Consider the following 55097-nt stretch of genomic DNA (forward strand, 5'->3'; position numbering starts at 1 on the left):
GATTGAGTTATTGCCACTGCGCCTGCTGACTCTTCAAAACCCGGCCCATCATTTCGCGCAGCCATTTATTCTGTGGGTCTCGATGAAAGCGATCGTGCCAGTACAGATCAATCTCGAACGAAGGAATCTGCAGCGGCAAGGGCTGGATAGCCAACGGGTAAAAGCGCGCCAGCGTCTTGCCGAGCGCACATGGCAGCGTCCAGATTAGGTCACTGTCCAGCAGTAGGTGCGGACTGGACAGATGATGAGGCACGCGCATCTTGACGCAGTCCGCGCCCCCCGCATCGATCAAGGCACGCTCCAGCGCCTGATGGCCGGTACCGCCCGCCTCCACCAGTAGATGGTCGCAAGCGATGAACTCGTCCAGGGACATTACCTTGTTGGCCAAGGGATGGTCGCGGCGCATGGCACACACGTAGTGCTGGGAAAACACCGGCAATCGATGTATGTCGGTTTGCAAAGTCGGCATGAAGCCCATTGCCAGATCGATCCTGCCGGTGGCCAAGCCGTTGAGGGTTTCCTCCACGCCGCCTCCGACGGTGTTCATGCGCGCCAGGGGGGCATCGGCGGCCAGCTTTTTCAGAATCGGCGGTAGGCACACCACTTCCCCCACATCGAGCATTCTAACGGTAAACGACTTGCGGCAAAGTCCCGGATCGAACTCGAGCATCTGGCTTTCCGCAGCCCGGATCAGGGCTAGTGACTGCAACAGGCGCGGCGCGATTTGAGCGCAAAAAGGTGTAGGTTCCATCCGCCGGCCGACCAGCGTAAACAACCGGTCGCTGTAGGTCTGGCGCAGGCGCTTGAGACTACTGCTGACGGCCGACTGAGTGACGCCCAGGTTCTGCGCTGCGATTGACGTCGAATGATCCCGCCAAAGCGCTTCGAAGATGTACAGCAAATTCAGATCTTTCATCACGGTGCCTTGATCACGTCTTTCCAGAACGCCGGCGACCTGCCGGCCTCGAGAGAGGCAGCTGGCAGGTCACTGGCAGGGGAACCTGGAACGAAGGTCAGGCGGTGGCGCGGATCAGATGACTGTCGGGCACACTAGCGAACACCGGGGACAGGTCGATGTTGATCCGGTAATCGTTGATCAGTCGATCGGCACTGAAACGCAGGACAACACAACACGGCACGCCAACGGTGACGCCCGTGTGTTTGGTGTAGTAGCTGTCGAACTCGATAATAGTCACGTGATCGAGTTCCCACACGCCGGTCATGACATGCTCAAGGCCCTGGATCTGCGAGTAAAAGGCGCCCACACCGTCCTTGATCGCCACCTTGCCCACCAGTTTCGGTGCGTTGCCAAAGCGGAATTCGACGTCATCCGCCAGGTAGCTCAGGAAGCCTTCGATGTTTTTGCTGTCGACACAGTCAAACATCGCTTTCATTGCGTAATTCATCCAGCAATCCTCGTTTTTGTTGTTGTTTTCTTTCACCCGACTTTATTTTCCGCGCCCTGATACCGCAATACAGCAAAATCACCAAAGCCTGTTGCGCCAGTGCACCAATCAAGCCCGGGGTTCAGGTCGGGTAGATCTTCGGACAATTGAGCAAGTCCAGCGCCACATCGACAATCATATCTTCCTGGCCACCCACCATGCGCCGCTGGCCGAGCTCCACCAGAATGTCCACAGTCTTGAGACCATATCGCCTGGCGGCGACTTCAGCATGGCGCAGGAAGCTCGAATAGACGCCGGCATACCCCAGCGCCAGGGTTTCGCGATCGACGCGCACCGGCCGGTCCTGCAGCGGACGGACGATGTCATCGGCGGCGTCCATCAGGGTGTAGAGGTCGGTGCCATGATGCCAACCCATCCTATCGGCGGCGGCGATAAAGACCTCCAGCGGCGCGTTTCCAGCGCCGGCGCCCATGCCTGCGAGGCTAGCGTCGATGCGGTCGCAGCCCTCCTCCACGGCGACGATCGAGTTGGCTACGCCTAGCGACAAATTATGGTGAGCGTGCATGCCGGTGTGTGTCGTAGGGTCGAGCACTTCCTTGAGCGCGCGGAACCGCTCGCGAATGTCCTGCATGCTCATCGCGCCACCGGAGTCCACCACATAGATACAGGTGGCACCATAGGTCTCCATGATCTTGGCCTGGGTCGCGAGATTCTGCGGGCTGGTCAGGTGGCTCATCATCAGAAAACCTACGGTGTCCATTCCCAGTTCGCGCGCATATTCGATGTGTTGGCGCGAAACGTCCGCTTCGGTGCAATGGGTGGCGACCCTGACAATTCGTGCGCCGGCGTTGTACGCTGCCTTGAGGTCGTGAACGGTGCCGATGCCGGGCAACAGCAGCGTGGCGACCTTCGCGTGAGAAATCACATCGCTGACCGCTTCGATCCACTCAAGGTCGGTGTGCGCGCCAAAGCCGTAGTTGAAACTGGAGCCCTGCAGGCCATCGCCATGCGCCACTTCGATGCTGTCCACACGTGCCTTGTCCAGTGCACGGGCAATGGTCTGGACGTTGTCGATGGAGTACTGATGACGAATCGCATGGCTGCCGTCACGCAACGTAACGTCAGAAATGTAGAGTTTTTTTCCGGGATTGAACGTCATGGTGTGTTCCTTTAGTTAACCATCGAACGCGCGATGCGCTCTGCGGTGGCCAAAGCGGCGCAAGTCATGATGTCGAGGTTGCCCGCATAGGCCGGCAGGTAATGTGCGGCACCCTCGACTTCGAGAAAGATCGACGTTTTCAGCCCGCTGAAACGTCCATGCCCAGGGATGTTCACGGGTGCGTCGACTGGAATCTGCTCGAACTGCACACGCTGCTTGAGCCGATAACCCGGAACATAGTCGTTGACGGCACGGACCATCTCCTCCACGGATCTCCTGACCTCGTCCTCATTGGCCATCGCGGACAACACGTAGACGGTGTCGCGCATGATCAACGGCGGCTCGGCCGGATTGAGCACAATGATGGCCTTGCCCTTGGCTGCGCCACCGACTTTTTCGATGGCCCTGGAGGTGGTTTCGGTGAACTCATCGATATTGGCACGGGTACCGGGCCCAGCCGATTTGCTGCTGATCGAGGCCACGATTTCCGCGTAATGAACCTCGGCTACCCTAGACACGGCTGCCACCATGGGAATGGTCGCCTGGCCGCCGCAGGTCACCATATTGACGTTGGTGGCGCTGAGGTTCTGTTCCAGATTCACCACCGGAACGCAGAGCGGACCGATCGCCGCCGGTGTCAGATCGATGATCCGGATGTCGGGTTTATGTCGACGCAGCAAGGTTTCATTGTCCAGATGGGCACTGGCAGAGGTGGCATCGAAGACAAATTCGATGTCGGCGAACTCAGGCATGCCGATCAAGCCTTCGACGCCTTCGTGGGACACCGCCACCCCCATTTTTCTGGCTCGCGCCAGGCCGTCCGAAGCTGCATCGATGCCCACTAGCACCGAAATCTGCAAGTGCTGACTCTGGCGCAGTATCTTGATCATCAAGTCCGTGCCGATATTGCCCGAACCCAAAATCGCGACTTTCTTCTTGTTTGTATTCATAACGGTTTCCTCGCACCTAACGCCCGAGCGCCTTGGCGGTTTTGCCAGCAATACCGAAATCTGTCTTCGGCATTTCGTTGATGATGACGCGCACCGATTCGATGGGCGCCTGCAGCGAGCTCACGGCCGCGTCGGTCAGTGCGGCTATCAATCGAGCCTTCTGTTCCTCGCTGCGGCCTTCGACCAGAAATACCTGCATGATTGGCATGGGACTGTTCTCACAGAAGGCTGGACTGAAAGCGCATCGAAACGCTGCCCAGATGTTGATACCGCACATTGATCTGATCGCCCGCCTGAACGGCGATCGCTTCGGTCATGCCTCCAGTCATGATGAAAGTGCCCGCGGGCAGCTCACGGCCCCGCGCGCCCAGCATGTTGGCCAACATGGCCACGCTTTGCGCCGGATGCCCCAGCACCGCCGCGCCTGCGGCGGTTGCCACCACCTCGCCGTTTTTTTCCAGCACCACGCCGAGGCATTTGAGGTCGATCCCTTTGGGGTCGAGGGCGTTGCCGCCCACAACAAAGCGCGCCGCCGAGGTGTTATCGGCGATCACACTCTTGAGGTCGAAGCGAAAGTTTTCGTACCGCGAGTCGATCACTTCCACGGCGGGAATAATGAAGTCGGTGGCGGCCAGCACATCGCCCACATGACAGCCTGGGCCCTTCAATGGGTGCTTGAGGACAAAGGCAATTTCCGCCTCGATCTTGGGGTGGATCAAATGATCGACATCGATAGCCGAGCCATCCATGCACGAACCGTAGTCCGTCAGAAAGCCGTAGACCGGTTCACTGACGCCCATCTGTTTCATTTTTGCGAACGAGGTCAACCCCATCTTTAGCCCGACGATGCGCACACCTCGCTGCTCTTTGTGGCGGCGAATCGTGTCTTGAATGGCATACTCGTCCTCCCAGTCCATATCAGGGAATTTGTCAGTTATTTTGGTCACGGCCACACCTGTCAACTCAGCTCTTTCCAGATGCAGGGCCAGCTCGATGACCGTCTCGTGTGTCAGTTTCATGGGATCCCCTCAAACGAAACGAACGGACGCAGAGCCGATACCGCCCAGGCTTATGCGCAATTGATCACCGGCCTTGACCGGCACCATGGCGGCCAGTGAGCCGGACAGGATCACCTCGCCTTTCTTCAGGCCGATACCCAAGCGCCCCAGCGTATTGGCCAGCCACGCGACGGCATTGGCTGGGTGACCCAGTGCCGCAGCGCCAGCGCCCGTCGCAATCAGTTCGCCATTTTTTTCCAGTGTCATGCCGACACAGGCCAGGTCGACATCCCGTGGATCGACGCACTCGCTGCCCAGCACGAATGCACCGGCCGAAGCGTTATCGGCGACGGTGTCCTGAATGCGGATTTTCCAGTCTCGAATGCGCGAATCGACAATCTCGAAACAAGGCATGACAAAGTCCGTGGCCCGAATGACATCCGCCACCGTGACACCGGGGCCGGTCAAATCGTGTTTGAGCACGAATGCGATTTCCCCTTCAGCCTTGGGGGCGATCAGTCCGGCGCATTCGATCGCCGCACCGTCGCTGTACAACATCCCGCTGAGCAGGTGGCCGAAGTCCGGTTGATCCACACCCAGCATGTCCATCACGACCTTACTGGTGGCCCCAATCTTCTTGCCGATGATGGTCTGACCGGCATCCAGTCGCGCCTGGATCATGCCCAGCTGGATCTGGTAGGCGTCTTCAATCGTCAGCTGCGGATACCGTTCACTCAGGGGATCGATCGCCTCACGGCTGGTCAGTGCATTGTGCAACTCGCTGCCCAAGGCATGCAGTGTCTGGGTATTCATGAAAGACCTCACAGGCGCACGCAAACGTTGCGTAATTCGGTGTAGAACTCCAGGGAATGCACTCCGCCCTCTCGGCCGATACCCGACTGCTTCGCACCGCCAAAAGCGGTGCGCAGATCGCGCAGGAACCACGAATTGATCCAGCAGACACCGACGTTGAGAACCGAGCCCATGCGGTGGGCCACTTGCAGGTTGGAGGTCCAGACGCTGGCCGCCAGGCCGTACGGCGTGTCATTGACGAGACGCACCACCTCGTCTTCTTCGTCGAAGGGGGCGATGTGACAACACGGGCCGAAAATCTCCTCACGGATCACCGCTGAGTTTTCCGGCAAGTCGGTCCAGATGGTGGGCTGTACCCAGGCACCTTCTGCCAACTCGGAATTGAACTCAGGAACGCCTCCGCCGGTGACCACGGTAGCGCCATCGGCGACGGCCTGACGGTAGTAACCCAGCACTTTTTCACGGTGGCCCAGAGAAATGAGCGGGCCCATGTTCACCCCCCGTTCGTAGGGGATGCCCACGCGCAGGGATTCAGCTTTTGTCTTGAGCGCTGCGACAAAACGTTCGAACACTGGACGCTGGACATACACGCGCTCGGTGCCCAAACAGACCTGGCCGCTGTTCTCAAAGGCCGAACGAGCGACGCCCGCGGCGGCTTTTTCCAGATCGGCATCGGCAAATACCACGGCCGCATTCTTGCCGCCCAGCTCCAGGGACACCGGACGCAGGCCCTTGGCCGCTGCCCTCATGATCACTTCGCCGGTGCCGGTTTCACCGGTGAAGGTGATGCCGTTGACGTCCGGGTGAGCGGTCAGAAACGCACCGGCCGAGTTTTCACCAAAGCCGTGCACGACGTTGTAGACACCCGCCGGGACCCCCGCCTCGAGCATGACTTCACCCAACAAAGTGGCGGTCGCCGGCGTCTCTTCGGACGGTTTGACCACGACGGTATTGCCGCAGGCCAGCGCGGGGCCGACTTTCCAGGTCATCAACAACAGCGGCAGATTCCACGGACAGATCACCCCGATGACGCCGCGCGGTGCACGTACGGCGTAATTGACCGCCTTGCCACCATCGGGGGTGTCCATGGTGAAACATTCGTTCGGGACATTTTTCAGCAGGTCTGCAAACACCCTGAAATTCGCCGCGCCACGGGGAATGTCCAGGTGACTGGCCAGATCGTAAGGCTTACCGGTATCGGCGATTTCCGCGGCGACGAATTCCTGGAAACGACTTTCAATACCTTCGGCGACCTTGTGCAAAATAGCGATGCGTTGCGCAGCGGTCATACTGCCCCAGGGGCCCTGCAAGGCGCCCCGGGCTGCCTGGACCGCCGCGTCCACTTGTGCCTGGCCGGCTTCGTGGACCTTGCCGATCAGGCTATTGTCCACGGGGTTGCGGTTATCGAACGTGCGAACGCCCTCGCACCATTGGTTATCAATGAAATTGCGGAACTCATTAAGAGGCAGTGTGGCCATGTTCAGTTTCCTTGCTGTGTGAGCTCGACCGCCTCGATGTCACCGGCAGTGAGGTAATCCCACATACGTTCGAAGATCCGACCGGAGTAAGTCGCTCGTTGTCGTGTTTGCTCATCGTCAAGTGGCGGCACCCGGTCAGCCAGCCCCGCGGCATGCAGCTGCAACTCGATATGAGCGGCATCCTCCAAGTACCAGTTGAGCGTCAGCGCCTCGACCAGCGAGGCACCGGCCACAACGGCGCCGTTGCCGCGCATCACCAATGCCGGACCGTCCGCCAGTTGCTCGGCCAGCGCCGCCGCCTGAACGTCATCGCGCAACAGTTGCGGGTCATCCCATAGAGGTATGGACGAGTGAAAATAGGCGCCAGCGCCATGCCGTGACTTTGGCGTAATACCGGCGCAGGACAACGTCATGACCTGATCGGGCATGCTGCGAATCACTGCACCGACATCGGCACGACGCTGATAGATCTGCTGATGGATTCGCACCTCACCCAGCACGCCTTCCGGCAACGGGCCCTCGACGGGGACCACCACACCGGGTTCTCCCGGGCCGATCAGCCCCATCGGTTTGGCTGCGCACACCAGGAAGTGATGCGCGTCCAGGCGCAGGCTGCAATGACCATAGGCATGCACCAGGCCCGCCCGAGCCAATGCCCGTGCCGCTAGCCGCACTTCTCGTTGCTGGGCGGCCGTGGCGGTCACGCCACTCACGAACGGAATTCCGCAATATCGGGTTTCGACCCCCAGCAGCAATACGACGTAGGGACCGCCGGGAACTGCCGTGGCCGGTAACCGGCTTCCTCCTCGGCGCTGATGTGCCTGACCCCCGAGGAGTACTCATATGTCATGCCATCGGGCCCTTCGAAATACAGGAAGTAGGCGCCCGAAGTCGGATGGCGACCGGGGCCGAAGAGAATCCGAATGCCACGCTCGCGAAGGAAGTACCAGGCGCGCATGATGTCATCGACGGTTTCGACCTGATGGTTGATGTGCTGCACGCCCGCATGCGAGGACGGAAACAGCGCAATCTTGTGATGCACCTCATCGATGCGCAGCAGCGCCGCCTCGCCGATGCGGTCACTGACCCTGGCGTTGCACAGGCGTGTCCAGAACGCTTCGTCGCGTTTTGCGTTGGTGGTACGCAGGCCGATGTGGTTGAAACCGGTATTGCCGGCATCCCGCGAGGGGAAATGCCGCACGCCACTGGCATGAGGGCCGAGCACCAATTCGATGCGGTTGCCACTCGGGTCGCGGAACTGGATCAGGTCATTGACCGCACGCAACTCGATGTCTTCGCGAGTGCCATGACGAACAGCAAAGCCATTATCTTCGAGCACCTGCGCGGCATGGTCCATCTCCTCGGGCGTGCTCACTTCGAAAGCCGCGGTGGCCTCCTGCGGGTCACCTTCGTAGTAACACAAAGTGTGGTCGCGATCATCGGATCGGAAATAGATGGCGCCATTGGCAACCCGGGCCACTTCCAGACCCAGAATCTGGGTGGCATAGAGGCGGGTTTGTTCCAGATCCGGCGTCCCCAGACGGACATAGCGGATGTCGTGAAGATTGATCATGAAGCGGCCTCGAACGTTATTTTTATGTGGACTTAATCCTCGCGTCGCGGCAAAAATAAAAATAGCAAATTATCTTTATTCATTTTATTTGTTTTGGTTATACCCATGAAAACCGATCTGAATCTTCTCAGAGTGCTTCTGGCCGTCCATGAAGCCGGCAACGTGACCGCCGCGGCACAACGTCTAGGCATGAGTCAACCAGCCGCCAGCGCGGCACTGGCCCGTTTGCGGCGGTCACTGGGAGACGCGCTGTTCGTACGTTCGGGTCAGACAATGGCCGCAACGCCACGAGCCCAAAGCATCATTGATCGCACGCGGGAGGTGATCGACATCATCGACCGCGACATCCTCAGCAATCCGGTGTTCGACCCATCCACCAGCACCGCCCCCTTCATGTTCTGTTTGAGCGAGATTGGCGAAATCGCCTTTCTACCGATGCTGCTCGGGCACCTTCGCAGCGTCGCGCCGCTTGCGCAGATTTGCAGCCTGAGTCTGGCCGCCAAGGACGTGGACGAGCATCTGCGCGAAGGCAAGGTCGACCTGGTCATGGGTTACTTTCCTGACCTCGGCGCGGCGAACATCTATCAGCAAAGATTGTTCTCCCATGACCTGGTCTGCCTGATCCGAGGGGGGCACAAGATCCGGCACGAACAATTGACCCTGGATGAATTCTGCACCCTGGAACATGTACAAGTGCGCGATGGCGGGCGTAATCAGGAGATGTATGAGAGCTACCTGGCTAAGGCCGGTGTTAAGCGAAATATCGTTTTGCAGATGGGTCACTACATGAGTACGGCTTCAATTATCGAGCGGTCGAACCTAGTGGTCGTGCTGCCCCGGACCGTCGCCAGCCTTTACGCGAAATACGCCAATGTTCGCAGCGTCGAATTGCCCGACGGCTTTCCGGTTTACGACATCAAGCAGTACTGGCATGCGCGGTTTCAGAACGACCCGCGTCACCAATGGATTCGCCAGACCGTGCGTACCTTGTTCGAGAACGACCAACCGGGTGTCAGCGCCGCGCTGCCCCACGATCTGCCAGGAAAGGAAGTGGTTTTCGACGACTGACTCCGCCCTCGCTCGGGACTGTCGGTACCGTCAGGATCCTGCGAGCCCTCCCCGCGCCCACGCCGCCTCCAGATCGGCTCGGTGCTGCGGGGCGGCGATGCTGAGCATTTTGTCGACCCTTTGCTTCATGGTCAGTCCACGCAGGTCGGCGACGCCAAACTCGGTGACGATGAGCCCGGCATCACTGCGGGGAATGGTCGTTGGACCATTGAGGCGGGCAACGATTCGACTGTTGCTCCGTGCGCTGGACGGCAGTGCGATGATCGGCAGACCGCCCCGTGAACGATGGGCGCCGCGGATGAAGTCCAGTGATCCCCCTACCGCGCCCAGGTAACTGCCTGCCGCGACCTCAGAGTTCACTTGCCCGGTGAGATCGACCTCCACCGCGGAGTTGATCGCCACCAGACGATCCAGACTGGCCAGCACCTGAGCGTCGTGGGTATAGGCGCTGGAACGCATATGCACTGACCGGTTGCGATGGGCGAACTGCGCCAATGCCTGGCTGCCAATCAGCACGCCGCCCACGCTGAGCCAGGCGTCCCTGCTCTTGCGTGAATTATTGACCACGCCGCTTTGCATGAGCCGCATGACGCCGTCGCCGATGCTGCCCGAATGCACACCCAGATTGTGGTGGTCATTTAAGGCGCTGAGCACTGCATCCGGTATGGCACCGATGCCCGTCTGCAGGGTCGATCCGTCTTCGACCAAGTCGGCGATGTCCCTGGCGATTTTCATGTCTACCTCGCGAATGCTCGCACTTTCGCTCGCCAGGGGCGCACGGTCGGTGTAGACCACAGCGTCCAGTTCATCCAGACCCAGGGTACGCTCACCATAGGTCCAGGGAGCCTGTTGATTGACCTCCCCGATCACCACGGCCGCCTGTTCCAGCGCACAGAGCAAGTATTCGCTGGCCAGACTGAGGCTGTGCCGGCCGTTGGCATCCGCCGGCGAAAGCTGCAGCATCAGAACATCGACGCGCAATTGCCCAGAACTCAACTGCGACGCCATTTCAGAGTAGTGGCAAGCAAGAATGTCCAGCACACCGGCGTCAGCCAGCGCACGATTTGCGCCGGCACCGCAATAGGCGAGAAAGTCCACGGCATCGGCATGCTCGGGCCGGCAGGTGTCACTGTTGGCAATGCCCAGCAGCACCCGGATGCGTTTGAAATCATGACGCTGTGCCATGAGCGCACGGGTCAGGGTCAGCGGCTCGGCGTTCGCCTGTCCCCATAACACGGTGTCCCCGGGTCGGATCAGGCTGGAGAGGTCCGGTGCATTGGCTTGTAATTCGAGAGGCATGGCAAAACCCTGGCAATAGCGAGCCGGGCCCTGTGGTACAGGACCCAAGGCAGACAGGGCTCAAATGGAAAATGGCGGCCCGTTGCGGGCCGCCGCGACAATCAGAAAATCGACGACGGGTGCTTGGCCAGCGGGGTGACTTTGATCTTCATGAAAGGGAACAGAGGCAGACTCGACAGCAGGCTGTGCAGTTCATCGTTACCTTCGACGTCAAAGATGCTGATGTTGGAGTACTCGCCCACGACGCGCCACAGGTGGGGCCACTTGCCCGACTCCTGGATGTCGATGGCCCTTTCCTTCTCCGACGCCTTGATCCGCTCCACTTCGTCCAGCGGAATGTCACGGGGAATACTGACGGTCATTTCTACGCAATACAGCATGTTGAACTCCAGATATTGTTGTTGAACGAGCGCCCCCTGCCAGCGGCGGCGCGAAACCTCAAACCAGCTCTTCAGTGACGAAGGGCTTAAGCTGGCCGATGAAATACTTACCATGTTCGAACCAGGCCTTGCGGATATCGGATTCCATGTAGACCTGATACTGCTCCTCACTGGCAAACCAGCATTCACCGATCGCATCGATACGGCCTACGTCCAGATACGGCACGTGGGTATCCGTAGGATTACCGGCAACCAGTCGCACTTCGTATTTGTGCAGCCCCGGCATTCCGGCGGACATCTGGAAATGCACCACGCACTCTTTTCGAAACTGCTCGTGGCTCATGCTTTCCGGTTTAACCAACAGATAAAGGATACGAATCATGGGGACCTCGATGAATGGCTAAAGAACGGCGCTCAGGCGGTCTTCGGCGTTGTGGAATTTGTAGGGGCGGCAGCGTCAGCGGCCGGGTCTTGTGCATCCAGCACTTCAATGCTGATGCCCTTGGTTTCCGGTAGCAGCAACAAGGCCACCACGGAGATTGCATAAGCACACAGGCAAAAAAGGCCGATCGCTTGCGCCAGGCCGACATGCACCGAGAGCACACCGACGCCTGTGATCGCCGTGGCACCGACCGACTTGCCGACATTGTAGGAAAAGCCCATGCAGGTGGTGCGCACATGGGTGGGAAACAATTCACTGAGAAACGGCCCCAGCGCCGCGTACATGCCAATGGCGGCGAAGCCCACCAGGAAACCCATGACGTGGGTGACCAGTGGATTGAGCGGGATCATCATGTAGGTGACGGTCACGATCCACGACATCAGCGACAGCACGATCAGCGTCGGACGCCGTCCCAGTTTGTCCGCCAGATAAGCAGTACTGGCGAAACCGGCAAAGCAGCCCAGCGCCATGACCAGGATGGTAGCGATCAACGAACCGGACTCCACACCACGGTCCTTGAGCAACGACGGTATCCACACCAGAATCACGTAGCTGCCCGCTTGCAGACCGACCACCAGAATGCTCGATAGCATTGTCAGCCGCCGGTACTGCGGTTTGAACACGGTCGAGAAAGAGGCTTTGGGCGCCTTGCTTGCAACGGCCTGAACAAACGCATCGGAGTCTTTGACGTGACGGCGGATAAACAACACCATCAGTGCCGGGATGACCCCGAACCAGAACGCGACACGCCAAGCCAGTTCCGCCGGGAACTGGCTGAGGATGACGGTGATGATAATTACCGCGCCTGCCCAACCCAGTGCGAAGCCCGACTGCACAAAGCCCATCGCGCGACCGCGATTACTCGGGTTGATCACTTCAGCCATCAGCGCAGCACCTACCGCCCATTCACCGCCGAAGCCGAAACCTTGCAAGGTCCGGGCGATCAGCAACTGTTCGAAGTTTTGCGCGAAGCCGGCTACCACACCAAAAAAAGTGAACCAGAGAATCGAGAAGATCAGGATGCGCACACGACCGTGGCGGTCGCTGAGAATACCGGCGGCCCAACCGCCAATGGCCGCCGACAGCAATGCGGCAGTGCCGACCATGCCGGCTTCGGCCTTGGTCAGCCCCCACAGGGCAATGATCGTTGGCAGCAGAAAGCTGAACATCTGCATGTCGTAGGAATCCAGCGCCCAGCCGGAGTAGCAGGCCCAGAATGTCTTGCGTTCACGAGGCGAGCCTTTCCTGTACCAATCGAACATGATGACCTTCCTTATTGTTATTGGTGAACTGCTCATGGCCTCAGAGCAACGCCATGGGTGTTTCTGTTACCGATGCGCAATCCGCATTCGCAGCATGAGGGAGTTCGTTGCTTCTGCCCATTTGCCGTTGTGGAAGTCCCTCTTTCGCAATAGCTAAGACCATCTCATTCACGCAACCAACGGCGACAGCAACATGTCTTGAGTCATGCTCGCGACAAGCCGGCCATAACGCTGATAAATGTGGGTCGTGACCAAACCGCGACCGGCCAGGCTACGAACAGGCTCGCTCAGAAAAAGCAGCCAGTCGTTGGCATCGATTAACGAGCTGTGGAACCACAGACTGTGATTGAGCTGACTGACGCGGCCGTGCTGCCACGGATCAGGCATCGAAGGCGACGGCACCAGACATCGGTTGAGCCAGCAGTCGGACATATAGGCCAGCGCCGCAGGGTGCAGACAACCTTCGTTCGGCAGCGGCTGGTTCAAACGCACCCAGTAGCCGACCTCGGGCTGATCGTCTGGTCGCCCGCCCGCTCTTTCAGCGTGGATTGGCCGCACGTCAAGAACAGGCCGGTCAATTAAGCGCAAACGAAGAGCGTGGCCCTGATGCATCTGACTGGCGGCCGATTCGGCGAGAGTCGGCAGGCTTTCGGGTGTCGGCAGCAGGCGGTCCAAGTGATAGACCCTGCCACTGTCAGTGCTGGTTTTCTGGAATGACGCGTTGGCGCTCAACACCAGGCCGGTGCCCTGCACGCCATAGATATGCCGGTTGGAGAAGCATCGGCCGTCCTGCAGCAACTCCACGCTGTACTCAATGGTGTCCAGCGGGCTGGCATCATTGAGAAAGGTCATTTGCAACAGACTGGGGCTGCGCCCTTCCAAGCCTTGCGCCGCCGCCCAAAGCGTTTGGGCGATCAATTGTCCGCCATAGACATGTCCGTGGTTGTCGACGTCACTGGTATGGCTGCGGTATCGGTTTTGCCCATCCAGATCCAGCGCAAGCAATTCGGTCAGGTCCCGCTGATCCCAGTACTGTCCAGAGGTATGCAGCTCCATGACCGGCGCCTTATATCTTAGCCATTGATGCTAAGTTGAGGATGGAAAAGTCCAGTGGCACGGGTGTCAGCTCCTGCAGACGTTCGGCAGTGACATCGCCAATCAGCTCCAGCACCAACACACCGTCATCGGTCAGTTCCAGGGTGGCCATGTCGGTGTAGACCCGACTGACGCAGCCCAGCCCGGTCAATGGGTAGGTGCAGGCGGACAAAAACTTGCTCTGACCGTCCTTGCCCAGGTGATCCATCATCACAAAGATGCGCTTGGCGCCGATCGCCAGGTCCATCGCACCGCCTACTGCGGGAATGGCATCCTTAGCGCCGGTATGCCAGTTGGCCAGGTCGCCGTTGGCTGCGACCTGGAATGCGCCAAGGACGCAGATGTCCAGATGGCCCCCGCGCATCATCCCGAAGGAGTCGGCATGGTGAAAGAATGCGACGCCCGGTAGCGGCTGGATCGGCTCTTTGCCGGCGTTGATCATGTCCCAATCTTCCTGACCGGGAAGCGCGGCCACCCAGCGCCCCAGTACGCCGTTTTCACTGTGCAGGAAAATGTCCTTCTCCTGTGGCAGGTGGTTGGCCACCAGGGTTGGCAGGCCGATGCCCAGGTTGACGTAGGCGCCTTCAGGGATGTCGCGGGCGACGCGAGCCGCCATTGCGTTGCGAATGTTTTTGTCCATTTTTGTTCATCCCACCTGCTGCTGTGCCGGCGCAACATCGGTGCGCTGGACAATGTGTTTGACGAAGATACCGGGGGTGATGACCCGCTCCGGATCAAGCTCACCCAACTCCACCACGCGACCGACCGAAGCAATGGTGTTGTGCGCGGCCATGGCCATGATCGGGGCGAAATTGCGCGCGGTTTTGCGGTACACCAGGTTGCCCCAGCGATCGCCCTCCTCAGCATTGATCAAGGCGAAGTCAACGTGGATGGGGTATTCGAGCACGTAGTTGCGGCCGTCGATGGTGCGCGATTCCTTGCCTTTGGCCAACAAGGTGCCAAAGCCAGTCGGCGTGTAAAAACCACCGATGCCGCAGCCGGCGGCCCGCAGGCGCTCGGCCAAGTTGCCCTGAGGGACGATCTCCAGTTCGATTTTTCCGGCACGGTAGAGGGTCTCGAACACATGAGAACCGTTCATTCGCGGGTAGGAGCAAAGGATCCGGCGAACGCGGCCCGCCTTGAGCAGCGCGGCCAAACCGGTATCGCCCTGGCCGGCGTTGTTGCTGACCAGAGTCAGGTCGGTCGCGCCCTGAGCGATCAATGCCTGAATCAGGTCGTCGGGCATGCCAGCGCCGCCGAAGCCGCCCACGGCCACCACAGCCCCGTCGGGAATGTCCGCCAGCGCTTCAATGGCGCTAGGCAACAGCTTGTTGATCATCGCTATACATCCTTTCTCGTTCTTGGGGCCAGGCCGGAGTCTGGCAAGCAGTGCAAGGCGCTACCCCGCGTTTGAATCAGCTTGCCAGTGCGGCCCGAGGCCCACAATTTCGGACTTCGAAAGGGCGAATTAACGATCGATTAATGGCTGCCTGCGTAACATGCGCGAAACCCTGTAGAAGCTATCGAGTGCAACGAGGCTGCGATCTTTTGATTTTTAAAAACAAAATCAAAAGATCGCAGCCTGCGGCAGCTCCTACAGTGGATTTCTGCATCTATGGGGAGGCAATTCAGGCGGATCTAGACCGTGCGGTAACGCTCGATGAGCGCGTCGGCGAATTCGCGGGCGAAGGTCGAGAGGCCGTCGAAATCCTGGGAACAGAGCTGGAAGGTCCGCACCGCCCAGGGATCAAGCAATTGACAGGCACCGATACCCTGCCGCCCCTTGAGCCGGTCGTAACTGGCCTGAGGCACGATGGCAATACCGGCCCCTGCTTCGACCATACGGAAGATGGCGTCGGAACTGGCAACCTGTACCCGAATGGTCAGCGGCAGGTGCAACGCGGCGGCGGCGCGGCTGAGGAACACATTGATTGCGCTGCCCTCGAGCAACGATACAAAGGCGTATTGCAGGGTTTCCTTAAAAAACACATCACCGCGCAACAGAATTGGGTGATCCAGCGGCGCGATGACCATCAAACGGCTGGATACCAGCGGCACACTCTGCAAGCCGTCGGTGACCACGCTCCCGGACACGATGCCCAGATCGGTGCTGCCCTCGCGAACGGCACGCACGATGTCGTCACTGAGACGCTCGCGCATGTCGATGTGCACATCCGGATGACTGATCAGATACTCACCCACCACCGGCGGCAGGTATTCGGTAATCGCGGTGGTGTTGGCTTGCAGGCGCAACTGCCCCTTGAGGCCGTCGGTGTATTGCTGTAGATCGCCGGTGAGCATTTCCAGCTGGGACAGGATCACCCGCGCGTGCTGTAAATAGGTCTTGCCGGCGTTGGTCAGGGTCACACCCTGAGGCGAGCGCTCGAGCAAGCGCACGCCGAGGTTTTCTTCCAGGTTTTTGATACGGTTGCTTGTTGCGGGCACCGAAAGGAACGAGCGCTCGGAGCCGCGGGTAAGACTGCTGGTTTCCGCGATGTTGATGAACAGACGGAAATCGGTGATATCGAAATGCATCGCCATGGTCGGACGGTTCCTGCCAAGTGAGACTTACTGTACTCACAGTACATTGAGTCTGCCTAGTGGCATTCAACATAGCCACGACCGGCGCGGTCGCGGCTACTTTACAAGCACGGCAAACAAGCCGGTATCAAACCCAGTGCGACGGCTCGAACACGAAGCCGTTGCCCTGGCGACGGATGAAACCGCAATGCGGCTCACCAAAGTGCACCGGCATGATCAGCGCTTCGCGGTCGGCCGCGTTATTGAGAAATTCCAGACGGGTGCGGCGAGCGATGTCTTCCCAGATGCAGTAACCGGAGTTGATGTCCGGGCGCACGATCTGGATCGGGCTGTGCAGGATGTCGCCACAGAAAATACCTTCTTGCCCTTGAGATCGCACACGGAAAGCCACCTGACCAGGACTGTGCCCCGGCGCAGCTTCGACCACCAGGCAATCGGCGATTTCTTCACCTGGCAACATCATTTCTGCAAGGCCTTCGTTGACGATCGGCATCACGCTGTCGAAAAACGACTCTCCGAACACGTCAATCACGCCGGCTTCCTTGTTCTTGCCCTGGTGACAGAAATCGAAGTCGTCCTTGGGCAGGTAGTAACGCGCATTGGGGAACGTCGGCACCCAGCGGCCGTCCTGCCAGGTGGTGTTCCAGCCCACATGGTCGGAGTGAAGGTGGGTGATGACCACGTGTGTGACTTTCTCGGGCGGTGCGCCAGCGGCGATCATCCACTCCTTGACCAGGGTGTTGAGCATGTTCATGCGCGCAATGCCCGGCCGCGGCTTAAAGTTACCGACGCCGGTGTCGATCACAATGATGTTGCTGCCCACGTGCACGATCCAGAACTGGATAGTGACCAGCAACTTGTTCATGTGCTCGATCCAGTGATTTGGCGCCATCAGGTCACGGTGCTGTTGCAGTACACCCTCCTCCATGCCCGGAAACAGGAACGCGGGATCATGGGTCGGGCCCGCGTATTCAAGAATACGGGTAACTTTAATGTCTCCGATCATGCGGGACTGCATCATGGCTTTGTACCTCAACGGTTTTTGTTAGTTCGCGGCTGTGCCGCTGGTTTTTCCGGATTATCCGTTGCCGGTACCGACTGCGCAGTTGATATCTCGTTAACAGCACCTTAAGAAGCGCTTAAGGCGAGTGTACAGCCGCGCAAACGGCATCGGTCGATCAAACGCGCTCGAACAACGCCGCCAGTCCCTGGCCGCCACCGATGCACATGGTTTCCAAGCCATAGCGTGCCTCGCGCCGACGCATTTCGTGCAACAGCGTGGTCATAATGCGCACACCCGTGGCCCCAATGGGGTGGCCCAACGAAATCCCCGAACCGTTGACGTTCACCCGGGACAAGTCGTCCAGGCCCCAGGCCTTGAGCACCGCCAGGGCCTGGGCAGCGAAGGCTTCGTTGAGCTCGATCAAGTCCAGTTCGGCCAGGCTCAACCCGGTTCGCATCAACAGCTTTTGCGTGGCAGGTACTGGCCCGATGCCCATACGCGAGGGTTCGCAACCCGCGGCGGCCCAGTCCACCAGACGCGCCATTGGCGTCAATCCGTGACGCGCGGCGTACTCCGGCGACACCACCAGACAGCCCGCTGCCGCGTCGTTCTGCTGGCTGGAATTGCCCGCCGTGCACACGCCTTCGGGGCGAATGAGGCGGAGGGCCTTCATGCTTTCGAGGCTGGCGTCCTCACGAATGCCCTCGTCTATTGTTACCCGCGTGACGGCGCCGCGCTTGCCGGGCACATCTACCGCGACCACTTCATCGGCGAAGCGCCCTTCTCGCCAGGCAGCCGCGGCATTCTGGTGGCTGCGCACGGAGAAGCTATCCGCTTCCTCGCGGCTAATGCCATAGTCCAGGGCCAGGTTATCGGCGGTTTCCGGCATCCCGGAAATGTGCCCGAATCGCTCGGAAGGCTGCGAACGCTCGCGACCGCGCTCCAGGCGGTCATGAAAGCGCACGCTGCCAGCTCGCGCGCCCCAGCGCATGTCGGTGCTGTAGTACTCAATGTTGCTCATGCTCTCTACACCAACCACCAGCACCGCTTCGGCATTGCCAGTTTTGACCATCATGGAAGCATCGATCACCGCCTGCAGGCCCGAGCCGCAACGACGATCCAGCGTGTAGCCCGGCACCTCAACAGGTAGGCCCGCGGACAACGCAGCGTATCGACCGATGCACGGTGCCTCACTGGAGGCGTAGGACTGTGCGACGATCACCTCGTCCAGTGAGTGTCCCAGCACTCCCGTGCGCGCCATCACCTGGCTAATCATGAACGAGGCCAAATGCTCGGCTGTGAGCGGAGCCAGCGCGCCGCCAAACTTGCCGATGGGTGTGCGAAGGGGCGAAACGATCAGCGCGTTTTTCATTGCAGCTCAACCTCAATGGGGGCAATGCGCACAGCATGGGCGGTCAACGAACGCGCCGGCAATTTTGCATCGCGAAAGCCCGCGTTTCGCCTGGCTTAAGCTCCTGAGTTGTGCCTGTGATCCAGCGGATGCGTTTGCCTTGCCGCTCAAACCCTCACCGCTAAAACTGAATGGCCTACCTCCTTAGCCATTAGTTGACCCCCTCTTCCGCAAAAGCTAATTCCCCCTCTCGCCACGCTCCTAGCATCATGCATCGCACAACATCAGCGGATGCCAGACATGCTCAGTTTCGATCCATCCCAATGGCTGGGACGTACCCAGGAAGCCCACGACCAGTTCAGCCGTAACCTGATCCAGCGCATTGCCGCGACTTTCAACGTGAAAGTTCCTGGTCAGGGTGAAGAACTTCCGTGGCTCTGGCACTGGTGCTTCTTTACGGAGCCAGCCGACAGCAGCGATCTGGGTACGGACGGGCACCCGGCACTCGGCACTTTCATGCCGCCGGCTCATGGTCGCAACCGGATGTGGGCTGGCGGGCGCCTGGATTTCATCGAGCCGTTGCGCGTGGGGTTGCAAGCCACCCGCAAGACCCGGATCGAAAAGATCGCGGAAAAGACCGGTCACACGGGCTCGCTGCTGTTCGTGACACTCAAGCATGAGTATTGGCAGGACGGCCAGCTATGCATCTCGGAAGAACAAGACATTGTCTACCGCGAGCCTAGCCCACCCAAGCTGGGGCAAGGTGAGCCAGTGCCTGAATCCGAGTGGAGGGAGAACTTTAGCCCCACTCCGGTGTTGCTGTTCCGCTATTCCGCATTGACCTTCAATGCCCACCGCATTCACTTCGACTGGCCCTACGTCACAGAGACCGAAGGCTACCCCAACTTGGTAGTTCATGGCCCATTGACCGCCACCCTGAGCATGACTGCTTTCGTGCGCGCCAATCCCCTGGCCCGCGTGCGCCGCTTTAGTTTCCGCGGGCTGCGTCCGCTGATTGCCCCGGACGACTTCCAACTCGGTGGACGACACACGGGTTCCGGCACCGCCGAACTGTGGGCAAGCAATGCGAGCGGCCTTTGCCAGCAAGCCGAAGTGCATTTCGACTGACTCTATAAAAAATGCGCCCGCCTTGGTCGCGGACGCCCAATTCGAGGAACGCTCCATGAGCCACCGTAACAGCGAAGACATCAAATCCATCCGTGAAGGCGTCCGCGCCCTGTGTGCCGAGTTCGACGCTGCCTACTGGCGCAAGATCGATGAAGAAAAAGGTTTTCCTGAAGCCTTCGTCAGCGCCATGACCCAGGCCGGGTGGTTGTCGGCAATGATCCCCGAAGAGTACGGCGGTTCCGGCCTGGGCCTGGCCGAAGCCTCGGTGATCCTGGAAGAAGTGAATTACTGTGGCGGCAACTCCGGCACCATTCACGGCCAGATGTACAACATGTTTACGCTGCTACGTCATGGCAGCGACGCGCAGAAGACCTACTACCTGCCGAAACTGGCCAGTGGCGAACTGCGCCTGCAATCGATGGGTGTGACCGAGCCTACCACTGGTACCGACACCACCAAGATCAAGACCACCGCCGTGCGCAGGGGCGACAAGTACGTGATCAACGGCCAGAAGGTGTGGATCTCGCGTATCCAACATTCCGACCTGATGATCCTCCTCGCCCGCACCACACCGCTAGCGGAGGTGAAGAAGAAGTCTGAAGGCATGTCGATTTTCCTCGTCGATCTGCGCGAGACCATCGGCAAGGGCCTGACCGTGCAGCCGATTGCCAACATGGTCAATCACGAAACCAACGAATTGTTCTTTGACAACCTTGAGTTGCCGGCCGACAGCCTGATCGGTGAAGAAGGCAAAGGCTTCCGCTACATCCTTGATGGCCTCAATGCAGAGCGTACCCTGATCGCTGCCGAGTGCATCGGCGATGGACGCTGGTTCACCGAGAAATCCAGCGCCTATGCCCGCGACCGTGTGGTATTCGGCCGTCCGATCGGACAAAACCAGGGCGTGCAGTTCCCGATCGCGGAAGCCCACATCGAAATCGAAGCGGCTGACCTGATGCGTTGGCGCGCCTGCGAAGAATACGACAGCGGAATCAACGCCGGCGCAAGCGCCAACATGGCCAAGTACCTCGCAGCCAAGGCGTCCTGGGAAGCGGCTAATGCTTGCTTGCAAACCCACGGTGGCTTCGGTTTCGCCTGCGAGTACGACGTAGAGCGAAAATTCCGCGAAACCCGTCTGTACCAGGTTGCACCGATCTCAACCAACCTGATCCTGTCGTACGTGGCCGAGCATCTGCTCGAGTTGCCCCGCTCGTTCTGAGGGAAGATGCCGATGCATAACCCAACATTGCGTTCTGCCCTCTTCGTTCCGGGGAATCGCCCGGAGCGCTTTACGAAGGCGCTGATCAGCGGCGCAGATATCGTTATCGTTGATTTCGAAGACGCGGTCGAAGAAGAACAAAAAGCCAAGGCGCGCGCCAACCTGAGCGCGTTCCTTGACACCAACACCACTGCCCGCGTCTGGGTTCGGGTAAATATGGCCGGCCATGCCGAACATCAAGCCGACCTGGAAATGTGTTGTCACCCAGGCGTCGAAGGCATCTTTTTACCCAAGGCTGAAACGGCGGAGCAACTGCTGCGGGTATCTGCGACGGGCAAGATGATGATTCCTATCGTTGAGAGTGCCCTGGGCCTTGATGCGCTACCGGCTATGGCACGCGTACCCGGTGTCGTGCGCCTGACCTACGGCCGATTGGACCTTGGGCTGGATCTGGGCCTGGACGTGACCAGCTATGGCGCAGAACGCATGTTCGATCAAGTTCGGTACTCCTTGCTGTTGCAGACTCGTCTGTCCGGCCTGGCCGCTCCGCTGGAAAGCGTGTTCTCGAACATCGAAGACAGCGAGCGTCTGCAACATTACGCCCGCACCGCTGGCAATATGGGCTTCGCCGGGATGCTGTGTATTCATCCGAAACAGGTTGCCGTGGTTCACACCGCCCTGGCACCGACGGAGGAAGAACTGGTTTGGGCCCGCCACGTCCTCGATGCGGCCGATGGCCGAGGCGCCTTCAGACTCGATGGCGAAATGATCGATGCCCCGGTGATGGCGCGCGCTAGGCAATTTCTGTCCCTGAGTGCATGGACCACACCGACGAAGCCTGACGCTGATCGCTGATACGTCCGAATACACCCGATTTAAAAGACACCCATAAAGAGTTGCCTCCGCCGGTACGCCCACGACGCCCACCGGCGGCGGTAACTCAGGAGGTATTCACGCGGTCTGTGAGCCCAGCAACGCGGGCTCCATGGCCGACACCGATATCGCCCACTGATACTGCGCATGAAATTTGTTTGGAGGCCCCCTGCTATGAGAGTTTTGGTATCGATCAAGCGTGTGGTCGACTATAACGTCAAGATCCGCGTAAAAGCGGACAACTCCGGCGTCGACCTCGCCAACGTCAAGATGTCGATGAACCCGTTCTGCGAAATCGCAGTGGAAGAAGCCGTACGCCTGAAGGAGAAAGGTGTTGCGACTGAAATCGTCGTCGTTTCCGTCGGCCCGTCCACCGCTCAAGAGCAACTGCGCACCGCGCTGGCTCTGGGTGCCGACCGCGCCATCCTCGTCGAATCCGCTGAAGATCTGACTTCCCTGGCCGTTGCCAAGCTGCTCAAAGCTGTTGTCGACAAGGAACAGCCTCAGCTGGTAATCCTTGGCAAACAAGCCATCGACAGCGACAACAACCAGACTGGCCAGATGCTCGCTGCACTGAGCGGTTACGGTCAGGGCACCTTCGCTTCGAAAGTCGAAGTGTCCGGCGACAGCGTTGCCGTGACCCGCGAAATCGACGGCGGCGCACAGACCGTTTCCCTGAAACTGCCGGCCATCGTCACCACCGACCTGCGTTTGAACGAGCCGCGTTATGCGTCCCTGCCAAACATCATGAAAGCCAAGAAGAAGCCTCTCGAAGTGCTGACTCCGGACGCTTTGGGCGTTTCCACCGCCTCCACCAACAAGACCGTGAAAGTCGAAGCGCCGGCTGCACGCAGCGCGGGTATCAAGGTCAAGTCGGTGGCTGAACTGGTCGAGAAACTGAAAAACGAAGCGAAGGTAATCTAATCATGACTATCTTGGTAATCGCTGAACACGACAACAAGGTAGTGGCTCCGGCCACCCTGAACACCGTGGCTGCCGCTGCCAAAATCGGCGGCGACATCCACGTTCTGGTCGCTGGCCAGGGCGCTGGCGCCGTGGCTGAAGCCGCTGCGAAAATCGCTGGCGTGGCCAAAGTGCTGGTGGCCGACAACGCTGCCTACGCTCACCAGTTGCCGGAAAACGTAGCGCCGCTGGTAGCCGAGCTGGGCGCTGGCTACAGCCACATCCTGGCTGCCGCGACTTCCAACGGCAAAAACATCCTGCCGCGCGTTGCCGCTCAGCTGGAAGTTGACCAGATCTCCGAGATCATCTCGGTGGAAAGCGTTGATACCTTCAAGCGCCCGATCTACGCCGGTAACGCCATCGCTACCGTTCAGTCGAACGCTGCGGTCAAAGTGATCACCGTGCGTGCCACCGGTTTCGACCCGGTGGCTGCTGAAGGTGGTTCGGCTGCTGTTGAAGCGGTTGCTGCTGCGCACAACGCTGGCACCTCGAGCTTCGTTGGCGAAGAACTGGCCAAGTCCGATCGTCCTGAACTGACCGCTGCCAAGATCGTCGTTTCCGGCGGTCGCGGCATGCAGAACGGCGACAACTTCAAACACCTGTACGCCCTGGCCGACAAGCTGGGCGCTGCCGTCGGTGCTTCGCGCGCCGCGGTCGACGCAGGTTTCGTACCCAACGACATGCAGGTCGGTCAGACCGGCAAGATCGTTGCTCCACAGCTGTACATCGCGGTCGGTATCTCCGGCGCGATCCAGCACCTGGCCGGCATGAAAGACTCCAAAGTGATCGTGGCGATCAACAAGGACGAAGAAGCGCCGATCTTCCAGGTGGCCGATTACGGGCTGGTGACTGATCTGTTTGAAGCTGTGCCCGAAATGGTTTCGCTGGTTTAAATATCAGGAATGACCAGAGGGTTGAATCGGGCCTCTTAATATATATAACAAAAGCAAATAGTATCAATGCGTACAACTCGCTTTTATTATTTATGCGGCGGCGCGAGGATTATTCCCCCCATAAAAATGAGTTAAATCCTCGTTGTATGTTGAGGTTCGTTTAAGTGGAAAACCGTTCGCCGGTCCGATTGCAGGGATCATGTGGCAGATGCTGGAGGACAATGGTGTTACCCACTTAACCGTTTTTCAGCTTCGCGAGTCTTTAATGGAACCTCAATCCGCTGCCCCTTAATTCGAGATCAATAAAATGGCCAAGGCTGCCGATGTCGTTGTGCAATGTCTGGAAAATGAAGGTGTCGAGTTTGTATTCGGCATTCCTGGCGAGGAAAATCTCGATCTGCTTGAGTCCCTGCGAAAATCGAAAATCAAGCTGGTACTGACTCGCCACGAACAGTCCGCCGGCTTCATGGCTGCCACCTATGGAAGGCTGACAGGCAAGACTGGTGTGAGTCTGTCGACTCTTGGTCCAGGGGCCACCAACCTGGTCACCGCCGGAGCCTACGCCTACCTGGGCGGCATGCCGATGCTAATGATCACCGGCCAGAAACCGATCAAAAAGTCCAAACAGGGTCGCTTCCAGATCCTCGATGTGGTCGGCATGATGCAGCCACTGACCAAGTACACCCACCAGCTCGCTTCTGCCGACAACATTCCGTCCCGTGTACGCGAAGCGTTTCGCTTGGCGGAGGAAGAAAAGCCCGGTGCCGTGCACCTGGAGTTGCCAGAAGACATCGCCGCCGAGCAGACGGATAGCCTGCCTGTCCCGCCGAGCTTGCATCGACGCCCTTTGGCCGAGCACAAATCCATCGAAGCAGCCGTTCAGAAACTGCAGGCGGCCCGTAGCCCGATTCTGGTTATCGGTGCAGGTGCCAATCGCAAGATGACGGCCAAGGTGCTCAAGCAATTGATTGACAGCACCGGCATCCCCTTTGTCACCACGCAAATGGGCAAGGGCGTGGTGGATGAGCGTCATCCACGCTTTCTCGGCAACGCTGCCCTTTCCGCTGGAGACTTCGTGCACCGCGCTGTCGAAGCCGCCGATCTGATCGTCAATATCGGCCACGATGTCATTGAAAAGCCGCCATTTTTCATGGTCCGTGGCGGTACCGAAGTGATCCACATCAACTTCCGTTCTGCCGAAGTCGATCCTGTGTACTTCCCGCAAATCGAGGTGGTGGGCGACATTGCCAACGCCGTGTGGCAGATCGGTGAAGCGCTGCAGATCCAGACTCATTGGGATTTCAGTCGCCTCATGGCGATCCGCGAAGCCAACGAAGCACAGATCATCGAGGGCGCGGACGACAAGCGTTTCCCGATTTACCCGCAGCGTTTCGTTGCTGACGTGCGTCGCGCCTTACCGTCAGAAGGCATCGTCGCCCTGGACAATGGCATCTACAAGATCTGGTTCGCGCGTAACTACAAGGCCCACAAGCCCAATACCGTGCTGCTGGACAACGCCCTGGCGACCATGGGCGCGGGCCTGCCGTCGGCCATGGCCTCGCATCTTGTCTACCCGGACCGCCCGGTAGTCGCCGTGTGCGGTGACGGTGGTTTCATGATGAATAGCCAGGAACTGGAAACGGCCGTGCGTTTGAAGATGAACCTCACGGTCATCATCCTGCGCGACGACGGCTACGGCATGATCCGCTGGAAGCAGTCGAACATGGGCTTCACCGACTTCGGTCTGGACTATGGCAACCCGGACTTTGTCATGTATGCACAAAGCTATGGCGCTAAAGGCCACCGGGTAGAAAGCGCCGAAGGCTTCCTTCCACTGCTGGAGAGCTGCATCAGTGAGCCGGGTGTGCACGTGATCGATTGCCCCGTGGACTACTCGGAGAATGATTTCATTCTCAACAGCGAACTCAAGAGAAGAAGCGCGTTGGTCTGATCCTTCTATCATCATTCAATCTCAGGGGCGGTGCCGCGATGCCGTGCCGCCCGCGTTCAATGACAACACTGGAGTTCATGATGCAGCTTAAAGACACCCAGTTGTTCCGCCAGCAAGCCTTCATCGATGGCGCTTGGGTCGATGCGGACAATGGTCAGACGATCAAGGTCAACAACCCGGCAACGGGCGAAATTCTGGGCACCGTGCCGAAAATGGGCGCTGCCGAAACCCGCCGTGCGATCGAAGCCGCTGACAAGGCGCTGCCGGCCTGGCGTGCACTGACCGCCAAGGACCGTGCGAACAAGCTGCGTCGCTGGTTCGAGCTGATCATCGAGAACCAGGACGACCTGGCTCGCCTGATGACACTGGAGCAAGGCAAGCCATTGGCCGAAGCCAAGGGCGAAATCGTTTACGCCGCTTCCTTTATCGAGTGGTTCGCCGAAGAAGCCAAGCGCGTCTACGGTGACGTGATTCCGGGCCACCAGCCAGACAAGCGCCTGATCGTGATCAAGCAGCCAATCGGCGTGACCGCTGCCATCACCCCGTGGAACTTCCCGGCTGCAATGATCACCCGTAAAGCCGGCCCAGCCTTGGCTGCCGGTTGCACCATGGTGCTCAAGCCTGCTTCGCAAACGCCGTTCTCGGCATTCGCTCTGGCTGAACTGGCCCAGCGTGCCGGCATTCCTGCTGGCGTGTTCAGCGTGGTGTCCGGCAGTGCCGGCGACATCGGCAGCGAGCTGACCAGCAACCCGATCGTGCGTAAATTGTCCTTCACTGGCTCGACCGAAATCGGTCGTCAGCTGATGGCTGAATGCGCCAAGGACATCAAGAAAGTCTCCCTGGAACTGGGCGGCAACGCGCCGTTCATCGTGTTCGACGACGCGGACCTGGATAAGGCCGTCGAAGGCGCGATCATTTCCAAGTACCGCAACAACGGCCAGACCTGCGTCTGCGCCAACCGTCTGTACATTCAGGATTCGGTCTACGACGCGTTCGCCGAGAAGCTGAAAGTGGCGGTGTTCAAACTCAAGATCGGCAACGGTCTGGAAGAAGGCACCACCACCGGTCCGCTGATTGACGAAAAAGCCGTGGCCAAGGTGCAAGAGCACATTGCTGACGCCGTTTCCAAAGGCGCCACCGTGCTGTCCGGCGGCAAAAGCATGGAAGGCAACTTCTTCGAGCCGACCATCCTGACCAACGTGCCGAAGAACGCAGCCGTGGCCAAGGAAGAAACTTTCGGTCCATTGGCGCCGCTGTTCCGCTTCAAAGACGAAGCCGAAGTGATTGCGATGTCGAACGACACCGAGTTCGGTCTGGCCTCGTACTTCTACGCTCGCGACCTGGGCCGTGTGTTCCGTGTGGCCGAAGCCCTGGAATACGGCATGGTCGGCGTCAACACCGGGTTGATCTCCAACGAAGTCGCGCCGTTCGGCGGCATCAAGGCGTCGGGCCTGGGGCGTGAAGGCTCCAAGTACGGCATCGAAGATTACCTGGAAATCAAATACCTCTGCCTGAGCCTGTAACACGCGACCGAATCAGCTCTTTCAATGATGGAAGGGCTGATTAAGTTATTCAAAACTGCCAAGTATGGCGCGCACCACTCCCCGACTGCTCATGACGAAGCGATTGTTGGCGAAACGATACTGGTTGAATTGGATGACCGCAGGATCACATCATGAACAGGACTGAAAGCACCATTCGCTTGGCTGCCATCAAACTGATTTCCCGTAACGGCTATGAGTCGATGAGTCTTCGTCAACTGGCGGCTGAGTCCGGGGTCAATGTCTCGACGCTCTATCTGTATTACAAAAGCAAAAGTGAGTTACTGCTGGAACTAATCCTGGAGTACCTCCAGAGTCTGGGTCACGAGTGGAATCGCAACTGCCCCGCCGCTAATGTCAGCGCCAGCATACAACTGCGCTCCTTTATTTCGTGCCATATACGCTACCACCTGGAACATCAAGACCAAGCGATGTTAGGCAACCTCGAACTCCGAAGCCTGGACGAGGAATCGTTATCACAGGTTTGCCAGGCTAGACAGATATACCTGAAAACCTTGCAGGACTTACTCGAGCAGGGCGCGAGGGAGGGGGCTTTCGTTTGCGCCGATTCAAAGCAGATGGCGCGCACCTTGCTCAATATGCTGACCCACGCTTGTGTCTGGTATCAGGCCGATGAACGCTGGGGCATCGATGAGGTGATCCGACATTACTCCGAACTGGTGATGAGAATGCTCAGCCCCACTCTAGTCGCTGTGGCCGGTGTACCAGACCGCCGACCTTCCATTACTCGAAGAGTCGTGCCAAGGGAACTATGCCGATGACCGACCCGCAGCAATCGTTTTCCATGGAAGGAAAAGTCGTATGGGTCGTAGATGCCTCAACCCGGTTGGGTGCGCGTTTCGCTCGCCTCATCGCCCGCGCCGGAGCGCAGGTGGCCATTGGTGCACAGCATTCCTGGCAACTGGTTCAACTGGCGGCGGATCTGCGCTGCGAAGGCGCCGTGGTGTTGACCGTCAGCCTAAACAGCGAATGCCGTGTCAGTGTGGAGGCAGCGCTGGCAACGATTCAAGAGTGCTTGGGCAACGTCGATGTACTGATCAACAACAGCGGCGAACACGAATACACTCCACTGAACGATCACATCGTCCACTGCACCAATTTACACATGATGAATAGCGAACATGGCGGCAGTATTGTGACCATTGAGCCGCCACCGAGCGCCATAAGCGAACCCAATCCATGTCTGCGGCCCAACAGTAGCCTGATCCGCATGAGCCGAGCCTTGACCCAGTCGCTGACACCCCATCGCGTTCGTGTCAGCGTGATCGCAGCAGGACGTGGAAATAACCCAAGACTAAAAGAGTCCAGGCGTTCATCTTCAATGACCTGAACGTTGGTCATTGAATAATATTCAACTCAGATAACGACGCTGTGTTCTTGAATGCTCGCGGGCAAATGGATGGAAAGGTAGTCAATCAAGCTCCTTACCGATGGCAGCATTCCCTTCGGCTTTGGAAACAACAAGTGAATAATATGTTCCGCACCTGTCCAGCCACGAAGTACCAACTCCACTTGATTGCGTGCAACAGCTGATGAAGCGATGGGTTCTGGAAGGAGCGCTACACCGAGACCATGAATCGACGCCTCAAGTTGCATCCTCAAGTCATCCGATAATAACCGCGGCGTGTGAGCAGCCAGACAACTGCTTCCCCCATTTTCCAGCAACCATCTCCCCTTACCATCCTGAACGTCTCCCGGACGGCAAAGTGTGTCTACTTGCTTGAGATCTTCTGGCGACTCCAACTGGCCACAACGTGCGATAAATGCAGGGCTGGCCACCAGCACACGCCGAGCCACGCCGAGTTTTCGCGCAACCAGTCCGGCCGAATCTTCGATTTGCGGGCGGGCCCTGAGCGCGAGGTCGAAGCCCTCCTCGATCAAGTTGACCTCGCGATCCGTTGCATTGAGTTCCAGGCGTACCTTGGGATGCATCAACAGATAGCCCGGCAGAATCGGCGACAAATACGTCTCCGCCATCACTTGCGGGCAACTGAGCCGGACCATACCCGCCGGCTCGATTTGCAGGTTGGCAATGCTGTCGAACGCCGTATTGGCCCCTTCGACCACGGTCAGGCATTGCGCATAAAAGTGCGAGCCTGCCTCAGTCAAGGCAATTTGACGGGTAGTTCTGTTTAGCAGGCGTACACCCAGACGCGACTCGAGGATAGCCACCCTGCGGCTTAAACGCGTTTTTTCAACACCCGAGATTTTTGAGGCAGCGGTAAAGCCTTTATGGCGCACCACGAGGACGAAGTATTGAAGGTCATTGAGGTCATCAATCATTGGTGCTGCCCTGCAACAGTCTTGGGTGATTTGACCATCTTATCGATGATTAATGCCTAGTTTACAGTTCATCGCATGAAAACAGCGCTATAAATACGTGCGAAGGATGACAAAGATGTCGATCAAGTTTTCCCCAATAGCTGAAGCCAAAAAGGCTGAACTGGGTGCTCAATTTTCCGCACATCGCCTTGATTTGGACGCACTGACGGGGTTCAGCGCCCCAATCATGGGATTTGATCATTTCCGTGCGAGCGGCCCGACCTTTGCACCGCACCCCCATGCCGGTTTTTCCGCCGTGTCATATCTCTTCGAAGACTCCACTGGCGGCCTGCGAAACCGAGACTCCCTTGGCCACGACTTGGTCATCGAGCCCGGCGCCATGGTCTGGACCCAAGCTGCCCACGGCGTGGTCCACGATGAGCACCCTGCCGTCAACGGCGAGGAAGTACACGGACTGCAACTGTTCGTCAACCTGTCCCGGTCGCACAAAAATCTGCCGCCGCGCGTGATCCATGCATCCGCAGACCAGGTTCCGACCGTGGTCACCGGGCAAGGAGCGCGGGTACGGATTTTGACGGGGTGCTTCAATGAAATCGAAGGGCCCATCGCGCCGGTTGAGCCGTTTACTTTCTTGGATGTGACCCTAAGCGCCAGCTTCACCTACTCGGTACCCAACGGGCAAAACGTCCTGATCTACGTGCTGTCGGGTGCTCTCACTCTTAGCGCCTTTAGCGAACAACGATCATTAACGGCACATCAAGCGATTGCCGCCCGAAGTCTGTCGCAGCCGGAAGATGTACACCTTGTCCCTGACCAAGACGCCCATGTGCTGATTCTTTCCGGCTTCGACCCACAAGAGCCGGTGGCGGTGTACGGCCCATTCATCATGAACGATCAGGCCGGACTCCAGGCCGCCTACTCCCGCTACGTGGAAGGAAAGATGGGCAAACTGCCTCCCCTCTGAACCTCACTGAAATCATCCCGGCGATCCTCGAATCGTCGCAACGGCCATGGATTCCATGGCCGCATCACCGGCTGCAAGCCGACTGAAAACCCAGGAGAAACCCCATGAGCTACGATCGTCTGTCAGCTGACAACGCCGCCGTCGTGTTTGTCGATCACCAGACCGGCCTGTCCAACGGCGTGCAGGACCAAAGCCTGCCCGAATACATGACTGCGGTGGCCGCCTTGGCAAAGCTGACCAAGGCCTTCAACCTGCCCGCAATCATCACCACCAGCGCCGCAGATGGCCCCAACGGTCCGGTGCTGCCAATCATCACCCAGACGCTGCCCGATGCTCCAATCATTCACCGCCCGGGTGAAATCAATGCGTGGGGTAACCCGGCCTTTGTCGAGGCTATCGAGAAAACCGGCCGCAAGAAACTGATCGTGGCGGGCGTTTCCACCGAAGTCTGCGTCACCTTCGTCGCGTTGTCGGCGATCAAGGCCGGTTATGACGTGTACGTGGTGATTGATGCATCGGGTACCTGGAACAAGCTGGTGCAGGAAGTCGCCCTCGCCCGCATGGTCCAGGCAGGTGTCGTTCCGATGACATGGGTCGCAGTAGCCGCCGAGTTGCAAGCGGACTGGCGTAACGTCACCGGCGAAACACTGGCCCAGATCATGGGCTTACACCTGCCATTCTATGGCAACCTGCTGGGTAGTTTCATGGCGGCCAAAGGCTAAGCGAACGGCGCCACCGTTTGGCCTATCATCCGCTAGAGTCCATCGCCAGCCGGCTCGCTCCTGCTAAAATAAAACCTGCAGGAGCTAGCTTGCTCGCGGAACAAAGCCCTGGAAACAACCTACTGCTGGTGACCTAGCCGGAGGAACGGGCGCTGATCGAGGGATTCAAAATCACTTACCAACGCTGCGTCAGCCAGGCGGATGTGATTCATGAACTGATCAAAAACGGCCGAGGCGATGCAGGTCTTCAGTTGGCGTGGGCCGACATGGACAAGGTCGCTCGGACCATGATCGATCAACTGGAAAAGCTTGAACAACTTCACGACGCGTCGAAAATCAAGTCCAGCACCGAAGCCACGCAGTTTTACCTGAATGCCAAACGGACCACTCTGTTGCTGGCCTTGCGATTGACCCTGAGTTTGGCCTGCCCATCAGCCAGACACTGACTGCATCGGAAACGGTCGCCGGCGGTGACCTGCGCCCTTCTCGTATCCACATCACCGGCAGCGACGGGCGGCCCTGTTGCTGAAATCCATGGAGCGCATGCGGAAAATCCTTCGCGGCACCCTGATTCATGCGGGTGATCCCGCCAACCAGCTGTCCTCGGCCACCCACGAAATGAGCGCGTTGATGCTCAGCAGTTACAGCCTTGGTCGCAAGTTCGGTGATGGCCATTGACGAGCGCAACACCGTGATTGCCAGCGCTTATGAAGAACAGGTGCAAGTGGCGCATGAGGTGGACAGCAATTTGGTACGCATCCGCGACTTATCCGCACAATCAGCGGTGCGTTCCTTTCAGACCTGCAGGGCCAGCGACGCTCTAGCCGACTTGGCCAATGGTGTGAATGCCAGGCTGAAACACGTTCAGTTATGAGATTGGCTCAGCCCGTTTAACGAGAGTCAGCCAACTCATCTTGGGAAGACGAGTATGGAAGGGCAGCTAAAATCTCGCCTCTCACGCTTGGAGTGACGTTTGTCTGGTTTGAAACCGCGACCTTTCGGGTCACCATCAAATATTACACATTCAGTTACCAATTTCCGTGACCGCTCCTGAAGGACGTCAGCACTCCCACAAGGCTCAGAAAATGCGCTAAGTGGCCGTTTTATAACGCATTGACCAAGGAGGCAGTCTCCGCATGTACCTTCGCATTCATCCTATAAACGAGATTTATTCATAAGCATAAACCAGATTATTTGTTTCCAGCTTCCTTAGCCTCTAGTTTGTCCTCAAAGCAGATCTACTTTTGCACATAATAATTAAAAATAAGGCTTGAATATGACTATTCCACACATCTAGATCCGCTGACGCAGATTATTAGAGCCCGATCATCCAAACCTCACATTAAAATGGCACTTGCGCTAGATTTGAAAACTCATCTTCCCAAAAAGTAAAACTCATTAACGTTCCACATCCCTTCAACGCCAAAATAAAAACTCTCGGCTCTATGATTGATTGCATTAGGCAACGTGTCACATTGACCATTGCCAATCTACCAATGCATAAATATGTCAATCGCCACATCCAAACAGATAGGAAAATAAAAATGAATAAAATATCGAAATGGCATGTATTGATAGGTTGCTTTATAGCATATTTCTTTGATGCGATCGAAATTGTAATGCTTTCACTTTCACTGCCAGTGATCAGGCAGGACATGGACCTCAATATTAACCAAGGGGGACTCTTGGCAACCGCCACTCTTTTAGGTATTGGAGTAAGTAGTGTTATTGCTGGCTGGTACGCAGACACCTTTGGGCGAAGAAAGGCTATGCTTACCTGTTTGCTACTGTTTGGTTCATTAACAGCGATACTCTCGAGCATTGAAAATCTTTATGTATTCATGGGTCTGCGCTTTCTTTCCGGACTTGGGCTGGGCGGCCTGTGGGGAATTGTCGCAGTATACATCGCTGAAAGTTGGCCATCACATCAACGGGCCAGAGCGACGTCACTTGCAATCAGCGCGTTTGCCATTGGTGCTATCGCGGCGTCATTAGCGGCAAAATACATGCTACCCGAATGGCGGACCATGTTTGTTTACGCAGGCGGCATGGTCGTTATTCCTGTGCTTTACATCTATTTCTGGGTTCCAGAAACACCTGCATGGAAGGCAGCCAAGGCGCAGAATCTTAGCCTCAAAAAAAGCGCTACGATTACTGAGATTTTCTCACCGGCGCTCATAAAATCGACTCTACTGGGTACTACAGCAGCCAGTTTTGCCCTGCTCGGCTACTGGGGTGCCAATACGTGGCTACCTACCTATCTAGTCCAAGAACGAGGCTTGGGTTTGAGTTCCATGGCAACCTTCATGGCCATACTAAATATTGGCAACTTTATTGGTCTGAATTTCTTCGGATACTTGGCGGACATTATTGGAAAGCGAAAAGTTATCATCATTTCCCTCGTATGCACCACGGTAATGTTACCAGTTTATATTTATGCCTCCCAGGCAAACACACTGCTCTGGCTTGGTGCCCTGTATGCATTTTTCATCGCCTTCGCGGGTTTGTTCGGTGCATATTTCAGCGAATTGTATCCTACTCACGTTCGAACGCTGGGCGCCGGGTTTTGCTTCAACGCCGGGCGCGGCTTGGCCGCTCTTGCGCCGTTATTGCTAAGCGGTATCGCAACATACTACAGTTTGGCGGCTGGTTTGATGGTTTGCGCCGGATTTTTTTTCGTCTCGGCATGCGTTATATGGTTCATGCCCGAAAAGCCAAAGTTGGTGACTCAGGACATCATACTCGAACCCGTTTCGGCAAACCGGCAGGAGGCAACATGAAATGAAATATTTTAAGGGTGGCCACATATTGCACGCGGATTAACGCTTAAATAAACCCGGATACCATCCGGGTTTATTCAGGTATCTTTTATGCATCCACCCAAAGGAAAAATAAGTCGATCCACTTGGCTTATTGTTTTTGATTAATATGCCTATGCCACTCAGTTGGTCTCCTCGATGTCTATACGCAACGTTGGCGGCGGCACGGAGCTAGTCCGGATGAAGTGAAAGTCAAACTTGGAAAAATTCTTCAAGGCGCTGACCCTCCACATTCTGAGGCGGCTGTTCAGAAGCTTTTGCATGATGCGGTTTTTGGGGACGCTACCCGCTTTTCAGCAGTCTGTTCTGGGGTGCTTGGTTAACGTGTAAAACAGTCTTAATGGTGATCTGAGTAGCAGTTCCTGGCCGTTTTCAGCCTTTCGCGACGGATAGCAATCGGCCATTAGCGGACGCTAACTGCCCATCCCCATCTAGTGCTCCCAGACAGGGACCTGACCCAGTCATTTCAACGGGTCATACCGGATCAACGTCTTCGGCTCCAAATACGCGCTCATCCCCCACCTGCCCATTTCGCGCCCAAGGCCTGAATGCTTGAATCCACCGAAGGGGGCACGTGGTTCGTGGGCCAGCGTGTTGATGAGCACGCGCCCCGAATCGATCTGCCGGGCGACGTTCATACAACGTTGGGAGCTTTTTCCCAGCACCAGGGCGCTCAGTCCATAGTCCGTATCGTTGGCAATGCTGATCGCATCAGCATCATCCTCGTAGGGGATGATCGTCAGCACGGGGCCGAAGATTTCCTCACGCGCGATGCGCATCCGGTTGTTGGCATCAGTGAAGATCGTGGGCTTCACGAACCATCCGGCGTGCAAGCCTTCCGGGCGACCTTCGCCACCCGCCAGCAACCTCGCGCCTTCTTCCTGGCCGATACGGATGTAGCGCTGCACCCGTTCCCATTGTTTCTGGCTCACCATCGGACCGATGTCAGTGTCGGCGTTGCGTGGATCGCCCGATTGAATCTGTGCGACACCCTCCTTCGCAATCCGCTCGAACTCTGCCAACCGACTGCGCGGCACGAGAATGCGAGTGCCTGCGATGCAAGCCTGGCCGCTGTTGAGAAATCCCGCTTGCAGCACCAGCGGCATGACGGCCTGAAAATCCGCATCATCAAGCACCACGGTGGGCGACTTTCCGCCGAGTTCAAGCGTCACGCGCTTCATGGTGTCAGCACCGGCTTTTACCAGATGTTGGCCGATAGCGGACGACCCCGTGAACGAGATCTTGGCAACGTCGGGATGTCGGGCGATCTCCTCGCCAACCACATCACCCCGTCCGTTGACGATATTGAAAACACCCGGTGGCAGCCCCGCTTCGTGCAACGCCCTGACCACGACTTGCGTCTGTAGCGCGCTCATCTCGCTGGGTTTGATGACGGCAGTGCAGCCTGCCGCCAGCGCGGTGGCCAGTTTGTTGCAAATGAAGCCCGCATTGCTGTTCCAGGGTGTGATCAGACCGGTCACGCCCACGGGCGTCAGAATCACCCTGGCCATGCCGACCTGTTCCTCGAAATCGAACGTTTCCAGTGCATCGATTGCTTGGGCGATCACATCAGCCGGATAAGTCGCCATCCACCGCCCGCGAACCGACGGTGCGCCGTATTCCACGAGGATGGCCTCCAGCAGTTCTTCCTCCCTTGCCGCCATGGCCCGGTGCATCCGTTGCAGTGCCGCAATGCGCTCCTCCCGGCCAGTACGAGCCCACGCCGGGAACGCAACCTTGGCGGCGGCGATCGCACGCTGTGCGTCAAGTGCATCGCCCAGCCGAACCTGTCCGATAACTTCTTCGGTGCTCGGGTTATGAAGGTCGAACCACTCCTGACCGTGTGGAATGACGAACTCACCGTTGATGTAGATATGTTCAACGCGTTGCATGGCGACTCCTCGCTCAAAATGACTCGCCCGAAGCGAGCCTCTGTGATGAAGTCTAAGAAGGGTTCATTATTCCGATAAGCCATCTTTTGGCTTATGAAGAATCCCTATATTCAGGACTATCCATGCACAGAACAGGAATGACCGAGCTGGAAGTGGTACTGGCCGTTGCGCGTCGCAACAGTTTTCGCGGTGCAGCACAGGAGTTGGGCATGTCCACTACGGCTGTGAGCAGTGCGGTAGCCGGCCTGGAAGCACGCCTGAAAGTACGACTGTTCAATCGTTCCACGCGCAGCGTTGCCCTCACCGACATCGGGCAACGCTATGTGGCACGCATCGCACCTGCGTTGGCCCAGATCAAAAGTGCCGACGAAGAAGCCAGCGTCGGCCTCGATGAACCCAGCGGCACATTGCGCATCAATGCACCGCATGGGGCGGCCTATCTGCTGCTGGAGCCGCTATTGAAGCAGTACGCTGAGCGCTATCCCGAAGTGCGCATCGACATCGTCAGCGAATCAAGCATGGTCGACATCGTCGCCGGTGGCTTCGACGCCGGGATTCGCCTGGCAGAGTCTGTGCCGCAAGACATGATCGCCGTGGCACTGTCAGGTGACATCCGGATGCTCGTGGTCGCAACGCCCGAGTACCTCGAACGCCACGGCGTGCCCGAGCATCCGCGAGACCTGCTCACCCACCGGAGCATCGGCATGCGCATGGCCCATGGTGGCCTCTACCATTGGGAATTGGAGCGCGATGGCCAAAAGCTGCAGATGGATCTGCCGGTGCGCTTCGCCTCCAACGAGTTGCTGGCCATCAAACAGGCCGTGTTGTTGGGCCTTGGCATTGGATTTATTTCCGAGTGGTTCATCGTCGATGAACTGGCAAGCGGCGCACTGGTGCCGGTGTTGATGCCGTGGTGCCCTTCATTTGGCGGGTTGAGGCTCTACTACTCGGGCCATCGTTTCGTACCAGCGCGATTGCGCGCACTGATTGAACTGGCGCAGAAGTTGCGGCCCACGGTGGGTTGATTTTTATGCCCCCTTGTATCGTCGAACATAACTGTAATACCCCATATAAACCCGCCTCCTGCGTCGCTTGCTCCTGGGAACAGCCGAGTGTCATTGCGCTGTCGAGTCATTCACTTTCATATTTGAGGCTTGCGTCGAACTTGTGTCGATTCGCAGGAATGATTGCTGGTGGTCGTTTCGGGTCCGATGAGTGCGTGGTGACGCTTTCCTCAGCCACGTCAATCCGAACCGGGTAGCCGTTGAAGGTCAACGGTAGCGTTTCTGAGTCTTCAACGTTTGTGAGCACTCCGGGATGCACCTATAGGTAGGACTTATGCGATGGATTGTTTATCGGTCTTGGACGCTATTGATCGAATGGCAGAAGATTGCTTCACACCCAAGCAACAGCAACCGAGCCAGCCGGACAGGAGAAACACCATGCAACAGTCCCACGCTTACAACGACACCAGCCTCGAACTGACCGCGAAAATACTCGACGCCAAGGCGCGCAAGAATCTGTCCTTCGAACAAGTGACTGAAGGCACCGGCCTCGGCCTCGCTTACGTCACCGCCGCCCTCCTCGGCCAGCACCCGCTGCCTGAAGCCGCTGCCAAAGTGATCGGTGAAAAACTGGAGCTGGATGCCGATTCGGTGGCCCGCCTGCAAATCATCCCGCTGCGTGGCAGCCTCAATGGTGTCCCGACCGACCCGACCATCTACCGTTTTTACGAAATGATCCAGATCTACGGCACCACGTTGAAAGCCCTGGTTCACGAACAGTTCGGCGACGGCATTATCAGCGCAATCAACTTCAAGCTCGACATGAAGAAAGTCGAAGACCCTGAAGGCGGCCACCGCGCAGTGATCACTCTCGACGGCAAGTTCCTGCCACTGCGTCCTTTCTAAGGATGCAACCACAGCTGTAAATCGGCCCGCAGCCTTGCGGGCCTGCTTCAAAAAACGACTAAGCCCTTTCGATCAATCACCACATTTGAATGGAGGATTCATCATGAGAAAAATTCTGTCGCTGGCCCTGTCTCTGACCGCTTCGCTGTCGGCCTACGCCCAGCCAGCCGTGGTCGCACCCGAGGCCGTTCCATTTGCGTACGGCATGCATCTGGATATCGCCAAGGTCGTCAATATCACGTCGGCGGCGGATGTCTGCGGCCCGACACCGGTGCAAATGACCTACCGCGATTCCCATGGTGAAACCCATGTTCTGGAATACAGCGTGATCGGCAGCGGTTGCACCAACTGATCGTTCCCCACACACCACTTATTGAAGGCACACACCATGAAAGCGCTCATCGAAGGATTCTTGAAGTTCCAGAAAGAAGCATTCCCACAACGCACTGACCTGTTCAAACACCTGGCCACCACACAACATCCAGGCACGTTATTCATTACCTGTTCCGACAGCCGGGTTGTTCCGGAACTGCTGACGCAGCAAGAGCCAGGCGAGCTGTTCGTGATCCGTAACGCTGGCAACATCGTGCCGTCCTACAGCCCGCATCCCGGTGGTGTGTCTGCCACTGTCGAATACGCTGTCGCCGTACTGGGCGTGACCGATATCGTGATCTGCGGCCATTCCGATTGCGGTGCCATGACCGCTGTCGCCAAGTGCAAATGCATGGATCACCTGCCTGCGGTCGCCGGCTGGTTGCAACATGCCGAGTCGGCGAAAGTCATCAACGAATCGCGTCCTCACACCAGTGAAGCCGCCAAAGTCAGTTCCATGGTGCGTGAAAACGTCATCGCCCAACTGGCCAACATTCAGACTCATCCAAGCGTGCGCCTGGCTCAGGAAAAAGGTCAGGTGAATCTGCATGGCTGGGTCTACGACATCGGGACCGGTTCAATCGACGCCCTGGACGCCGACAACAAGACGTTCAAGTCTCTGGTCAAGCATCCGAACACCGTTGCCGTTCATGCCCGTCCAGCCAAAGCTGTTGCCTGAATCAGCCTGTCATTTTCAGGAGTACTGAACATGCTGGAAGTCACTATGTACACCACCACGACATGCCCCTACTGCCGCAAGGCCAAGCGCTTGCTAGACGGCAAAGGGATTGCGTACAAAGAAATCGATGTGCGCCCGCTCGGCGTGAAGAACGAAATGGTCAGCCGAAGCGGTCGCCGTACGGTCCCGCAGATTTTCTTCGGCAATAGGCTCGTTGGTGGCTTCGATGACCTGGCTCAACTTGAAAGCGAAGGCGGCATCGACGTGGTACTCAGCCCGCGCATGGCGGGATGAGTACGGATGACGCCAAATCACAAATCCAGCACCAGGGGGGCTCGCCCTCCTTGGCTTGCGCTGGCACCGCACAGCAAATCAGTACCTCCCCTTCGGCCGGCATCTCAGCCGGCAGGTTCAGATAATGCACTTGACCATTGACCAATCGGGTCCGGCATGTACCGCAGGATCCGCCCCGGCAACTGAAGTCCGGGTTCAGGCCACGGCTCTCGGCCAGTTCCAGTAAACTCCCGCCACCCGGCTCCCAACGAGCTTCCTTCGCCGACGCCGAAAACAGCACTTTGACCGGGCTGCTTGCCGCGGGTACCTGCTCGACCGCCGGGGTTAGATGATCCCGTTGGCGAACCAGAGTCGAAGGGCCGAAAGTCTCCGCGTGAATACGATCATCGCCAATACGCAACTGACGCAGGCCGTCGTACAGCGCCTGGGTAAAAGCACCAGGGCCACACAGGTAAAAATCGTAATCGTCCAGGGGCAGCAATGCCTTGAGCAGCTCGACATCCACCCGCCCCGCCACCTCAAAATCCTCACCAACGCGAGCGTGAGTTTCCGGCTGACTGAGCAGACGCAGCGCATGAATTTTATTCTTGGCACGGGTCGCCAGTTCGTACAGCTCATCGCGAAACCCGAGTTCACCCAGGCTGCGCGCACTTTGGATGAACCAGGTCGGTCGAGTGCGACGGATACGTTCGCCTTCATAAATCACTTCACGCAGCATCGACAGCAGTGGGGTCACGCCCACGCCCGCGGCCAGCAAAACCAACGGTCGATATTCATCGGCTTGCACCGTGAAACGCCCTTGAGGGGCACGGGCTTCAACCAGATCACCCACCTGAACGCGGTCGTGCAGATGCGACGAGATGAGTCCGTCACGCTTGACGCTGATGCGGAAAAAACTGTCCGACGGCGCACTCGACAGGCTGTAGGTTCTGACCAGAGGCGCCTGTCCTTCAGCAAGGCAAAAGCGCACCGGCAGATGTTGGCCCGCCTCGAACCGCGGTACGCCCGCGCCATCGGCCGGTTCAAAATAGAAGGAGCGAATGGAGCTGCTCTCGTCAACGATCCGCGTCACCCTCAGCGGTCGCCATTGATCGCGCAGGTTATCGGCTTGCAATCGGCCCTCAGCTTGCTCCCAACTGCCAGTCATCAGGCTGTTAGGCGAAAAACCATCAAACCGCCAACGGAGAGCCAACACAGCCTGACGTCGAACCACCTGCTCCACGGTCAGCGTCCAGAGCCGCTCAGCCCCCTGAAAGGCGGCAATCTCCGGTCCCTCGAGAATGATCTCGGTACGCCCGCTGACTTGCAGCATGTCGCCTGTTTCAAAATCGATGAACACCAGCCCCGCGCGCGGGTTGAGCAGGAAATTACCCAAGGTGTTGAAGTGCAGGTTGCCGGCGAAATCGGGAATCGTCAGCACGTTGCCTTCGATCCTGACGAAACCTGAATTGCCACCCCGGTGAGAAACGTCCACCGAGCGCCGGGATGCATCGTCATCCAGGTCGACATAGCTGGCGATGAAAAAGGTATCGGCCTTGGTGATGGCCGCCTTCGCGGCTTCATCCAGTTCGCTGAGACATTCGGCCGCAACATTTGCTGAGGCTTGGCCAAGGCTGACCGGCTCAACGCCTCGCAACTGAATGTATTGCGGGCAGTTGCCGAAAGCGTGCACCACAGAAACGGCAAAACCGCCTGACGAGGCGGTGCTGATGTTACCGTTCATGCGATTGCGCCTTCGGCTCTTCAGGTCAATACCCAGCAGTCCCACCGCAGCGCCCTGCTTAAGGGCTGCCCTGACCGGATCACCCTCGGCAGGCAGGCTGTCGAGTTGCAGCATTCGCGGATCGGGTGAATGGATGAAGCCAGGGGGGCCTTCGACCAACGTGGCCCAAGGCATCCCTTGTTCATCGACCGCGCCCACCACCAGGTAAGGCAACTGGTTGTAAAACAATCGATGCTGATCAGGCATGAAGTCACGTACGACCTTGCGCCCGAATATCTCCATTTGATCGGCGACACCGACGCTTTCCTGCAACTCACGCTCACCCGCATGCCAAGAGGATGCTCCTGGCGCGTCCGACTGATTCATGATCACCTCTACGCATTCGTGAACAGGTGCCCTTCACCCGCCGCCCGGCGAGGAATGGTTGAATCCCGGTACCGGGGGCTAATTCGCAGTTGCCGGGAATCATCAACTCTGTGCTTTACAGCCTCATGAAGCGTTCCGATTCTTCCAGAAAAATGGCGACTTTCTGCCCGTTGGGTGTTGGCCAGTAGTAATCGACAGCATTGGAAAGACTGAACATTGGGTCACCCTTTTCGCCAGCAGAATCGAAACCCTAGGCCACATACTCGTCAGTGCTCAGCACTTCGGCGTACCCGAACTTTAAGGCGGCCATGAACGCCGCATGCACCAGAAGCGCAGGAACCTTGACGTTGTTGAATTCCAGATCGTGGGTCGTACAGGCATCGTGAATAACGGTCGTCTCAAACCCGAAATCGTCAGACGCGCGGGTGACTGCATCGATGCACATGTGGCTCATGTTGCCGACCACGGTGACCCGTTCAATCTCGTTGTGCTCAAGCACTTCGAGCAATTGAGTTTCGCGGTACGGGTTCATGAAGTGTTTGACGATGACCAACTCGTCCCCAAGATTGCGCACATTCTCGTGCAATTGCGCGCCGTCGGAGCCTGGAACAAAAAACGGTGCATTAGGGGCTAAAGTCTCGTGACGGATATGGATGACCAAGTCACCCCGCTCACGTGCTGCTCCAATCACACGAGCCGCATTGTCAGCAGCCGCGTCAGTAGCATTGAGTTCCCATTTGCCGCCGGAAAAATAGTCGTTCTGAATATCAACGACGATGAGTGCTGTGTTAGTCATACGGTTACCTTGGTAAAAAGTCGATCAGGAGTGGGTTGATCATTTCAGGGCACTTGCGGCGTGTCATACCAATCACGGTCGGGGGTGGCGAAGCGCATTTTCTTGCGGATAAAAGCGGCGTTTTCGACGCTGGTTATTTTTTCCAGCAGTACGAATGCAACTTCGGTGGCAGTCCCCGGCCCGCTTGAAGTGATGATCTGGTCATCGACAACCACCGGGCGATCGACAAAGCGTGCACCGGTTTCCAACAGTTGGTTTTTCCGCTTGCCGCCCTCTTGGTGGTAGGTCGTGGCGTTCCTGTCACGCAGCACGCCGGCCACGCCCAGGCACACGGAAGACACGCAAACGCTGGCAACGGGTTTACCGGCTTCGACGAAATGCCGGATGGTCGCCAGGAAGGGTTCGCTCAAGGCTTCCTCGTAAAAACCCGACGGTTCAAAACCACCCGGCAGTGCCAGGGCATCGAAGCTGCTCACGTCCAGATCGCTCAATAAAAAACTCGGATTGAGCATGAGACCGAAGGTGGTCACGATCTTTCTGCGAAGGCCGGCGTTGACCAGTTCCACAGGGTGATCACCCAGCAGGTTGGCCCAGCCAAGCACATCGGTAAAAGCGGCCATTTCCAGGGGCTCTACACCGTTGGCCAGTAACATAAGCACGCGTTTCATCGGTCATGAACCTCTGCTGTGCAGCATGGAAGAGCGTGTGCTTATGCTCCGCCTTAACTGCCGTACAAAGAACGACCACAAAATACAATCCACTATTTCGCTCACTGAAATACCCGATGGGCATCTGTATCAGTGCAAGTTGCGTGCGCTGCACACGCTTAATCAGCATCCGGCTGCATCGCCGGATGTTCGCGCAGGCCTTCGACGATGTGGTCAACGAAGCTGCGTACCCGCATCGAGGCCTTGCGCCCCTCGCGGTACACCACATGCACCGGCAGCGCCGGTAATTCAAAGGGCTGTAATACACGGCGTAATCGCCCAGTATTCAAATACTCGTACAACGGATAGCTCAGGCAGCGGGTAATACCGGCGCCATGTGCGGCCGCATCGATGGCCGCCTGCACTGTCGCGCAACTGATCCGTGTCCGGGCTTTCAAGTGATTGACCTCACCGTTGTGGTGAAAGCCCCACTGGACCCTGTCTCGATAAGCATGGGTGGCGACCAGGCGATGATCTCGCAGATCCTCCGGTACGCCGGGCTCACCGTGAGTAGCCAAATAAGCAGGGCTGCTGCAGACCATCGCGCGCACATGGCCTACCTGTCGTGCGATCAATGACGAACTGGGCAGATGCCCGACCAGCACAGCCACATCGATGCCCTCTTCGTTCATGTTCGGAAAACGATCATGGTATTGCGCAAAAACCTTTACCTCGGGGTACAGATTCATGTAGTCCGAGAGAATCGAGGTCATGACGTAACGGCTGAACAGCAAAGGCATCAGCACCTTGAGATTGCCTTTGGCCTGAACGTGCAAGCCCTTGGCCGAAGCCTCCGCGTCTTCGATGGCCTCGATAATGCGTGAACAATCGGCCATGAAGCCGGCACCGGCCTCAGTCAGCGATACCCCGCGGGTACTTCGAAGTAACAGCTGCACGCCAAGACGTTCCTCCAGCCGTGCAATGGCGCGCACGACCGTAGGTCCTGACACGTTCAAACGACGGGCCGCAGCAGCCAGGCTGGGTCGCTCCGATAATGCTTCGAACATCAGCATTTCATGGTAGCGATCCATCAGTTGGAACCCCTCACCACAGCCTTGAGCGCCGAATCCTTTGCGAGTCTATCCGCGAGAAAATCCACGAAGGTATGAACCTTCGCCGCAATTCTGGCGCTCTTGAGGTAGACCACTTGAATGGGCAACGCAGGCGGTTCGAAATCCTCCAGCACCAACTCCAGTTCACCAGCTGCCACCTGATTGGCCACCTGGTAGGACAACACCCGTGTGACGCCCCAGCCCAGGCTGGCGATATTGATCGCAGCCTGATTGGCAGTAACCACCAATCGCGGTTCGAATCGAAAGCTCAGTGCGTTGCCGTCGTTGACGAATTGCCAGTCACTCAGCAAGTGACTGGCCGAAGACATGACGATGTTGGCGGTACTGAGTTCACCGGGATGACGCGGCCTGCCGTTGCGCTCGAAATAATCGGGCGTACCGCAGATCACCTGGCGTACCTCGCCGACTTTGATTGCGTGCTGATTTGACTCATGCAAATGGCCAATGCGTATGGCCACATCGATACCCTCATCAGCCATATTCACGACGCGATCCACCAGCAAGGCATTGATGTGCACCGAAGGAAACTGATCCACGTAGTCGGCCAGCAGCGGAGCGATGAACAACTCGCCAAATAGCACCGACGCGGTCACGGTCAAATGCCCGCACGGTATCGAGTAACTGCCGGCGGCTGCTTCCTCCGCCTCGTCGATATCACTGAGGATACGCCGACAATCCTCAAGATAGCGTTGACCCGCTTCGGTGAGGTGCAGGCTGCGAGTGGTTCGAGAAAGGAGCTGTGTGCCGATGCGCTCTTCCATCGCGGCGATGGCACGGGTCACGCTGGGGGGAGAAATGTTAAACCGGCGAGCGGCCGCGGCAAAACCTTCTTCCTCGGCTACTGCCATGAATATCTGCATTTCTTGAAAACGATCCATAGACGACCTTGTCTTTATGAGAGAACCGCAAGGAGTCTGGCCGCTTAAGCGGTAAGACCTGGTTGCCAGTATCGTCGGCCAAAGCAACTTTCGCACGCGCCGTCGGGCTGGCTGCATGTACGCAAAGTAATCCTGAGGGATATGCGCAACCCGTGAAAAGCAGCTTGCCGGAAGTATTCTCCCGGCAAGCGCTTTGAGGATCGAATCAAGCCGTCTGCAGGCCTACCGCGGTACGTTGCATGCCAACGAAGTTTGGCAATGCTTCGATGCTGCTCAGCCAGGCACGGACATTCGGGTAGTCAGTCAGCGCCACGTTACCTTCGGGAGCGTGAGCCACGTACGTGTAGGCGGCAACATCGGCCACGGTCGGCTTGTCACCGGCCAGGAATTTGCTTTGACCCAGCCCATCTTCCATGACTTTAAGCAGGGCGTGAGAACGTTTGATCGCTTCTTCTGGGTCATAACCGGCACCAAAGACGGTAATCAATCGCGCGGTGGCAGGGCCCGAACTGATTTGACCGGCGGCTACTGACAACCAGCGTTGAACCTTGCCCAGCGCTACCGGATCGGTCGGCAGCCATTGGCCGTTGCCATATTTGGCGGCCAGGTAAACCACGATGCCGTTGGAGTCGGCCAGTACGGTGCCGTTGTCATCGATCACCGGTACTTGTCCAAAACTGTTGATCGCCAGGAACTCGGGGGTTTTGTGTGCGCCCTTCATCAAGTCCACAAAGACCAGTTCTGTCGGCAGGCCGAGCAGGGACAGCATCAATTCAACCCGATGAGAGTGGCCGGACAATGGGTGACGATAAAGTTTGATCGCTTGGGACATGACGTACTCCGATTGTTTTTGAGTTCGACCCGGTCATCGCGTCGATGGAGCTATCTTCCCCTGCCCTCCCAAACTGAGGAATGACCAGCAATTACAATCCAGCATTTCACGGGAAGTAATAATCAGCACTCTTGCATCGAGTCTACTGACCCACTGACACGCCTACCATCAAGTCCATGAAGGCCACTGACGCCGCGCTGTGGTAGTTGTTCTTGCGTCGCAGCAACGAGGCGCCCCGTTGCGGTCCCTTATCCAGCAACGCGATCTTGCGCAGGGCGCGGTCCTGGGTAGCGATGGGTTCCGGAAGAATGGTGGCGACCGCCGTGTGCCGAATCACTTCCAGCAAGGTATTGACCGAGTTGACCTCGATCACCACTTGGGGAGTGATCTGCGTCTTGACGAAATACTCATCGATGCATACGCGGGTGGCGAAGTCCGGCGTCAGCAGTGCGAATTGCAGTTGCGCCACCTGCTCGGCGGTCAACGGCGTCCTGCAGTCGTACAACGGGTGATCGCGTCCCACCATCAAACCCAGGGTTTCGGTATAGGCCGGGATCGTTTCGATGTCGGCGTTTCTCACATCATCGAACGCAATGGCGATATCCAGCGAATCATCCGCCAGGCCGGTTTCGATATCGTCCATCGACAACTCGAAGATTTCCAGATGGATGTTGGGATAGAGGGCCATGTAGTCGCGCATCAAAGGCCCGACCAGATACGCCATGAACGTCGGCGTCATGGCCAGGCGCAGGGTGCCGCGCGACAGGTCCTTTACATCGTGCAGCGCCCGCTTGCCGGCCGCAAGTTCCACCAGCACGCGACGCGCGCATTCGATGTAAGCCTGCCCCGCATCGGTCGGTTTGACGGTACGCGAGGTTCGGTCGAACAGCACGACACCCAGGGTTTCTTCCAGTTGCCGGATCTGTTGCGACAGGGTCGGCTGGGAAACATGCAGCGCCTCTGCAGCGCGGGTGAAGCCGCCGTTATCGGCGACGGCCAACAAATAGCGCAAATGGCGCAGCAGCATAAGAACTCTCCTCTATAGGCACTGCTTATGCGCTGCATTGTATAGCGGAGTGGACTGTTATTGATTAACTGCAGACAGGTTGGCCCCTGTAGGAGCTATCGAGTGAAACGAGGCGGCGATCCTTTGATCTTGTTTTAAAAACAAAATCAAAAGATCGCCGCCTGCGGCAGCTCCTACAGGGCCAATACTTGCTCGACCTCCGGGTCATCGACAGGTGAGCGCAAGCTGGTGCCAGATGCAGGTCGACGAGCTCAGCTCCTTCGTGACGAGATAAGTGGACTTCATAGCAAGACTGTTAGTAAAAGTCGTGAGTTGGTTGCCTGCCATCATCTGCCGGATACAGGCGGACGTAGGGTCACGAACTCTTCTGCCGAGGTCGGGTGGATGCCGATGGTTTCATCGAACAGGCGCTTGGTAGCACCGGCCTTAAGCGCGATGGCCAGCCCCTGGATGATGTCGCCGGCGTCGGGGCCGACCATGTGGGCGCCCAGCACACGATCCGTCTGGGCGTCCACCACCAGTTTCATTAGCGTCTGCTCGGACGATTCTGTGAGCGTCAGCTTCATCGGCTTGAACCGGCTCTCGAAAATCAGCACTTTGTGGCCATGCTCCAGCGCCTGTTCCTCCGTCAGCCCAACGGTGCCGATGTTGGGCTGGCTGAACACCGCGGTGGGAATGTGGCGGTAATTCACCGGGCGATAGTCTTCGGGTTTGAACAGGCGACGCGCGACCGCCATGCCTTCCGCCGTGGCGACCGGGGTCAATTGCACCCGGCCAATCACATCGCCCAATGCCAGAATCGATGGTTCGCGGGTTTCAAAGTTGTCGTTGACGTCGATGAAACCCTTGTCATTGAGTACGACGCGGGTGTTTTCCAGGCCCAGATTGTCGAGCATGGCGCGGCGGCCAGTGGCGTAGAAAATGCTGTCGGTCTCCAGTTGACGACCGTCGTTAAGCGTCGCCAGTAAACTGCCGTCTGCTTGTTTGTCGATCTGCACGATATCGGTGTTGAACTGCAATTGCAGACCCCGTTTAGTCAGCTCTTGCACCAGGTGCATACGAACCGATTTGTCAAATCCGCGCAGGAATAGCTCACCGCGATACAGTAGGCTGGTGTCGGCACCCAGTCCATTGAAGATGCCGGCAAATTCGACGGCGATGTAACCACCGCCAACCACCAATACTCGCTTGGGCAGTTGTTTCAGAAAGAATGCTTCATTCGAAGTGATTGCGTGCTCATGACCTGGAATATCCGGGATCTGTGGCCATCCGCCGGTGGCAATCAGAATGTGCTCAGCGCTATAACGTTGGCCGTTGATTTCAACGTGATGGGCATCGGCCAGCCGTGCATGGCCTTCGAGCAAGGTCACGCTGCTGTTGATCAGCAAATTGCGGTAAATCCCGTTGAGTCGTTCGATCTCGCGATTCTTATTAGAGATCAATTTTTCCCAGTTGAATTGCGCCTTGCCGGCCGTCCAACCAAAGCCCTCGGCCTGTTCGAAGTCGTCAGCGAAATGCGAGCCGTAGACCAGCAGTTTCTTTGGCACACAACCGACGTTGACGCATGTGCCACCGAGGTAGCGACTCTCGGCTACCGCTACTTTCGCGCCGAACGCGGCGGCAAAACGCGCTGCCCGCACACCGCCGGAACCTGCACCAACTACAAATAAATCAAAATCGTAGGTCATCTCAATTCTCTGCAAGGCACACAACACATGAACTGTTGATTGTCGTTAAAGGGGAGGAAAGCGAAGTTTCAATGCACGCAAAAACGTCGCGCGTGGTGTCAAGAGCGAAGTATCGTTCTGATACTTACTGGATCGGTGCGTAACAGGGGCCGCTCTGGACTCGCTAGCCAGCGCTCCCATCAATTGGGGCAGCAGAAAGCCACCTTCGTATTCGGTATCGGCCATGGCTGGGGCGTCCAACCAGCGGTTACCGTCGCAGGAATGAGCGACATCAATCATGTGAAAACTCCCTGGATGGACACTGCATTAACCCGAAATGAGTCAATTGCTTCTGAATTAAGTCTCCCCATCTATGGACAATTAGAGAACCAGCAGGGATGTCATGACTTAATTGTGCTGGGTGAAATAATCTAGCGAGGCGTTGTCATAAGGCCCGAACATCAGCGTCTTATGCGAGGTCATTGATATTCAAAAAAGTCCAAGCCTGCAAAACGCTTTCTGAACGCATCGCGCCGCCAGTCAGTTGGGCAGCATCGCGCAACAGGCCGGCACCGCCGTCAGCCTGCACGGCATTGGTGGCGCTTGGTCGGTTCAATCGCTACAGCCCGCAGTTCGCCGTATCGCTGATCAGCGACGATGCCGCGACGAAGGAGCGCGCTTCTACAACGCCGTCAACGCGCCTTTTGTTGGCAACGGCATCACCCGTCGGGTTGATGGTTAAAACGCGCTCAACAAGCCGGAACTGGGTTTGTCGAACTGGAAGAGCGGACATTTGCTTGCGCGCAGTACGATTCTCTCGGGTGATGACCTGTTCACCATTCGCAGCCACATGACCCAGGTCGATCTGGGCGTCAAAAGCTGAGACCGTCGCTTCCAGCGACCATCCACTATGAGGTCGCTGGAAGGAAACGGAGGCCTATCGTGTGTTGCCAGGGACGCTTAGCCACCGCTGCACGCCGTTCCCCAGACTTGATACGTTACGGTGTGACGCTGTCCATGTGAATCGTCATACGTCAGCTCCACGGGGACGATTCCGCATGCATTACTGACATCGGTAATGCTAATGGTTTTGGCAATATCCAAGGGAACCCCGGGACGTGCGACCTCCTCGGTCGGTTCTGCCAGGATGCTGCTGGATACGATGGCAAACGCCAGAGCAACCGCGGGTTTCAATATGTTTTCCGATAAGCGATTCATGCGCGACTTTCTCGCAGCAGATGACGAGCGGAGTCGGCCATCACAGTGAGAGAGCCTGCCAGCATCAATACGTCTTTAAGCACCAGACGACCGCCACCGGACAGGTAGGGAAAACCGTGCTGAGCGTCGCCTAGGGCACCCACCCAGGCTTCGGGCGTGGTGATCAGAAAGCTCAAAGTCACCAGCGGCGTACCGAAGGCCAACGCACCACCGAGCAAGCCGGTGCGTCGTGAGATCGGGTTGGATAGAACCAACAGCCCAATCAGAAGTTCGACAATGCCCAGACCGGTCGAGAATCCGTAGGTGTTGTTACCTGTCTGCCAGGCGCGCTTCTCGACGTTCAGTTCACCTTCATGTGTCAGGTGAGCGTTGTACTCTTGCGGGTGTTCGTAGAAGAACGACATGAAGGGGCTGTTGGCGACAAACGGCGTGATGCTATCGGCCTCGTATGGGACGAATTTTAGTGCGCCAATCCACAGGAAAACGATGCCGATGGCCAGTCGCATGAGCGAAGCGCCAAAGGTATCCACTTTGCTGAGGAACCGTAACCAGGTTGTAAATGAGGTGAGCATGGGACTTCTCCAGAACATTGAATGTGGAGCTAGTCTGCTGGTTTGGAGACCGGTGCTTTTGTTCGTCATGCTCAAGTTGTTGCTTGATCGTCTCAACGTGACCTTAACGTTTCAATGACGTAAAAAAGCCTCGGCTCTTTGTAGTGCCGAGGCTGCGGTGGACGCGATGTCAGACTAGTTTTTCAGCGTATCAAACGCTTCGAGCGTGCGTAGCGAATAGATGTACGCAGCACCCGCGTTCATCGAGATAGCCGTGGCCAGGGTCGCCGCCACCTCTTCGCGGCTCGCGCCTGCCTTGATCGCTGCGTTCGTATGTGCGGCGATACAACCATCGCAACGAGTAGTGACAGCGACGGCGATCGAGATCAACTCGCGTGTCCTGACATCCAGCACATCGTTTTCGGCAGCGGCTTCACCGAGTGCCATGTAGGCTTTGACCATCTTAGGGTTGCTCTTGCCCAGTGCGCCGAAGGCTTTCTGGATAGTGGGCAATAATTCAGACCAATTATTGAACATAGCGTTAATTCCTGAACAGGTTGAGTGTACTGTTTCGACAGACTCAGTTTTCTCCAGTGGCGCGATTCAGGTTTGTTCAATCGGCTCAGCTTTTATTGCGAAAGACTCAAAATGAATTCAATCGATAAACTCATCAGCTTGGCCAACGTACGCGGCAGCCTGGATTTACGCTGCCAGTTCGAGGGGGATTGGGCGCGCGAGCATGAGCAGGAAGCCTTGGGCAAGGCGCCCTATCACATCGTGTTGGCCGGAGAGTGCCAGGTTTATTTTCCCGATGGCCAGCGTGTTCCCATGAAGACCGGGGACATTTTGTTGCTTCCACGAGGCGCGCCGCATGTCATGCACAGCACAGGCAAAACCGTAGCGCCGACCGTGCCGTACGTTAGCGAAGGTGGTGTCGTGCCGATGCATCGTATTGGCGGGGCCAGTCGCGATTTTGACATGCTCTGTGGCGGGTTTCACTTCAATCGCACGTCACTACTCTTCGCCGCGCTGCCCGAGTATCTGGTCGTCCCGCCCACCGCCAGTGGGCAGCTGCCTGCGCTGGTGGAGATGCTGCGTGGCGAAGCGGACGGCCACCAGGTCTGCTCCAGATTCATGCTCGACGCGCTATCCCAGGCGCTGTTCACCCTAATCCTGCGAGCGCACTTGGCAAGCGATGGCCAGACCGCCGGCTCATTGGCCTTGCTCAGCGATAAACGCCTCGGACGCGCCTGGCAGGCGATGCTGGCCGACCCTGCATTCGAGTGGACCGTTGAAGGGCTGGCGGAAATGGCGAGCATGTCCCGCGCAACTTTTCTGCGCGCATTTGCACGCTTGGCGGGCGCATCACCCTGGGTGCTGTTGACTCAGGTTCGCATGGAATTGGCGTTCAACTTGCTGAGCCACTCCCATCTGGGTTTGAGCGATATTGCCGTACAGGTCGGGTATCAGTCGCAGTCGGCGTTCAGCAAAAAATTTAAAGAGTTTTACGGGGAAGCGCCGGGAAAACTACGTCGTCAGAAGTAGTTTGTGGAACTGTCGCGAACCGTGACAGCGGGGTCAGAGTTTGATTCTATTCTAACAGGAGTCAACTTCTGGCCTAGCTGCGCCGCTTGGTGTGGCCGGTGAACCTCTCCTATGTGTGGCGTCGGCACCAGTCCCACAATTGTGACAAGAGCTATTAATTCCCACGAGAGCATCGCCCAACCGCAGAGTCATCAAAGAATTTTTGTAGTCCGGCCCCCTACGACCTCTCAGGAGAGACGGATCCAACATCTTGCGCTCGGACTTTGATCACTTCGGGGAGCGCGTTGGATGGCCTGCTCTTAAAAAGAAATTCTACGTGTCCTGAACAGATTTTCCCGCAAGTAGTATGCCCTCGCGGAGCCGGTTTTTACCAGACCGGTAGGTAGCGGGTCATTCCGTCCACCAACTCTGCGCTGGCATTGATCCGTTGCCCATACTGGCGCAGGACCTTGGCCAGTTTCTTGCCGTCCTTGCTTTTGTCCTTTCGCCGAATGGCACGCGAGACCTCATCGGAAAACGACGCGCTCAGTTTTTCCTGGCCAGTCCACTCCCTAGGGTTGTACTCAATGACGTCAAGCTGAGGCGTTGCGGTTAACTCCTGAATGGCCAGATTCTTGATCGAACTCTTGCCGCTGCCCCATAGCCCCGTCAGGGCAACGACCAGGCTCTTTGGTTTTTCCAGCCGACAATCGCCGCCGCTAGGTTTTTAGCAAATGTGGATCGCCCTAGTAGATCCTGCTCGGCAGCTTTGATCGGTCGGTCATTCGCGAAACCCAATTCATCCATCGCTCATTCCCTGTGTCGTGTCATGTCCAGCCGTTGAAGCGTAGGCGCCGTATGCTGAAGATGTAGCCTGGGGTGCTTACTTCGCTGACTTGGGTTCGGGCTTTTTCCTCGCGCGTGTCTTGCGTTCGCTGACCGGCGATGAGCGAGATGCACTAACTTCTGCTCCAGCGTGTCGCCACGCGCTTGCTGTGCTGCGGCGTTTTGCAGTGCTTGACCCAGCGCGGCCTGCGCACCTTCAATCTTTTGCTGCAACTGCTCAAGTTGGTTGCCTGCTTCCTTCACTTGGGGGGCATGGCTTGCTCTCTTCTCTGGCACGATCGACTTCACGATGCGCACGATCCTCGACCCCGCGCACGTAGATCTCCTGCGCGACGCGTTCCTACTCGGCCTTAAGTCGCAACTCCTGCAATTCCTGCTGCAAGGTCTGGCTTTACTGCTGCGCGTCACCGCGTTCCCGCAGCAGGTTGTCGCGCTGCTCAGGTCTTGAATCTGCGTCGCACGCTGTTCCAGCAGCAACTCCAGGTCCGCCAAGCGAGTCTCGCTCACTTGCTGGGCCGCCTGCGCAGTCGTCGCATGTTGCCGCGCTAGTGCGGCGACTTGACGCGCCTGGCCCTCCACCGCGGCGACTCGCTCGCGTTCGGCAGCCAAGACCTGACGTTCTTCGGACAACGCCTGCTCAGCAACGCCATGGGACAGATGAATCGCCTGTTGCCACAGGGCGACAAAGGCCTGCGAGACCTCCGCCGGCAACGTCAGCAGGCGAGTCTCGCCGCTCAGCCGTTCGGCCAGCCTCACCCAAGATTGAACGAGCAACCCGCCGACGCACGTCGGACTGCCGCCCCCCAGTTCCAAGCGCACACGTTCCACCGTTGGCCGCTCCCCACGGGCCAGCACCGCATCCGCGGCGGCAAACACGTCGCTTTCCGGCCCCCCTACTGCCATGGCCCGCCTCCGGCTATATTGGGTCTGATAAGGGAATGTTATCCGACGTTATTTCCGAAGACGGAAATTTCAGTCCGATGACCGTACTCAATACTACCGATCAGTTAGCGCTGGTCAACGCAACGCCGCTGGACCTGCTTTGCCTGGGGCTCAACGCCCAGGAAGCCGCAGAAGCGTTTCTCGCTGCGGGCACGGCGGCGAACACCGTACGCAGCTACCGCAGCGCCCTCGCCTACTGGTCGGCTTGGCTACAGCTGCGTTACGGCCAAGCGCTGGGGGATGCTCCGCTACCGACCACGGTCACCGTGCGCTTCGTCCTCGATCACCTGGCTCGACCACTGGCTGACCGCGGCTAGGCACACCTGTTGCCACCCAGCATCGACGCCGCCTTGGTCAAAGCCCGAATTAAAAGTAAACCCGGAGCCCTGGCCTACAACACGGTCAGCCATCGTTTGGCGGTGCTGGGCAAGCGGCATCGGCTCAACGACTGGGACAGCCCAACCGAGGCAGCGGCGCTAAAGACCTTGCTGCGCGAGGCAGGCAAGGCTCAGGTTCGTCAGGGCGTGTCAGTACGCAAAAAGACTGCCATCGTCCTTGAGCTGCTGCAGCAGCTGTTGGCCACCTGTACGGATGGCATGCGTGGCATTCGTGATTGCGCCCTGCTCTTGCTGGCCTAGAGTGGTGGTAGCCGGCGTTCGGAGGGGGTCGGCCTGCGAGTCGGCGATGTACGAAAGTTAGATGACGACACCTGGCTATACGCTTTGGGCGCAACCAAGACCGACACCGCTGGTACGCGCCGCGAGAAACCTTTACACGGGCCTGCGGCGCAGGCGCTGTCTAACTGGCTGACAGCCGCGCCTGCACAGACGGGGCCCCTGTTTCGTCGACCTTACAAGGGCGGTAAGGTTGGCAGTGCGGGCTTGTCGGCCGATCAGGTGGCACGCATCGTCCAGCGCCGAGCGAAGCTCGCGGGGCTGGACAGTGATTGGGCGGCCCACAGTTTACGCTCGGACTTCGTCACCCAGGCGGGCCGTCAGGGCGTGCCACTGGGAGAGGTCATAGCCATGACCGAGCACCGGGGTATCACCACGGTGATGGGCTATTTCCAGGCCGGCTTGTTGCTCAACAGCCGTGCCACAGAACTACTTCCCAGCCTCCGTCTGACACCGAAGCATGAGGATCCGTCAGAGACAAACCACTTGCGCGCGAGCGGTGATCACTACCTTTCGGGCACTAACGCCCCGCCGACAGCTGGGCTTCCCGCGCCAAGCAGCCCCGGGTCAGTCTTGCCAACCCAGCGAGATTAACTCATCACAAAGCCGTCCGACCAAGGCGCTCACCTCCATTTGCTCCTGCACTAAATAAGTGGCTGCCAGCAGCGTCAGGGGGTGGACTTCTAGTACCGCGGAAATGGCATCCATTTTCTCGATGGTTGGCGATTTCAAGCCGCGCTCCAGCGTACTCATGTAAGTCCGACTACTGACAACGGAGAAGTCCTCCTGGGTCTTTTTCTGACGACTGCGGATCCGTTTCAGGGCTTCGCCAAACGCGGCATTCAGTTCCATTTTCAACACCTGACAAAAGGAACGATGAAGCGCTAGCGAATACTTTAGAGCTACAATCTATAGTGTTCATTGATAGTAT

General features: G+C 57.8%; 60 protein-coding genes and 3 pseudogenes (1 of these 63 cut by a window edge). 26 read left to right on the forward strand and 37 right to left on the reverse strand.

The window, feature by feature from the left end; genetic code table 11:
- Positions 1-6, forward strand: the final stretch of a protein-coding gene (locus CAF73_RS04825) for a LysR substrate-binding domain-containing protein (protein ID WP_085702098.1). Its footprint begins 933 nt before the window's first position; 6 of the gene's 939 nt are visible here — the last part of the coding sequence; its start codon lies off the left edge, out of view; the stop codon is at positions 4-6.
- Position 7: 1 nt separating this feature from the next.
- On the opposite strand, the gene CAF73_RS04830 is transcribed toward CAF73_RS04825, so the two are convergent.
- The 10 genes from CAF73_RS04830 to CAF73_RS04875 all read right to left on the reverse strand — a co-directional run bounded on the left by CAF73_RS04830 (position 8) and on the right by CAF73_RS04875 (position 8377).
- Positions 8-916 carry a LysR family transcriptional regulator gene (locus tag CAF73_RS04830; protein WP_085702099.1) on the reverse strand — a complete coding sequence of 303 codons (909 nt, stop codon included), beginning with the start codon at positions 914-916 and terminating at the stop codon, positions 8-10.
- A gap of 97 nt (positions 917-1013) precedes the next feature.
- Entirely contained in the window at positions 1014-1406 is a 393-nt protein-coding gene (locus CAF73_RS04835) for a nuclear transport factor 2 family protein (RefSeq protein WP_085702195.1), read from the reverse strand.
- Positions 1407-1527: 121 nt separating this feature from the next.
- Entirely contained in the window at positions 1528-2565 is a 1038-nt protein-coding gene (dmpG, locus tag CAF73_RS04840) for a 4-hydroxy-2-oxovalerate aldolase (RefSeq protein ID WP_085702100.1), read from the reverse strand.
- An 11-nt stretch (positions 2566-2576) separates the two neighbouring features.
- Positions 2577-3515, reverse strand: a complete 939-nt coding sequence (locus tag CAF73_RS04845; protein ID WP_075944533.1) for an acetaldehyde dehydrogenase (acetylating) — start codon at positions 3513-3515, stop codon at positions 2577-2579.
- Positions 3516-3531: 16 nt separating this feature from the next.
- Complete coding sequence (locus CAF73_RS04850) at positions 3532-3723, reverse strand: 2-hydroxymuconate tautomerase (protein WP_075944532.1); 192 nt, start codon at positions 3721-3723, stop codon at positions 3532-3534.
- A 10-nt stretch (positions 3724-3733) separates the two neighbouring features.
- Positions 3734-4534, reverse strand: coding sequence for a 2-oxo-3-hexenedioate decarboxylase (dmpH, locus tag CAF73_RS04855; RefSeq protein ID WP_085702101.1), 801 nt, complete (start codon positions 4532-4534; stop codon positions 3734-3736).
- A 9-nt stretch (positions 4535-4543) separates the two neighbouring features.
- Complete coding sequence (dmpE, locus tag CAF73_RS04860; RefSeq protein WP_075944530.1) at positions 4544-5326, reverse strand: 2-oxopent-4-enoate hydratase; 783 nt, start codon at positions 5324-5326, stop codon at positions 4544-4546.
- An 8-nt stretch (positions 5327-5334) separates the two neighbouring features.
- Entirely contained in the window at positions 5335-6804 is a 1470-nt protein-coding gene (locus tag CAF73_RS04865) for a 2-hydroxymuconic semialdehyde dehydrogenase (RefSeq protein WP_075944529.1), read from the reverse strand.
- 2 nt (positions 6805-6806) lie between these two features.
- Positions 6807-7478 (reverse strand): class II aldolase/adducin family protein, encoded by a 672-nt coding sequence (locus tag CAF73_RS04870; RefSeq protein ID WP_075944940.1) that lies wholly within the window; start codon positions 7476-7478, stop codon positions 6807-6809.
- A 35-nt stretch (positions 7479-7513) separates the two neighbouring features.
- Positions 7514-8377 (reverse strand): VOC family protein, encoded by an 864-nt coding sequence (locus CAF73_RS04875; protein ID WP_075944528.1) that lies wholly within the window; start codon positions 8375-8377, stop codon positions 7514-7516.
- 105 nt (positions 8378-8482) lie between these two features.
- Here CAF73_RS04875 and CAF73_RS04880 point away from each other — a divergent pair, with 105 nt between their 5' ends.
- Positions 8483-9445: a LysR family transcriptional regulator gene (locus CAF73_RS04880; RefSeq protein ID WP_075944527.1), complete on the forward strand. Its 963-nt coding sequence runs from the start codon at positions 8483-8485 to the stop codon at positions 9443-9445.
- A 30-nt stretch (positions 9446-9475) separates the two neighbouring features.
- Here the strand turns inward: CAF73_RS04880 and CAF73_RS04885 are convergent, their stop codons facing one another.
- The 10 genes from CAF73_RS04885 to CAF73_RS04930 form a co-directional block, all read right to left on the reverse strand.
- Positions 9476-10744, reverse strand: coding sequence for an acetyl-CoA hydrolase/transferase family protein (locus tag CAF73_RS04885; RefSeq protein WP_085702102.1), 1269 nt, complete (start codon positions 10742-10744; stop codon positions 9476-9478).
- 101 nt (positions 10745-10845) lie between these two features.
- On the reverse strand, positions 10846-11124 hold the full coding sequence (gene catC / locus CAF73_RS04890) for a muconolactone Delta-isomerase (protein ID WP_075944525.1): 279 nt from the start codon (positions 11122-11124) through the stop codon (positions 10846-10848).
- A gap of 58 nt (positions 11125-11182) precedes the next feature.
- Positions 11183-11506 carry a 4-methylmuconolactone methylisomerase gene (locus CAF73_RS04895; RefSeq protein WP_075944524.1) on the reverse strand — a complete coding sequence of 108 codons (324 nt, stop codon included), beginning with the start codon at positions 11504-11506 and terminating at the stop codon, positions 11183-11185.
- 32 nt (positions 11507-11538) lie between these two features.
- Positions 11539-12828 (reverse strand): MFS transporter, encoded by a 1290-nt coding sequence (locus tag CAF73_RS04900; RefSeq protein ID WP_075944523.1) that lies wholly within the window; start codon positions 12826-12828, stop codon positions 11539-11541.
- 168 nt (positions 12829-12996) lie between these two features.
- Positions 12997-13884 carry an acyl-CoA thioesterase II gene (locus CAF73_RS04905; RefSeq protein ID WP_075944522.1) on the reverse strand — a complete coding sequence of 296 codons (888 nt, stop codon included), beginning with the start codon at positions 13882-13884 and terminating at the stop codon, positions 12997-12999.
- Positions 13885-13894: 10 nt separating this feature from the next.
- Entirely contained in the window at positions 13895-14563 is a 669-nt protein-coding gene (locus CAF73_RS04910) for a 3-oxoacid CoA-transferase subunit B (protein ID WP_075944521.1), read from the reverse strand.
- Positions 14564-14569: 6 nt separating this feature from the next.
- Positions 14570-15262, reverse strand: coding sequence for a 3-oxoacid CoA-transferase subunit A (locus CAF73_RS04915; RefSeq protein WP_085702103.1), 693 nt, complete (start codon positions 15260-15262; stop codon positions 14570-14572).
- A gap of 299 nt (positions 15263-15561) precedes the next feature.
- Positions 15562-16464 carry a LysR substrate-binding domain-containing protein gene (locus CAF73_RS04920; RefSeq protein WP_075944519.1) on the reverse strand — a complete coding sequence of 301 codons (903 nt, stop codon included), beginning with the start codon at positions 16462-16464 and terminating at the stop codon, positions 15562-15564.
- Positions 16465-16591: 127 nt separating this feature from the next.
- Entirely contained in the window at positions 16592-17485 is an 894-nt protein-coding gene (locus CAF73_RS04925; RefSeq protein WP_075944518.1) for an MBL fold metallo-hydrolase, read from the reverse strand.
- Between the two features lie 157 nt (positions 17486-17642).
- Entirely contained in the window at positions 17643-18839 is a 1197-nt protein-coding gene (locus tag CAF73_RS04930) for an acetyl-CoA C-acetyltransferase (RefSeq protein ID WP_085702104.1), read from the reverse strand.
- Positions 18840-19118: 279 nt separating this feature from the next.
- Here CAF73_RS04930 and CAF73_RS04935 point away from each other — a divergent pair, with 279 nt between their 5' ends.
- The 9 genes from CAF73_RS04935 to CAF73_RS04975 all read left to right on the forward strand — a co-directional run bounded on the left by CAF73_RS04935 (position 19119) and on the right by CAF73_RS04975 (position 28737).
- Entirely contained in the window at positions 19119-19946 is an 828-nt protein-coding gene (locus tag CAF73_RS04935; RefSeq protein ID WP_075944516.1) for a MaoC family dehydratase N-terminal domain-containing protein, read from the forward strand.
- A 55-nt stretch (positions 19947-20001) separates the two neighbouring features.
- Entirely contained in the window at positions 20002-21165 is a 1164-nt protein-coding gene (locus tag CAF73_RS04940) for an acyl-CoA dehydrogenase family protein (protein ID WP_075944515.1), read from the forward strand.
- 12 nt (positions 21166-21177) lie between these two features.
- The gene (locus tag CAF73_RS04945) at positions 21178-22020 is read left to right on the forward strand and encodes a CoA ester lyase (RefSeq protein ID WP_075944514.1); all 843 of its coding nucleotides are present in this window, start codon (positions 21178-21180) and stop codon (positions 22018-22020) included.
- A gap of 192 nt (positions 22021-22212) precedes the next feature.
- Complete coding sequence (locus CAF73_RS04950; protein ID WP_075944513.1) at positions 22213-22962, forward strand: electron transfer flavoprotein subunit beta/FixA family protein; 750 nt, start codon at positions 22213-22215, stop codon at positions 22960-22962.
- 2 nt (positions 22963-22964) lie between these two features.
- Positions 22965-23894 carry an electron transfer flavoprotein subunit alpha/FixB family protein gene (locus tag CAF73_RS04955; RefSeq protein WP_085702105.1) on the forward strand — a complete coding sequence of 310 codons (930 nt, stop codon included), beginning with the start codon at positions 22965-22967 and terminating at the stop codon, positions 23892-23894.
- 307 nt (positions 23895-24201) lie between these two features.
- A complete protein-coding gene (locus CAF73_RS04960) occupies positions 24202-25845 on the forward strand; it encodes an acetolactate synthase large subunit (protein WP_075944511.1) in 1644 nt (547 codons plus the stop codon).
- An 80-nt stretch (positions 25846-25925) separates the two neighbouring features.
- On the forward strand, positions 25926-27368 hold the full coding sequence (gabD, locus tag CAF73_RS04965; RefSeq protein ID WP_085702106.1) for an NADP-dependent succinate-semialdehyde dehydrogenase: 1443 nt from the start codon (positions 25926-25928) through the stop codon (positions 27366-27368).
- Positions 27369-27520: 152 nt separating this feature from the next.
- Positions 27521-28168: a TetR/AcrR family transcriptional regulator gene (locus tag CAF73_RS04970; protein ID WP_075944509.1), complete on the forward strand. Its 648-nt coding sequence runs from the start codon at positions 27521-27523 to the stop codon at positions 28166-28168.
- On the forward strand, positions 28165-28737 hold the full coding sequence (locus tag CAF73_RS04975; RefSeq protein ID WP_085702107.1) for an SDR family NAD(P)-dependent oxidoreductase: 573 nt from the start codon (positions 28165-28167) through the stop codon (positions 28735-28737). Before CAF73_RS04970 ends, CAF73_RS04975 begins: the two co-directional genes overlap by 4 nt.
- Before the next feature lie 26 nt (positions 28738-28763).
- Here the strand turns inward: CAF73_RS04975 and CAF73_RS04980 are convergent, their stop codons facing one another.
- A complete protein-coding gene (locus CAF73_RS04980; protein ID WP_178134545.1) occupies positions 28764-29690 on the reverse strand; it encodes a LysR family transcriptional regulator in 927 nt (308 codons plus the stop codon).
- A gap of 115 nt (positions 29691-29805) precedes the next feature.
- Between CAF73_RS04980 and CAF73_RS04985 the strand changes: the two genes are divergently transcribed.
- The 7 genes and pseudogenes from CAF73_RS04985 to CAF73_RS30410 all read left to right on the forward strand — a co-directional run.
- On the forward strand, positions 29806-30654 hold the full coding sequence (locus CAF73_RS04985; protein ID WP_075944507.1) for a pirin family protein: 849 nt from the start codon (positions 29806-29808) through the stop codon (positions 30652-30654).
- A gap of 104 nt (positions 30655-30758) precedes the next feature.
- Positions 30759-31376 carry an isochorismatase family protein gene (locus tag CAF73_RS04990; RefSeq protein ID WP_085702108.1) on the forward strand — a complete coding sequence of 206 codons (618 nt, stop codon included), beginning with the start codon at positions 30759-30761 and terminating at the stop codon, positions 31374-31376.
- A 266-nt stretch (positions 31377-31642) separates the two neighbouring features.
- Positions 31643-31822, forward strand: a complete 180-nt coding sequence (locus tag CAF73_RS04995; RefSeq protein ID WP_139315735.1) for a hypothetical protein — start codon at positions 31643-31645, stop codon at positions 31820-31822.
- A gap of 97 nt (positions 31823-31919) precedes the next feature.
- Positions 31920-32054 carry a hypothetical protein gene (locus CAF73_RS30405; RefSeq protein ID WP_256574619.1) on the forward strand — a complete coding sequence of 45 codons (135 nt, stop codon included), beginning with the start codon at positions 31920-31922 and terminating at the stop codon, positions 32052-32054.
- Positions 32044-32250, forward strand: coding sequence for a hypothetical protein (locus CAF73_RS05000; RefSeq protein WP_075944504.1), 207 nt, complete (start codon positions 32044-32046; stop codon positions 32248-32250). Before CAF73_RS30405 ends, CAF73_RS05000 begins: the two co-directional genes overlap by 11 nt.
- 601 nt (positions 32251-32851) lie before the next feature.
- Positions 32852-34156, forward strand: a complete 1305-nt coding sequence (locus tag CAF73_RS05005) for an MFS transporter (protein ID WP_256574620.1) — start codon at positions 32852-32854, stop codon at positions 34154-34156.
- A 147-nt stretch (positions 34157-34303) separates the two neighbouring features.
- A pseudogene (locus tag CAF73_RS30410) lies at positions 34304-34547 on the forward strand (SAM-dependent methyltransferase); the annotation flags it as partial.
- Positions 34548-34656: 109 nt separating this feature from the next.
- On the opposite strand, the gene CAF73_RS05015 reads toward CAF73_RS30410, so the two are convergent.
- A complete protein-coding gene (locus CAF73_RS05015; protein WP_085702110.1) occupies positions 34657-36087 on the reverse strand; it encodes an aldehyde dehydrogenase family protein in 1431 nt (476 codons plus the stop codon).
- Positions 36088-36209: 122 nt separating this feature from the next.
- Between CAF73_RS05015 and CAF73_RS05020 the strand changes: the two genes are divergently transcribed.
- The 5 genes from CAF73_RS05020 to grxC all read left to right on the forward strand — a co-directional run bounded on the left by CAF73_RS05020 (position 36210) and on the right by grxC (position 39342).
- On the forward strand, positions 36210-37112 hold the full coding sequence (locus tag CAF73_RS05020; RefSeq protein ID WP_176247706.1) for a LysR family transcriptional regulator: 903 nt from the start codon (positions 36210-36212) through the stop codon (positions 37110-37112).
- A 417-nt stretch (positions 37113-37529) separates the two neighbouring features.
- On the forward strand, positions 37530-37997 hold the full coding sequence (gene cynS, locus CAF73_RS05025) for a cyanase (protein ID WP_075944500.1): 468 nt from the start codon (positions 37530-37532) through the stop codon (positions 37995-37997).
- Between the two features lie 103 nt (positions 37998-38100).
- Positions 38101-38349, forward strand: a complete 249-nt coding sequence (locus tag CAF73_RS05030; RefSeq protein ID WP_075944499.1) for a DUF2790 domain-containing protein — start codon at positions 38101-38103, stop codon at positions 38347-38349.
- Between the two features lie 36 nt (positions 38350-38385).
- On the forward strand, positions 38386-39048 hold the full coding sequence (locus tag CAF73_RS05035) for a carbonic anhydrase (protein WP_085702112.1): 663 nt from the start codon (positions 38386-38388) through the stop codon (positions 39046-39048).
- A 30-nt stretch (positions 39049-39078) separates the two neighbouring features.
- Positions 39079-39342 carry a glutaredoxin 3 gene (grxC, locus tag CAF73_RS05040; RefSeq protein ID WP_085702113.1) on the forward strand — a complete coding sequence of 88 codons (264 nt, stop codon included), beginning with the start codon at positions 39079-39081 and terminating at the stop codon, positions 39340-39342.
- Here grxC and CAF73_RS05045 read toward each other — a convergent pair.
- From CAF73_RS05045 to gorA, 8 genes are all read right to left on the reverse strand, one after another.
- Positions 39320-41431, reverse strand: coding sequence for a pyridoxamine 5'-phosphate oxidase family protein (locus CAF73_RS05045; RefSeq protein WP_371918957.1), 2112 nt, complete (start codon positions 41429-41431; stop codon positions 39320-39322). The two genes, grxC and CAF73_RS05045, sit on opposite strands and share 23 nt — an antisense overlap.
- A gap of 250 nt (positions 41432-41681) precedes the next feature.
- Complete coding sequence (locus CAF73_RS05050; RefSeq protein WP_085702114.1) at positions 41682-42227, reverse strand: cysteine hydrolase family protein; 546 nt, start codon at positions 42225-42227, stop codon at positions 41682-41684.
- 44 nt (positions 42228-42271) lie between these two features.
- Positions 42272-42895, reverse strand: a complete 624-nt coding sequence (locus CAF73_RS05055) for a DJ-1/PfpI family protein (RefSeq protein ID WP_075944494.1) — start codon at positions 42893-42895, stop codon at positions 42272-42274.
- A 158-nt stretch (positions 42896-43053) separates the two neighbouring features.
- Positions 43054-43965 carry a LysR family transcriptional regulator gene (locus CAF73_RS05060; protein WP_075944493.1) on the reverse strand — a complete coding sequence of 304 codons (912 nt, stop codon included), beginning with the start codon at positions 43963-43965 and terminating at the stop codon, positions 43054-43056.
- Complete coding sequence (locus CAF73_RS05065) at positions 43965-44885, reverse strand: LysR substrate-binding domain-containing protein (protein WP_075944492.1); 921 nt, start codon at positions 44883-44885, stop codon at positions 43965-43967. Before CAF73_RS05065 ends, CAF73_RS05060 begins: the two co-directional genes overlap by 1 nt.
- Before the next feature lie 205 nt (positions 44886-45090).
- On the reverse strand, positions 45091-45717 hold the full coding sequence (locus tag CAF73_RS05070) for a glutathione S-transferase family protein (protein WP_085702115.1): 627 nt from the start codon (positions 45715-45717) through the stop codon (positions 45091-45093).
- A 142-nt stretch (positions 45718-45859) separates the two neighbouring features.
- On the reverse strand, positions 45860-46744 hold the full coding sequence (cynR, locus tag CAF73_RS05075; RefSeq protein ID WP_075944490.1) for a transcriptional regulator CynR: 885 nt from the start codon (positions 46742-46744) through the stop codon (positions 45860-45862).
- Between the two features lie 326 nt (positions 46745-47070).
- Entirely contained in the window at positions 47071-48432 is a 1362-nt protein-coding gene (gene gorA / locus CAF73_RS05080) for a glutathione-disulfide reductase (RefSeq protein ID WP_085702116.1), read from the reverse strand.
- A gap of 578 nt (positions 48433-49010) precedes the next feature.
- Between gorA and CAF73_RS05090 the strand changes: the two are divergent.
- Positions 49011-49294 (forward strand): annotated as a pseudogene (locus tag CAF73_RS05090) (glutamate-5-semialdehyde dehydrogenase); the annotation flags it as partial.
- Positions 49295-49371: 77 nt separating this feature from the next.
- On the opposite strand, the gene CAF73_RS05095 reads toward CAF73_RS05090, so the two are convergent.
- From CAF73_RS05095 to CAF73_RS05105, 3 genes are all read right to left on the reverse strand, one after another.
- Positions 49372-49629, reverse strand: coding sequence for a DUF2790 domain-containing protein (locus tag CAF73_RS05095; RefSeq protein ID WP_083659280.1), 258 nt, complete (start codon positions 49627-49629; stop codon positions 49372-49374).
- Positions 49626-50201, reverse strand: coding sequence for a reactive chlorine resistance membrane protein RclC (gene rclC / locus CAF73_RS05100; protein ID WP_085702117.1), 576 nt, complete (start codon positions 50199-50201; stop codon positions 49626-49628). The genes CAF73_RS05095 and rclC overlap by 4 nt, the downstream gene beginning before the upstream one ends.
- Before the next feature lie 174 nt (positions 50202-50375).
- Positions 50376-50717, reverse strand: a complete 342-nt coding sequence (locus CAF73_RS05105; protein ID WP_075944486.1) for a carboxymuconolactone decarboxylase family protein — start codon at positions 50715-50717, stop codon at positions 50376-50378.
- 111 nt (positions 50718-50828) lie between these two features.
- On the opposite strand from CAF73_RS05105, the gene CAF73_RS05110 reads away from it, so the two are divergent.
- On the forward strand, positions 50829-51725 hold the full coding sequence (locus tag CAF73_RS05110) for an AraC family transcriptional regulator (protein WP_085702118.1): 897 nt from the start codon (positions 50829-50831) through the stop codon (positions 51723-51725).
- 367 nt (positions 51726-52092) lie between these two features.
- On the opposite strand, the gene CAF73_RS30415 is transcribed toward CAF73_RS05110, so the two are convergent.
- The 3 genes from CAF73_RS30415 to CAF73_RS05120 are packed head-to-tail and all read right to left on the reverse strand — an operon-like array spanning position 52093 to position 53453.
- Positions 52093-52407, reverse strand: a complete 315-nt coding sequence (locus tag CAF73_RS30415; RefSeq protein WP_342671323.1) for a P-loop NTPase fold protein — start codon at positions 52405-52407, stop codon at positions 52093-52095.
- Entirely contained in the window at positions 52374-52511 is a 138-nt protein-coding gene (locus CAF73_RS30420) for a hypothetical protein (RefSeq protein WP_231977881.1), read from the reverse strand. The genes CAF73_RS30415 and CAF73_RS30420 overlap by 34 nt, the downstream gene beginning before the upstream one ends.
- A 3-nt stretch (positions 52512-52514) precedes the next feature.
- Positions 52515-53453, reverse strand: a complete 939-nt coding sequence (locus CAF73_RS05120) for a DNA-binding protein (protein WP_371918958.1) — start codon at positions 53451-53453, stop codon at positions 52515-52517.
- Between the two features lie 77 nt (positions 53454-53530).
- On the opposite strand from CAF73_RS05120, the pseudogene CAF73_RS05125 reads away from it, so the two are divergent.
- Positions 53531-54760, forward strand: a pseudogene (locus CAF73_RS05125) (site-specific integrase).
- Here CAF73_RS05125 and CAF73_RS05130 read toward each other — a convergent pair.
- Complete coding sequence (locus CAF73_RS05130; protein WP_085702119.1) at positions 54734-55018, reverse strand: helix-turn-helix domain-containing protein; 285 nt, start codon at positions 55016-55018, stop codon at positions 54734-54736. The pseudogene CAF73_RS05125 and the gene CAF73_RS05130 sit on opposite strands and share 27 nt — an antisense overlap.
- Positions 55019-55097 lie beyond the last annotated feature (79 nt).

This window comes from Pseudomonas sp. B15(2017), from assembly GCF_002113215.1.
Taxonomy (GTDB): domain Bacteria; phylum Pseudomonadota; class Gammaproteobacteria; order Pseudomonadales; family Pseudomonadaceae; genus Aquipseudomonas.

Excerpts from the sequence above, each read along its gene's own strand:
- CAF73_RS04830 (WP_085702099.1), bottom strand. The coding sequence starts at position 916 with ATGAAAGATCTGAATTTGCTGTACATCTTCGAAGCGCTTTGGCGGGAT.
- CAF73_RS04835 (WP_085702195.1), bottom strand. The coding sequence starts at position 1,406 with ATGAATTACGCAATGAAAGCGATGTTTGACTGTGTCGACAGCAAAAAC.
- dmpG (WP_085702100.1), bottom strand. The coding sequence starts at position 2,565 with ATGACGTTCAATCCCGGAAAAAAACTCTACATTTCTGACGTTACGTTG.
- CAF73_RS04845 (WP_075944533.1), bottom strand. The coding sequence starts at position 3,515 with ATGAATACAAACAAGAAGAAAGTCGCGATTTTGGGTTCGGGCAATATC.
- CAF73_RS04850 (WP_075944532.1), bottom strand. The coding sequence starts at position 3,723 with ATGCCAATCATGCAGGTATTTCTGGTCGAAGGCCGCAGCGAGGAACAG.
- dmpH (WP_085702101.1), bottom strand. The coding sequence starts at position 4,534 with ATGAAACTGACACACGAGACGGTCATCGAGCTGGCCCTGCATCTGGAA.
- dmpE (WP_075944530.1), bottom strand. The coding sequence starts at position 5,326 with ATGAATACCCAGACACTGCATGCCTTGGGCAGCGAGTTGCACAATGCA.
- CAF73_RS04865 (WP_075944529.1), bottom strand. The coding sequence starts at position 6,804 with ATGGCCACACTGCCTCTTAATGAGTTCCGCAATTTCATTGATAACCAA.
- CAF73_RS04875 (WP_075944528.1), bottom strand. The coding sequence starts at position 8,377 with ATGATCAATCTTCACGACATCCGCTATGTCCGTCTGGGGACGCCGGAT.
- CAF73_RS04880 (WP_075944527.1), top strand. The coding sequence starts at position 8,483 with ATGAAAACCGATCTGAATCTTCTCAGAGTGCTTCTGGCCGTCCATGAA.
- CAF73_RS04885 (WP_085702102.1), bottom strand. The coding sequence starts at position 10,744 with ATGCCTCTCGAATTACAAGCCAATGCACCGGACCTCTCCAGCCTGATC.
- catC (WP_075944525.1), bottom strand. The coding sequence starts at position 11,124 with ATGCTGTATTGCGTAGAAATGACCGTCAGTATTCCCCGTGACATTCCG.
- CAF73_RS04895 (WP_075944524.1), bottom strand. The coding sequence starts at position 11,506 with ATGATTCGTATCCTTTATCTGTTGGTTAAACCGGAAAGCATGAGCCAC.
- CAF73_RS04900 (WP_075944523.1), bottom strand. The coding sequence starts at position 12,828 with ATGTTCGATTGGTACAGGAAAGGCTCGCCTCGTGAACGCAAGACATTC.
- CAF73_RS04905 (WP_075944522.1), bottom strand. The coding sequence starts at position 13,884 with ATGGAGCTGCATACCTCTGGACAGTACTGGGATCAGCGGGACCTGACC.
- CAF73_RS04910 (WP_075944521.1), bottom strand. The coding sequence starts at position 14,563 with ATGGACAAAAACATTCGCAACGCAATGGCGGCTCGCGTCGCCCGCGAC.
- CAF73_RS04915 (WP_085702103.1), bottom strand. The coding sequence starts at position 15,262 with ATGATCAACAAGCTGTTGCCTAGCGCCATTGAAGCGCTGGCGGACATT.
- CAF73_RS04920 (WP_075944519.1), bottom strand. The coding sequence starts at position 16,464 with ATGGCGATGCATTTCGATATCACCGATTTCCGTCTGTTCATCAACATC.
- CAF73_RS04925 (WP_075944518.1), bottom strand. The coding sequence starts at position 17,485 with ATGATGCAGTCCCGCATGATCGGAGACATTAAAGTTACCCGTATTCTT.
- CAF73_RS04930 (WP_085702104.1), bottom strand. The coding sequence starts at position 18,839 with ATGAAAAACGCGCTGATCGTTTCGCCCCTTCGCACACCCATCGGCAAG.
- CAF73_RS04935 (WP_075944516.1), top strand. The coding sequence starts at position 19,119 with ATGCTCAGTTTCGATCCATCCCAATGGCTGGGACGTACCCAGGAAGCC.
- CAF73_RS04940 (WP_075944515.1), top strand. The coding sequence starts at position 20,002 with ATGAGCCACCGTAACAGCGAAGACATCAAATCCATCCGTGAAGGCGTC.
- CAF73_RS04945 (WP_075944514.1), top strand. The coding sequence starts at position 21,178 with ATGCATAACCCAACATTGCGTTCTGCCCTCTTCGTTCCGGGGAATCGC.
- CAF73_RS04950 (WP_075944513.1), top strand. The coding sequence starts at position 22,213 with ATGAGAGTTTTGGTATCGATCAAGCGTGTGGTCGACTATAACGTCAAG.
- CAF73_RS04955 (WP_085702105.1), top strand. The coding sequence starts at position 22,965 with ATGACTATCTTGGTAATCGCTGAACACGACAACAAGGTAGTGGCTCCG.
- CAF73_RS04960 (WP_075944511.1), top strand. The coding sequence starts at position 24,202 with ATGGCCAAGGCTGCCGATGTCGTTGTGCAATGTCTGGAAAATGAAGGT.
- gabD (WP_085702106.1), top strand. The coding sequence starts at position 25,926 with ATGCAGCTTAAAGACACCCAGTTGTTCCGCCAGCAAGCCTTCATCGAT.
- CAF73_RS04970 (WP_075944509.1), top strand. The coding sequence starts at position 27,521 with ATGAACAGGACTGAAAGCACCATTCGCTTGGCTGCCATCAAACTGATT.
- CAF73_RS04975 (WP_085702107.1), top strand. The coding sequence starts at position 28,165 with ATGACCGACCCGCAGCAATCGTTTTCCATGGAAGGAAAAGTCGTATGG.
- CAF73_RS04980 (WP_178134545.1), bottom strand. The coding sequence starts at position 29,690 with ATGATTGATGACCTCAATGACCTTCAATACTTCGTCCTCGTGGTGCGC.
- CAF73_RS04985 (WP_075944507.1), top strand. The coding sequence starts at position 29,806 with ATGTCGATCAAGTTTTCCCCAATAGCTGAAGCCAAAAAGGCTGAACTG.
- CAF73_RS04990 (WP_085702108.1), top strand. The coding sequence starts at position 30,759 with ATGAGCTACGATCGTCTGTCAGCTGACAACGCCGCCGTCGTGTTTGTC.
- CAF73_RS04995 (WP_139315735.1), top strand. The coding sequence starts at position 31,643 with ATGGACAAGGTCGCTCGGACCATGATCGATCAACTGGAAAAGCTTGAA.
- CAF73_RS30405 (WP_256574619.1), top strand. The coding sequence starts at position 31,920 with ATGCGGAAAATCCTTCGCGGCACCCTGATTCATGCGGGTGATCCCGCC.
- CAF73_RS05000 (WP_075944504.1), top strand. The coding sequence starts at position 32,044 with ATGGCCATTGACGAGCGCAACACCGTGATTGCCAGCGCTTATGAAGAA.
- CAF73_RS05015 (WP_085702110.1), bottom strand. The coding sequence starts at position 36,087 with ATGCAACGCGTTGAACATATCTACATCAACGGTGAGTTCGTCATTCCA.
- CAF73_RS05020 (WP_176247706.1), top strand. The coding sequence starts at position 36,210 with ATGCACAGAACAGGAATGACCGAGCTGGAAGTGGTACTGGCCGTTGCG.
- cynS (WP_075944500.1), top strand. The coding sequence starts at position 37,530 with ATGCAACAGTCCCACGCTTACAACGACACCAGCCTCGAACTGACCGCG.
- CAF73_RS05030 (WP_075944499.1), top strand. The coding sequence starts at position 38,101 with ATGAGAAAAATTCTGTCGCTGGCCCTGTCTCTGACCGCTTCGCTGTCG.
- CAF73_RS05035 (WP_085702112.1), top strand. The coding sequence starts at position 38,386 with ATGAAAGCGCTCATCGAAGGATTCTTGAAGTTCCAGAAAGAAGCATTC.
- grxC (WP_085702113.1), top strand. The coding sequence starts at position 39,079 with ATGCTGGAAGTCACTATGTACACCACCACGACATGCCCCTACTGCCGC.
- CAF73_RS05045 (WP_371918957.1), bottom strand. The coding sequence starts at position 41,431 with ATGAATCAGTCGGACGCGCCAGGAGCATCCTCTTGGCATGCGGGTGAG.
- CAF73_RS05050 (WP_085702114.1), bottom strand. The coding sequence starts at position 42,227 with ATGACTAACACAGCACTCATCGTCGTTGATATTCAGAACGACTATTTT.
- CAF73_RS05055 (WP_075944494.1), bottom strand. The coding sequence starts at position 42,895 with ATGAAACGCGTGCTTATGTTACTGGCCAACGGTGTAGAGCCCCTGGAA.
- CAF73_RS05060 (WP_075944493.1), bottom strand. The coding sequence starts at position 43,965 with ATGGATCGCTACCATGAAATGCTGATGTTCGAAGCATTATCGGAGCGA.
- CAF73_RS05065 (WP_075944492.1), bottom strand. The coding sequence starts at position 44,885 with ATGGATCGTTTTCAAGAAATGCAGATATTCATGGCAGTAGCCGAGGAA.
- CAF73_RS05070 (WP_085702115.1), bottom strand. The coding sequence starts at position 45,717 with ATGTCCCAAGCGATCAAACTTTATCGTCACCCATTGTCCGGCCACTCT.
- cynR (WP_075944490.1), bottom strand. The coding sequence starts at position 46,744 with ATGCTGCTGCGCCATTTGCGCTATTTGTTGGCCGTCGCCGATAACGGC.
- gorA (WP_085702116.1), bottom strand. The coding sequence starts at position 48,432 with ATGACCTACGATTTTGATTTATTTGTAGTTGGTGCAGGTTCCGGCGGT.
- CAF73_RS05095 (WP_083659280.1), bottom strand. The coding sequence starts at position 49,629 with ATGAATCGCTTATCGGAAAACATATTGAAACCCGCGGTTGCTCTGGCG.
- rclC (WP_085702117.1), bottom strand. The coding sequence starts at position 50,201 with ATGCTCACCTCATTTACAACCTGGTTACGGTTCCTCAGCAAAGTGGAT.
- CAF73_RS05105 (WP_075944486.1), bottom strand. The coding sequence starts at position 50,717 with ATGTTCAATAATTGGTCTGAATTATTGCCCACTATCCAGAAAGCCTTC.
- CAF73_RS05110 (WP_085702118.1), top strand. The coding sequence starts at position 50,829 with ATGAATTCAATCGATAAACTCATCAGCTTGGCCAACGTACGCGGCAGC.
- CAF73_RS30420 (WP_231977881.1), bottom strand. The coding sequence starts at position 52,511 with ATGGATGAATTGGGTTTCGCGAATGACCGACCGATCAAAGCTGCCGAG.
- CAF73_RS05120 (WP_371918958.1), bottom strand. The coding sequence starts at position 53,453 with ATGGCAGTAGGGGGGCCGGAAAGCGACGTGTTTGCCGCCGCGGATGCG.
- CAF73_RS05130 (WP_085702119.1), bottom strand. The coding sequence starts at position 55,018 with ATGGAACTGAATGCCGCGTTTGGCGAAGCCCTGAAACGGATCCGCAGT.